The 57,671-nt window shown below is 39.4% G+C and carries 68 protein-coding genes and 2 other annotated features (2 of these 70 running past the window's edge); of the genes, 3 read left to right on the top strand and 65 right to left on the bottom strand.

The window, feature by feature from the left end; genetic code table 11:
* From rplO to FC748_RS19765, 57 genes are all read right to left on the bottom strand, one after another.
* Positions 1–385 carry the 5' portion of a 50S ribosomal protein L15 gene (rplO, locus tag FC748_RS20050; RefSeq protein WP_024364360.1) on the bottom strand. The gene continues 56 nt to the left of window position 1, outside the view, so only the first 385 of its 441 coding nucleotides appear in the window; its start codon is at positions 383–385; the stop codon falls past the left edge of the window.
* A 34-nt stretch (positions 386–419) separates the two neighbouring features.
* Positions 420–602: a 50S ribosomal protein L30 gene (gene rpmD / locus FC748_RS20045; RefSeq protein ID WP_024364361.1), complete on the bottom strand. Its 183-nt coding sequence runs from the start codon at positions 600–602 to the stop codon at positions 420–422.
* Between the two features lie 13 nt (positions 603–615).
* Positions 616–1,119, bottom strand: coding sequence for a 30S ribosomal protein S5 (gene rpsE / locus FC748_RS20040; RefSeq protein WP_024364362.1), 504 nt, complete (start codon positions 1,117–1,119; stop codon positions 616–618).
* A gap of 21 nt (positions 1,120–1,140) precedes the next feature.
* Positions 1,141–1,500 carry a 50S ribosomal protein L18 gene (rplR, locus tag FC748_RS20035; protein WP_024364363.1) on the bottom strand — a complete coding sequence of 120 codons (360 nt, stop codon included), beginning with the start codon at positions 1,498–1,500 and terminating at the stop codon, positions 1,141–1,143.
* 32 nt (positions 1,501–1,532) lie between these two features.
* On the bottom strand, positions 1,533–2,072 hold the full coding sequence (gene rplF / locus FC748_RS20030; RefSeq protein WP_024364364.1) for a 50S ribosomal protein L6: 540 nt from the start codon (positions 2,070–2,072) through the stop codon (positions 1,533–1,535).
* A 30-nt stretch (positions 2,073–2,102) separates the two neighbouring features.
* Positions 2,103–2,501 (bottom strand): 30S ribosomal protein S8, encoded by a 399-nt coding sequence (gene rpsH, locus FC748_RS20025; protein ID WP_008181717.1) that lies wholly within the window; start codon positions 2,499–2,501, stop codon positions 2,103–2,105.
* 29 nt (positions 2,502–2,530) lie between these two features.
* Complete coding sequence (locus tag FC748_RS20020) at positions 2,531–2,716, bottom strand: type Z 30S ribosomal protein S14 (protein WP_004233656.1); 186 nt, start codon at positions 2,714–2,716, stop codon at positions 2,531–2,533.
* A gap of 21 nt (positions 2,717–2,737) precedes the next feature.
* A complete protein-coding gene (rplE, locus tag FC748_RS20015) occupies positions 2,738–3,277 on the bottom strand; it encodes a 50S ribosomal protein L5 (protein WP_024364365.1) in 540 nt (179 codons plus the stop codon).
* Positions 3,278–3,306: 29 nt separating this feature from the next.
* A complete protein-coding gene (rplX, locus tag FC748_RS20010; RefSeq protein ID WP_004233652.1) occupies positions 3,307–3,615 on the bottom strand; it encodes a 50S ribosomal protein L24 in 309 nt (102 codons plus the stop codon).
* A gap of 35 nt (positions 3,616–3,650) precedes the next feature.
* The gene (gene rplN, locus FC748_RS20005; RefSeq protein WP_004233650.1) at positions 3,651–4,019 is read right to left on the bottom strand and encodes a 50S ribosomal protein L14; all 369 of its coding nucleotides are present in this window, start codon (positions 4,017–4,019) and stop codon (positions 3,651–3,653) included.
* Positions 4,020–4,062: 43 nt separating this feature from the next.
* Positions 4,063–4,326: a 30S ribosomal protein S17 gene (gene rpsQ / locus FC748_RS20000; RefSeq protein WP_024364366.1), complete on the bottom strand. Its 264-nt coding sequence runs from the start codon at positions 4,324–4,326 to the stop codon at positions 4,063–4,065.
* Positions 4,327–4,344: 18 nt separating this feature from the next.
* A complete protein-coding gene (gene rpmC, locus FC748_RS19995) occupies positions 4,345–4,545 on the bottom strand; it encodes a 50S ribosomal protein L29 (RefSeq protein WP_004233646.1) in 201 nt (66 codons plus the stop codon).
* Positions 4,535–4,969, bottom strand: a complete 435-nt coding sequence (rplP, locus tag FC748_RS19990) for a 50S ribosomal protein L16 (protein WP_010860599.1) — start codon at positions 4,967–4,969, stop codon at positions 4,535–4,537. The genes rpmC and rplP overlap by 11 nt, the downstream gene beginning before the upstream one ends.
* Before the next feature lies 1 nt (position 4,970).
* Positions 4,971–5,624 (bottom strand): 30S ribosomal protein S3, encoded by a 654-nt coding sequence (rpsC, locus tag FC748_RS19985; protein WP_024364367.1) that lies wholly within the window; start codon positions 5,622–5,624, stop codon positions 4,971–4,973.
* Between the two features lie 3 nt (positions 5,625–5,627).
* Positions 5,628–5,972: a 50S ribosomal protein L22 gene (rplV, locus tag FC748_RS19980; protein WP_004233639.1), complete on the bottom strand. Its 345-nt coding sequence runs from the start codon at positions 5,970–5,972 to the stop codon at positions 5,628–5,630.
* Between the two features lie 22 nt (positions 5,973–5,994).
* Positions 5,995–6,273 carry a 30S ribosomal protein S19 gene (gene rpsS, locus FC748_RS19975; RefSeq protein ID WP_004233637.1) on the bottom strand — a complete coding sequence of 93 codons (279 nt, stop codon included), beginning with the start codon at positions 6,271–6,273 and terminating at the stop codon, positions 5,995–5,997.
* 60 nt (positions 6,274–6,333) lie between these two features.
* The gene (rplB, locus tag FC748_RS19970; RefSeq protein ID WP_024364368.1) at positions 6,334–7,164 is read right to left on the bottom strand and encodes a 50S ribosomal protein L2; all 831 of its coding nucleotides are present in this window, start codon (positions 7,162–7,164) and stop codon (positions 6,334–6,336) included.
* Positions 7,165–7,211: 47 nt separating this feature from the next.
* Positions 7,212–7,496 (bottom strand): 50S ribosomal protein L23, encoded by a 285-nt coding sequence (gene rplW / locus FC748_RS19965; protein ID WP_036205532.1) that lies wholly within the window; start codon positions 7,494–7,496, stop codon positions 7,212–7,214.
* Complete coding sequence (rplD, locus tag FC748_RS19960; protein WP_010860604.1) at positions 7,496–8,119, bottom strand: 50S ribosomal protein L4; 624 nt, start codon at positions 8,117–8,119, stop codon at positions 7,496–7,498. Before rplD ends, rplW begins: the two co-directional genes overlap by 1 nt.
* 26 nt (positions 8,120–8,145) lie before the next feature.
* On the bottom strand, positions 8,146–8,775 hold the full coding sequence (rplC, locus tag FC748_RS19955; RefSeq protein WP_024364370.1) for a 50S ribosomal protein L3: 630 nt from the start codon (positions 8,773–8,775) through the stop codon (positions 8,146–8,148).
* 49 nt (positions 8,776–8,824) lie between these two features.
* Entirely contained in the window at positions 8,825–9,133 is a 309-nt protein-coding gene (gene rpsJ, locus FC748_RS19950) for a 30S ribosomal protein S10 (RefSeq protein WP_004233624.1), read from the bottom strand.
* Positions 9,134–9,483: 350 nt separating this feature from the next.
* Entirely contained in the window at positions 9,484–10,800 is a 1,317-nt protein-coding gene (locus FC748_RS19940) for a Na+/H+ antiporter family protein (protein ID WP_108031058.1), read from the bottom strand.
* A gap of 166 nt (positions 10,801–10,966) precedes the next feature.
* Positions 10,967–12,946: an FtsX-like permease family protein gene (locus FC748_RS19935; RefSeq protein ID WP_024364372.1), complete on the bottom strand. Its 1,980-nt coding sequence runs from the start codon at positions 12,944–12,946 to the stop codon at positions 10,967–10,969.
* A complete protein-coding gene (locus FC748_RS19930) occupies positions 12,936–13,697 on the bottom strand; it encodes an ABC transporter ATP-binding protein (protein WP_024364373.1) in 762 nt (253 codons plus the stop codon). Before FC748_RS19930 ends, FC748_RS19935 begins: the two co-directional genes overlap by 11 nt.
* Before the next feature lie 96 nt (positions 13,698–13,793).
* Positions 13,794–14,810: a sensor histidine kinase gene (locus FC748_RS19925; RefSeq protein ID WP_108031104.1), complete on the bottom strand. Its 1,017-nt coding sequence runs from the start codon at positions 14,808–14,810 to the stop codon at positions 13,794–13,796.
* Positions 14,811–14,816: 6 nt separating this feature from the next.
* The gene (locus FC748_RS19920) at positions 14,817–15,500 is read right to left on the bottom strand and encodes a response regulator transcription factor (protein ID WP_025220844.1); all 684 of its coding nucleotides are present in this window, start codon (positions 15,498–15,500) and stop codon (positions 14,817–14,819) included.
* Positions 15,501–15,600: 100 nt separating this feature from the next.
* Positions 15,601–16,788, bottom strand: coding sequence for an elongation factor Tu (tuf, locus tag FC748_RS19915; RefSeq protein ID WP_024364376.1), 1,188 nt, complete (start codon positions 16,786–16,788; stop codon positions 15,601–15,603).
* 135 nt (positions 16,789–16,923) lie between these two features.
* Positions 16,924–19,002, bottom strand: a complete 2,079-nt coding sequence (gene fusA / locus FC748_RS19910; RefSeq protein WP_024364377.1) for an elongation factor G — start codon at positions 19,000–19,002, stop codon at positions 16,924–16,926.
* A 42-nt stretch (positions 19,003–19,044) separates the two neighbouring features.
* Complete coding sequence (gene rpsG, locus FC748_RS19905; protein WP_024364378.1) at positions 19,045–19,515, bottom strand: 30S ribosomal protein S7; 471 nt, start codon at positions 19,513–19,515, stop codon at positions 19,045–19,047.
* Positions 19,516–19,664: 149 nt separating this feature from the next.
* A complete protein-coding gene (gene rpsL / locus FC748_RS19900; RefSeq protein WP_010860613.1) occupies positions 19,665–20,084 on the bottom strand; it encodes a 30S ribosomal protein S12 in 420 nt (139 codons plus the stop codon).
* A 98-nt stretch (positions 20,085–20,182) separates the two neighbouring features.
* The gene (locus FC748_RS19895; protein ID WP_024364379.1) at positions 20,183–20,431 is read right to left on the bottom strand and encodes a ribosomal L7Ae/L30e/S12e/Gadd45 family protein; all 249 of its coding nucleotides are present in this window, start codon (positions 20,429–20,431) and stop codon (positions 20,183–20,185) included.
* A gap of 137 nt (positions 20,432–20,568) precedes the next feature.
* Positions 20,569–24,255 carry a DNA-directed RNA polymerase subunit beta' gene (rpoC, locus tag FC748_RS19890; protein WP_025220846.1) on the bottom strand — a complete coding sequence of 1,229 codons (3,687 nt, stop codon included), beginning with the start codon at positions 24,253–24,255 and terminating at the stop codon, positions 20,569–20,571.
* Between the two features lie 200 nt (positions 24,256–24,455).
* Positions 24,456–28,031: a DNA-directed RNA polymerase subunit beta gene (rpoB, locus tag FC748_RS19885; RefSeq protein WP_172583030.1), complete on the bottom strand. Its 3,576-nt coding sequence runs from the start codon at positions 28,029–28,031 to the stop codon at positions 24,456–24,458.
* A gap of 241 nt (positions 28,032–28,272) precedes the next feature.
* A complete protein-coding gene (locus FC748_RS19880; protein ID WP_024364382.1) occupies positions 28,273–28,875 on the bottom strand; it encodes a class I SAM-dependent methyltransferase in 603 nt (200 codons plus the stop codon).
* A 74-nt stretch (positions 28,876–28,949) separates the two neighbouring features.
* Positions 28,950–29,309 (bottom strand): 50S ribosomal protein L7/L12, encoded by a 360-nt coding sequence (gene rplL / locus FC748_RS19875; RefSeq protein ID WP_010860618.1) that lies wholly within the window; start codon positions 29,307–29,309, stop codon positions 28,950–28,952.
* 72 nt (positions 29,310–29,381) lie between these two features.
* A complete protein-coding gene (gene rplJ / locus FC748_RS19870) occupies positions 29,382–29,882 on the bottom strand; it encodes a 50S ribosomal protein L10 (protein ID WP_024364383.1) in 501 nt (166 codons plus the stop codon).
* Between the two features lie 32 nt (positions 29,883–29,914).
* Positions 29,915–30,061 (bottom strand) — a sequence feature (ribosomal protein L10 leader region).
* Between the two features lie 57 nt (positions 30,062–30,118).
* A complete protein-coding gene (gene rplA / locus FC748_RS19865) occupies positions 30,119–30,817 on the bottom strand; it encodes a 50S ribosomal protein L1 (RefSeq protein ID WP_024364384.1) in 699 nt (232 codons plus the stop codon).
* A gap of 118 nt (positions 30,818–30,935) precedes the next feature.
* Positions 30,936–31,361: a 50S ribosomal protein L11 gene (rplK, locus tag FC748_RS19860; RefSeq protein ID WP_004233593.1), complete on the bottom strand. Its 426-nt coding sequence runs from the start codon at positions 31,359–31,361 to the stop codon at positions 30,936–30,938.
* Positions 31,362–31,592: 231 nt separating this feature from the next.
* A complete protein-coding gene (nusG, locus tag FC748_RS19855; RefSeq protein ID WP_024364385.1) occupies positions 31,593–32,126 on the bottom strand; it encodes a transcription termination/antitermination protein NusG in 534 nt (177 codons plus the stop codon).
* A gap of 311 nt (positions 32,127–32,437) precedes the next feature.
* Entirely contained in the window at positions 32,438–32,623 is a 186-nt protein-coding gene (secE, locus tag FC748_RS19850; protein ID WP_004233589.1) for a preprotein translocase subunit SecE, read from the bottom strand.
* A 48-nt stretch (positions 32,624–32,671) separates the two neighbouring features.
* Positions 32,672–32,818, bottom strand: a complete 147-nt coding sequence (gene rpmG / locus FC748_RS19845; protein ID WP_080653390.1) for a 50S ribosomal protein L33 — start codon at positions 32,816–32,818, stop codon at positions 32,672–32,674.
* A gap of 77 nt (positions 32,819–32,895) precedes the next feature.
* Positions 32,896–33,543, bottom strand: coding sequence for an RNA polymerase sporulation sigma factor SigH (sigH, locus tag FC748_RS19840; RefSeq protein WP_024364386.1), 648 nt, complete (start codon positions 33,541–33,543; stop codon positions 32,896–32,898).
* A gap of 68 nt (positions 33,544–33,611) precedes the next feature.
* Complete coding sequence (locus FC748_RS19835; protein ID WP_024364387.1) at positions 33,612–34,124, bottom strand: NYN domain-containing protein; 513 nt, start codon at positions 34,122–34,124, stop codon at positions 33,612–33,614.
* A 2-nt stretch (positions 34,125–34,126) separates the two neighbouring features.
* Positions 34,127–34,879 (bottom strand): 23S rRNA (guanosine(2251)-2'-O)-methyltransferase RlmB, encoded by a 753-nt coding sequence (rlmB, locus tag FC748_RS19830; protein WP_024364388.1) that lies wholly within the window; start codon positions 34,877–34,879, stop codon positions 34,127–34,129.
* The gene (locus FC748_RS19825; protein WP_024364389.1) at positions 34,879–35,298 is read right to left on the bottom strand and encodes a Mini-ribonuclease 3; all 420 of its coding nucleotides are present in this window, start codon (positions 35,296–35,298) and stop codon (positions 34,879–34,881) included. The genes rlmB and FC748_RS19825 overlap by 1 nt, the downstream gene beginning before the upstream one ends.
* Positions 35,299–35,303: 5 nt before the next feature.
* Complete coding sequence (cysS, locus tag FC748_RS19820) at positions 35,304–36,704, bottom strand: cysteine--tRNA ligase (protein ID WP_025220848.1); 1,401 nt, start codon at positions 36,702–36,704, stop codon at positions 35,304–35,306.
* The gene (epsC, locus tag FC748_RS19815) at positions 36,701–37,351 is read right to left on the bottom strand and encodes a serine O-acetyltransferase EpsC (protein WP_024364391.1); all 651 of its coding nucleotides are present in this window, start codon (positions 37,349–37,351) and stop codon (positions 36,701–36,703) included. Before epsC ends, cysS begins: the two co-directional genes overlap by 4 nt.
* Before the next feature lie 181 nt (positions 37,352–37,532).
* Positions 37,533–37,751: a binding site (T-box leader), on the bottom strand.
* Positions 37,752–37,800: 49 nt separating this feature from the next.
* Positions 37,801–39,261 (bottom strand): glutamate--tRNA ligase, encoded by a 1,461-nt coding sequence (gene gltX, locus FC748_RS19810; RefSeq protein ID WP_208733886.1) that lies wholly within the window; start codon positions 39,259–39,261, stop codon positions 37,801–37,803.
* Between the two features lie 124 nt (positions 39,262–39,385).
* Positions 39,386–39,862, bottom strand: a complete 477-nt coding sequence (gene ispF / locus FC748_RS19805) for a 2-C-methyl-D-erythritol 2,4-cyclodiphosphate synthase (protein ID WP_024364393.1) — start codon at positions 39,860–39,862, stop codon at positions 39,386–39,388.
* A 194-nt stretch (positions 39,863–40,056) separates the two neighbouring features.
* Positions 40,057–40,752, bottom strand: coding sequence for a 2-C-methyl-D-erythritol 4-phosphate cytidylyltransferase (ispD, locus tag FC748_RS19800; protein WP_108031060.1), 696 nt, complete (start codon positions 40,750–40,752; stop codon positions 40,057–40,059).
* 12 nt (positions 40,753–40,764) lie between these two features.
* Entirely contained in the window at positions 40,765–41,850 is a 1,086-nt protein-coding gene (locus FC748_RS19795; protein ID WP_024364395.1) for a PIN/TRAM domain-containing protein, read from the bottom strand.
* A 301-nt stretch (positions 41,851–42,151) separates the two neighbouring features.
* A complete protein-coding gene (radA, locus tag FC748_RS19790) occupies positions 42,152–43,528 on the bottom strand; it encodes a DNA repair protein RadA (RefSeq protein ID WP_024364396.1) in 1,377 nt (458 codons plus the stop codon).
* 110 nt (positions 43,529–43,638) lie between these two features.
* The gene (locus FC748_RS19785) at positions 43,639–46,083 is read right to left on the bottom strand and encodes an ATP-dependent Clp protease ATP-binding subunit (RefSeq protein ID WP_024364397.1); all 2,445 of its coding nucleotides are present in this window, start codon (positions 46,081–46,083) and stop codon (positions 43,639–43,641) included.
* Complete coding sequence (gene mcsB / locus FC748_RS19780; protein ID WP_024364398.1) at positions 46,073–47,182, bottom strand: protein-arginine kinase McsB; 1,110 nt, start codon at positions 47,180–47,182, stop codon at positions 46,073–46,075. Before mcsB ends, FC748_RS19785 begins: the two co-directional genes overlap by 11 nt.
* A complete protein-coding gene (locus FC748_RS19775) occupies positions 47,179–47,721 on the bottom strand; it encodes a UvrB/UvrC motif-containing protein (protein ID WP_024364399.1) in 543 nt (180 codons plus the stop codon). Before FC748_RS19775 ends, mcsB begins: the two co-directional genes overlap by 4 nt.
* 13 nt (positions 47,722–47,734) lie before the next feature.
* A complete protein-coding gene (locus tag FC748_RS19770) occupies positions 47,735–48,205 on the bottom strand; it encodes a CtsR family transcriptional regulator (protein ID WP_024364400.1) in 471 nt (156 codons plus the stop codon).
* Positions 48,206–48,453: 248 nt separating this feature from the next.
* A complete protein-coding gene (locus FC748_RS19765) occupies positions 48,454–48,759 on the bottom strand; it encodes a DUF4870 domain-containing protein (protein WP_024364401.1) in 306 nt (101 codons plus the stop codon).
* A gap of 124 nt (positions 48,760–48,883) precedes the next feature.
* On the opposite strand from FC748_RS19765, the gene FC748_RS19760 reads away from it, so the two are divergent.
* Together FC748_RS19760 and corA are read left to right on the top strand one after the other, a co-directional pair.
* Positions 48,884–49,561, top strand: coding sequence for a class I SAM-dependent methyltransferase (locus FC748_RS19760; protein WP_108031061.1), 678 nt, complete (start codon positions 48,884–48,886; stop codon positions 49,559–49,561).
* 160 nt (positions 49,562–49,721) lie between these two features.
* Positions 49,722–50,684: a magnesium/cobalt transporter CorA gene (gene corA, locus FC748_RS19755; protein ID WP_024364403.1), complete on the top strand. Its 963-nt coding sequence runs from the start codon at positions 49,722–49,724 to the stop codon at positions 50,682–50,684.
* A gap of 198 nt (positions 50,685–50,882) precedes the next feature.
* Here corA and FC748_RS19750 read toward each other — a convergent pair whose 3' ends face one another.
* Positions 50,883–51,092: a hypothetical protein gene (locus tag FC748_RS19750; RefSeq protein ID WP_024364404.1), complete on the bottom strand. Its 210-nt coding sequence runs from the start codon at positions 51,090–51,092 to the stop codon at positions 50,883–50,885.
* 320 nt (positions 51,093–51,412) lie between these two features.
* Between FC748_RS19750 and FC748_RS19745 the strand changes: the two genes are divergently transcribed.
* Positions 51,413–52,723, top strand: a complete 1,311-nt coding sequence (locus FC748_RS19745; RefSeq protein WP_024364405.1) for a globin-coupled sensor protein — start codon at positions 51,413–51,415, stop codon at positions 52,721–52,723.
* Between the two features lie 49 nt (positions 52,724–52,772).
* Here the strand turns inward: FC748_RS19745 and FC748_RS19740 are convergent, their stop codons facing one another.
* The 7 genes from FC748_RS19740 to adh form a co-directional block, all read right to left on the bottom strand.
* Positions 52,773–53,252 (bottom strand): acyl-CoA thioesterase, encoded by a 480-nt coding sequence (locus tag FC748_RS19740; protein WP_024364406.1) that lies wholly within the window; start codon positions 53,250–53,252, stop codon positions 52,773–52,775.
* A 69-nt stretch (positions 53,253–53,321) separates the two neighbouring features.
* Positions 53,322–54,749, bottom strand: a complete 1,428-nt coding sequence (locus FC748_RS19735) for an aldehyde dehydrogenase family protein (RefSeq protein WP_108031062.1) — start codon at positions 54,747–54,749, stop codon at positions 53,322–53,324.
* 40 nt (positions 54,750–54,789) lie between these two features.
* Positions 54,790–55,125 (bottom strand): hypothetical protein, encoded by a 336-nt coding sequence (locus FC748_RS19730; protein WP_244311206.1) that lies wholly within the window; start codon positions 55,123–55,125, stop codon positions 54,790–54,792.
* Positions 55,126–55,162: 37 nt separating this feature from the next.
* Complete coding sequence (locus FC748_RS19725) at positions 55,163–55,507, bottom strand: DUF3969 family protein (RefSeq protein ID WP_024364409.1); 345 nt, start codon at positions 55,505–55,507, stop codon at positions 55,163–55,165.
* Positions 55,508–55,701: 194 nt separating this feature from the next.
* Positions 55,702–55,917, bottom strand: coding sequence for a hypothetical protein (locus FC748_RS19720; protein ID WP_024364410.1), 216 nt, complete (start codon positions 55,915–55,917; stop codon positions 55,702–55,704).
* Between the two features lie 326 nt (positions 55,918–56,243).
* Complete coding sequence (locus tag FC748_RS19715) at positions 56,244–56,606, bottom strand: DUF779 domain-containing protein (RefSeq protein WP_024364411.1); 363 nt, start codon at positions 56,604–56,606, stop codon at positions 56,244–56,246.
* Positions 56,607–56,627: 21 nt separating this feature from the next.
* On the bottom strand, positions 56,628–57,671 hold the 3' portion of the coding sequence (gene adh / locus FC748_RS19710; RefSeq protein ID WP_024364412.1) for an aldehyde dehydrogenase. The gene runs 477 nt beyond the window's last position; 1,044 of the gene's 1,521 nt are visible here — the last part of the coding sequence; the start codon falls outside the window, past its right edge; the stop codon is at positions 56,628–56,630.

Here is a 57,671-nt window from a genome sequence, read left to right as displayed (position 1 = left end):
AGAATTTATGAGCTTTTACTGTAAGCTTTTTGTTAAGTGTTCCATTGCCTAGAACTTTAATTCCAGCTTTTTCATTGCTCACAAGACCAGTTTCAAGTAATAATGCAGTTGTTACTTCTGCACCGTCTTCGAAACGGTTTAATGTGTCAAGGTTAACGATAGCGTATTCTTTACGGTTAATGTTCGTAAATCCACGTTTAGGTAAACGACGGAATAACGGGTTTTGACCGCCCTCAAAGCCTGGGCGTACACCGCCACCAGAACGAGCGTTTTGACCTTTATGACCTTTACCTGATGTTTTACCGTTACCAGAACCGATACCACGACCAACGCGATTGCGTTGCTTACGAGATCCTTCTGCTGGTTTTAACTCATGCAGTTTCATAGTGGGTGGCACCTCCTTGTTCATTAATTAAAAATTAATTTTCTTTTACAGTAACTAAGTGAGCTACTTTATCAAGCATACCGCGAGTAGCAGCGTTATCAGCTTTCTCAACAGTTTGATTTAATTTACGTAATCCTAGAGCTTCAATAGTTTTACGTTGTGCCGGTTTAGAACCGATCACAGATTTTGTAAGGGTGATTTCTAATTTGTTAGCCATTATTATTCCCCCCTTATCCTAATATTTCTTCCACTGATTTGCCACGTAATTTTGCAACGTCCTCTACGCGTTTTAATTCAGTTAAACCTTGAACAGTAGCACGCACCATATTGATTGGTGTGTTAGATCCAAGTGATTTTGAAAGAATATCAGTAATACCAGCAAGTTCTAGTACGGCACGTACTGGACCACCAGCGATAACCCCTGTACCAGGAGCAGCAGGTTTGATTAGGATTTCTCCTGCACCGAAGCGACCAAGCACTAAGTGTGGAGTTGTTCCACCTACACGTGGCACTTCGATTAAGTTTTTCTTCGCATCTTCAACAGCTTTACGGATAGCATCTGGCACCTCTTGAGCTTTACCAGTACCGAAACCAACATGTCCGTTTCTATCGCCAACTACAACTAATGCTGTGAAGCGGAAGCGACGTCCACCTTTAACAACTTTAGCAACACGGTTAATAGTAACTACGCGTTCTTCAAGTTCTCCAAGTTTGTTTGCGTCAATTCGACTCATGAAATGTGTCCCTCCTTCTTATTAAAATTCTAAACCGTTCTCACGTGCAGCTTCAGCTAAAGCTTTTACACGTCCATGATATAAGTAACCACCACGGTCAAATACAATTGCAGTAATGTTTTTTTCCGCAGCGCGTTTCGCGATTGTTTCACCGATTTTTGATGCAGCTTCTACGTTGTTACCAGCACCTTCAAAACCATTTTCTTGAGAAGATGCGCTAACAAGTGTTACGCCTGCTACGTCATCGATAAGTTGAGCGTAGATGTTCTTGTTAGAACGGAATACGTTTAAGCGTGGACGCTCAGCAGTACCCGAAATTTTAGAACGAACTCGCGCATGACGTTTTTTACGAACTTGATTTTTATCCTGTTTCGTAATCACAAGGGTCACTCCTTTCTAATGCTTAAGCAGCATTATTTACCTGTTTTACCTTCTTTACGACGAACGTATTCGCCTTCGTAACGGATACCTTTACCTTTATAAGGCTCTGGTGGACGAACGTCACGGATATTAGATGCAAGAGCGCCAACGCGTTCTTTGCTGATACCTTTAACGATGATTTTTGTATTAGTCGGAACTTCTACTTCAAGACCATCTTCTGGTGTGAACTCAACTGGGTGAGAGTAACCTACGTTAAGTACAAGCTTTTTACCTTGTAATTGCGCACGGTAACCGACACCGATAAGTTCTAATGATTTTTCGAAACCTGCAGAAACACCAGTAACCATGTTCGCTAAAAGCGCACGAGTAGTACCGTGGTTTGTGCGGTGTTCTTTTGAATCAGAAGGACGAGATACAGAGATCACATTTCCTTCTTGCTCAATTTTCATATCTTGGTGGAAAGAACGAACAAGTTCGCCTTTAGGACCTTTAACAGTAACAGTGTTGTCAGCTGCGACAGTAACAGTTACGTTAGCTGGTACCTCGATAATTTTTTTACCTACACGAGACATTTAGTTGCACCTCCATTCATTTATTGCTAATTACCAAACGTATGCTAGAACTTCGCCGCCAACTTGTTTAGCGCGAGCTTCTTTATCTGTTAATAAACCTTGTGAAGTTGACACTAAAGCGATACCAAGACCGTTCAGTACTTTAGGAACTTCATTTGTTTTAGCATATACACGTAGACCAGGTTTAGAAATACGTTTTAGGCCAGTGATAACGCGCTCGTTATCTTTACCGTATTTTAAGAAGATACGGATGATACCTTGTTTGTTGTCTTCCACGTATTCTACGTCACGTACGAAACCTTCACGCTTTAAAATTTCAGCGATTTCTTTTTTCACGTTGGAAGCTGGTACTTCTAACTTCTCGTGACGAACCATGTTCGCATTACGAATGCGAGTAAGCATATCTGCAATCGGATCAGTCATTGTCATTACATTTACCTCCTTCCCAAATTAGGGGATTACCAGCTGGCTTTTTTAACGCCAGGAATTTGTCCCTTATATGCAAGTTCTCGGAAACAAATACGGCAAAGTTTGAATTTGCGATATACTGAGTGTGGACGACCACAGCGTTCACAACGTGTATACTCTTGCACTTTAAACTTTTGCTTACGTTGTTGTTTAACGATCATAGATTTTTTAGCCACGTTTTCGCCCTCCTTGTTTAATTACTTTTGGAACGGCATACCGAATTGTGTCAATAACTCGCGAGCTTCTTCGTCAGAGTTCGCTGTCGTTACGATCACGATGTCCATACCGCGTACTTTTGAAACTTTATCGTAATCGATTTCTGGGAAAATTAATTGCTCTTTAACACCAAGAGTGTAGTTACCGCGACCATCGAATGCTTTTTTAGAAACACCACGGAAGTCACGTACACGAGGTAATGCGATTGCGATTAATTTATCCAAGAATTCATACATACGCTCACCGCGTAATGTAACTTTAGCACCGATAGGCATACCTTCACGTAGACGGAAACCTGCGATCGATTTTTTCGCTTTAGTTACTACTGGTTTTTGACCAGTGATAATTGTCAATTCTTCTACAGCTGCATCAAGCGCTTTAGAGTTTTGAACTGCATCGCCAACACCCATGTTGATAACGATTTTATCAACTTTTGGAAGTTGCATAACTGATTTATATCCAAATTTGCTCATTAGAGCAGGAGAAACTTCATTTAAATATTTTTCTTTTAGGCGGCTCATGTGTGTACCTCCCTTCTTTTATTTACTAATTAGTCGATTACTGCACCTGATTTTTTTGCAACACGAACTTTTTTACCGTTTTCGATTTTATAACCTACACGAGTCGGCTCGCCAGATTTAGGATCGATTAGCATTACGTTCGAAACGTGAATTGCAGCCTCTTGGCTTACAATCCCACCTTGTGGATTCAATTGGTTAGGTTTAACGTGTTTTTTCACGATGTTTACACCTTCAACAAGAACGCGGTCTTGTTTAGGGAAAGCAGCTAGGATTACTCCTTCTTTGCCTTTGTCCTTACCAGTGATAACCTTAACCTTGTCACCTTTTTTTACATGCATGCTGTCGCACCTCCTTGATTGGCACTGTCATGAAATTAAAGAACTTCTGGAGCTAGAGAAACGATTTTCATGAAGTTGCTGTCACGTAATTCACGTGCAACAGGTCCGAAAATACGAGTTCCGCGTGGTGATTTATCATCACGAATAATTACACAAGCATTTTCATCAAATTTGATGTAAGTACCGTCTTTACGACGTACGCCTGATTTAGTACGAACGATAACAGCTTTAACAACGTCACCCTTCTTGACAACGCCACCTGGTGTTGCTTTCTTAACTGTACAAACAACGATATCACCGATGTTAGCAGTTTTACGGCCAGAGCCACCAAGCACTTTAATTGTAAGAACTTCACGTGCACCTGAGTTGTCAGCAACTTTCATACGACTTTCTTGTTGGATCACTTAGGTTACCTCCCTTCGGAAATTGGTTGTTCCGAAATAGTTATTAAATAATAACCGCTTTTTCTACAACTTCAACTAGACGGAAACGTTTAGTAGCTGATAGCGGGCGAGTCTCCATGATACGTACGATATCACCGATTTTCGCTTGGTTTTGCTCATCATGAGCTTTAAACTTTTTAGAGTACTTTACACGTTTACCATAAAGCTTGTGCTTTTTGTGAGTTTCAACTAAAACAGAAATTGTTTTGTCCATTTTATCTGAAACAACGCGGCCCGTGTAAACTTTGCGTTGATTACGCTCAGTCATACTTGAAAACCTCCTTTATCAGTTATTTGCACTGATTTCTCTTTCACGAATAACAGTTTTCATACGCGCGATTGCTTTACGCACTTCACGAATACGAGCTGTGTTTTCTAATTGACCAGTCGCCAATTGGAAGCGAAGGTTGAAAAGCTCTTCTTTCAGTGATTTCACTTTTAATTCAATTTCAGAAGTGGCAAGGTCACGGATTTCATTAGCTTTCATTAGATTCACCACCAGTTTCTTGACGTTTTACGATCTTACATTTAACAGGAAGCTTATGTGATGCTAAACGAAGTGCTTCACGTGCGATCTCTTCAGATACACCAGCAATTTCGAACATTACTTTTCCTGGTTTAACAACTGCTACCCAACCTTCAGGAGAACCTTTACCAGAACCCATGCGGACTTCTAGAGGTTTTTTCGTGTAAGGTTTGTGCGGGAAGATTTTAATCCAAACTTTACCGCCACGTTTCATGTAACGAGTCATCGCGATACGTGCAGATTCGATTTGACGGTTAGTAATCCAGCTAGCAGTTTGAGCTTGTAAGCCCCATTCGCCGAAAGATACTTCTTTACCGCCTTTCGCTTCGCCACGCATGTTTCCGCGGTGTTCACGACGGTATTTTACGCGTTTAGGCAATAACATATTATTTGCCTCCTTCCACAGATTTCTTCGTAGGAAGAACTTCACCACGGTAGATCCATACTTTAACGCCTAATTTACCGTAAGTAGTGTCAGCTTCTGCGTGTGCATAGTCGATGTCAGCACGTAGAGTATGAAGTGGAACAGTTCCTTCACTGTAGTGTTCAGCACGCGCGATATCAGCGCCACCTAAACGACCAGATACTTGTGTTTTAATTCCTTTTGCACCAGCACGCATTGTGCGTTGGATTGATTGCTTTTGCGCACGACGGAATGAAACACGGTTTTCTAATTGACGAGCGATGTTTTCAGCTACTAGACGAGCGTCAAGATCAGCACGTTTAATTTCGATAATGTTGATGTGTACACGTTTACCAGTTAATTCGCCAAGGTATTTACGAAGATTTTCAACTTCAGTACCACCTTTACCGATTACCATCCCTGGTTTAGCAGTGTGAATTGTAATGTTTACACGGTTTGCAGCACGTTCGATTTCAACTTTAGAAACAGAAGCGTCTTTAAGAGCCGTTTCAATATATTTACGCACTTTGATGTCTTCGTGAAGTAGAGTTGCATAGTCTTTTTCAGCGTACCATTTTGACTCCCAGTCACGAATAATACCAACGCGCAGTCCTATTGGATGTACTTTTTGACCCACGGATTAACCCTCCTTCTTCTCAGATACCACTAAAGTGATGTGGCTTGTGCGTTTGTTAATTGCGCTTGCACGTCCTTGTGCACGTGGACGGAAACGTTTTAATGTTGGACCTTCATCAACGAATACTTCAGAAACTACTAAAGAGTTGATATCTAGATCGTAGTTGTGCTCAGCATTAGCAACTGCAGATTTTAATACTTTCTCAACGACTGGAGACGCCGCTTTTGGAGTATGACGTAAAATTGCAACTGCCTCACCTACTTGCTTACCTCGGATTAAGTCTACAACTAGACGAACTTTACGAGGAGCGATACGTACTGTGCGAGCGATAGCTTTAGCTTGTGTCATTAGGATTTACCTCCTCTCAAAATTAGCGTCTTGTTTTCTTGTCGTCTGCACCGTGACCTTTGTAAGTACGTGTCGGTGCGAATTCACCAAGTTTGTGGCCTACCATATCTTCTGTTACGTATACAGGAACATGTTTACGTCCATCATATACAGCAATTGTTAGTCCGATGAAGTTCGGGAAGATTGTAGAACGGCGAGACCAAGTTTTAATAACTTGTTTCTTCTCAGAAGCCTCTTGTGCTTCCACTTTTTTCATTAAGTGGTCGTCAACAAAAGGTCCTTTTTTCAAACTGCGACCCATGTAGGAACCTCCCTCTGTGATTCCACCACGGCTCTCACATAGAACCGTAGTTTAACCACTTTATTTTTTACGACTACGGATGATGAATTTATCCGATTTGTTTTTCTTATTACGAGTTTTGTAACCAAGTGCTGGTTTACCCCAAGGTGTCATCGGTGATTTACGTCCGATTGGAGAACGTCCTTCACCACCACCGTGTGGGTGATCGTTAGGGTTCATTACAGAACCACGAACAGTTGGGCGTTTACCTAACCAACGGCTACGACCTGCTTTACCGATGTGTACAAGTTCATGTTGTTCGTTACCAACTTGACCGATTGTAGCGCGGCAAGTAGCAAGAACTAAACGTACTTCACCAGATTGTAGACGAACGATTACGTATTTGTCTTCACGACCAAGTACTTGCGCAGAAGTACCAGCAGAACGTACTAATTGTCCACCTTTACCAGGTTTTAACTCGATGTTATGGATTGTTGTACCCATTGGAATGTTTGCTAATGGTAATGTGTTACCTACTTTAATATCAGCATCTGGACCAGATACGATTGTTTGACCAACCTCTAGACCTTTTGGTGCTAAGATGTAAGCTTTTGCTCCATCAGCGTAGTTGATTAATGCGATATTCGCAGAACGGTTTGGATCATATTCGATAGTAGCAACTTTCGCTGGAATGCCATCTTTAACACGTTTGAAATCGATAACACGATATTGCTTCTTATGACCACCACCATGATGACGAACAGTGATTTTACCTTGGTTGTTACGACCAGCTTTGCGTTTAGTTGGTTCAAGCAATGATTTCTCAGGCTTGTTAGTTGTAATTTCCGCAAAGTCTAAAGACGTCATATTACGACGACCATTAGAGGTAGGTTTATACTTTTTAATCGCCATTGTGTTTCCCTCCTTCTTGATTGTTCAAATCATAAATCCTTAAAGGATTACATTTCGAATAATTCGATGTCTTTGCTGTCCGCAGTTAGTTTAACAATCGCTTTACGACGTTTGTTTGTGTAACCACCGTAACGGCCAACGCGTTTGAATTTACCTTTGTAGTTAAGAACGTTTACTTTCTCAACGTTTACGCCAAAGATTTCTTCTACAGCGTCTTTTACTTGAGTTTTGTTAGCGCGAGTGTCTACTTCGAAAGTATACTTTTTCTCTGCCATAAGTTCTGAAGAACGCTCAGTAATGACCGGACGTTTTAAAATATCACGTGCTTCCATTATCCAAGCACCTCCTCAACTTTTTCTACTGCAGCTTTAGTGAATACAACTTTTTCGTGACCTAAAAGATCAAGAACGTTGATTCCGTTTGCAGTTAACACTGTTACACCAGGGATGTTACGAGCAGATAATGCTACGTTTTCATCTAGGTCAGCAGTTACGAATAAAGATTTTTTCTCTAAAGAAAGATCTTTAAGAATTTTAGTGAATTCTTTTGTTTTTGGTGCTGCTAGTGTAAGAGCATCAAGAACTAAGAAGTTTTGTTCTACTACTTTAGCTGATAAAGCAGATTTAAGAGCTAAACGACGAACTTTTTTAGGTAATTTATAAGAATAGCTACGTGGAGTTGGACCGAATACGATACCACCGCCGCGCCATTGTGGAGAACGGATAGAACCTTGACGAGCACGACCAGTTCCTTTTTGGCGCCATGGTTTACGACCACCACCAGCAACTTCAGAACGGTTTTTCACCTTATGATTACCTTGACGAAGAGAAGCGCGTTGTGCAACTACTGCGTCGAATAATACTGCTTCATTTGGCTCGATTCCGAAGATCGCTTCGTTTAACTCGATTTCACCAACTGAAGCACCTGTTTGACTAAGTACAGATACTTTTGTCATTCCTGTTTCCTCCTTTCTTGAAGTGATTAGTTAGCTTTAATTGCAGTTTTAACTGTAACTAGAGCTTTTTTAGAACCAGGAACATTACCTTTAACAAGTAGTAAGTTACGTTCCGCATCAACTTTTACGATTTCTAAGTTTTGGATTGTAACTACTGTGCCACCCATTTGACCAGGTAATTTCTTTTGTTTAAATACGCGGTTCGGAGCAACTGGACCCATTGAACCAGGACGACGGTGGTAACGAGAACCGTGGGCCATAGGACCACGAGATTGTCCGTGGCGTTTGATAACACCTTGGAAACCTTTACCTTTAGTAACACCTGTTACATCAATTACATCGCCTTCTGCGAAAATTTCTACTTTGACTTCTTGACCAACTTCGTATTCTTCAACGTTCACGTTGCGGAATTCACGAATGAAGCGCTTAGGAGCAGTATTCGCTTTTGCTACGTGACCTTGCGCTGGTTTGTTAGAAAGCTTAACGCGCTTATCTTCGAAACCAACTTGAATTGCTTCGTAGCCGTCTGTTTCAACAGTTTTCTTTTGAAGAACTACGTTTGGAGTAGCTTCGATAACTGTTACCGGGATTAAATCGCCGTTTTCAGCGAAAACTTGTGTCATACCAATTTTTCTACCTAAGATTCCTTTAGCCATTTGTCACACCTCCTGTAAGTTTTAAAAAGTTGTTATATTGTTTTTACCATTAAAGTTTGATTTCGATATCAACGCCAGATGGTAAATCAAGTTTCATTAACGCATCAACAGTTTGTGGTGTTGGGTTAACGATATCGATCAGACGTTTATGCGTACGCATCTCGAATTGTTCACGAGAATCTTTGTACTTGTGAACAGCACGTAGAATTGTGTACACAGACTTCTCAGTTGGAAGTGGAATCGGACCTGATACACTTGCACCTGAACGTTTTGCAGTCTCCACAATTTTCTCAGCAGACTGATCTAAAATACGGTGATCATACGCTTTTAAACGAATACGAATCTTTTGTTTTGCCATTATTTTCCCTCCTTCTCGCCTATTTTCTAGACATTCTCCACGAAAATTCTCCAACGCACCGCCATGGCAAAGCGGCCGGGTGTGTCGGCAACCTCTCGTTTCATCGCAGTCAAAGACCAACATTCAACATTATATACAATAAAAAAAGAATAAGCAAGTCTTTTCGCTAAATTCTTTTAAATGTTGTAGATATTCTTTACTACTAATATTTCTCGCTTATTTAAGCCGTTTACTAGTATATATAATTTTCGTGTATTTTGCAACACATAACCTGTGCTATCTACGTTTTCGAACATTTCGAACAATTAATAAAAAAGCAGTCTCTAAAATTTAGAAACTGCTTCTCAATATTATAGAAAGAATACACAGGCAATCCAACCAGATAGGACGAGTGGAATATTAATAAAGATAAACGTTGGTACACATGTATCCCAAATATGATTATGTTGTCCATCAACATTTAAGCCAGCAGTTGGTCCTAATGTTGAATCTGATGCTGGTGAACCTGCGTCACCTAATGCGCCCGCAGTTCCGATTAAGCACAATATCGCTAAAGGGCTCATTCCTAATCCTTGTGCTAACGGAACAAATAAAGTCGCAATAATCGGTACTGTCGCAAAAGAAGAACCAATGCCCATTGTTACAACTAATCCAATCACCAGCATAATAAATACCGCCAAACTTCTATTGCCTTCAAGGTACGTCAGAGAGCTTGTAATTAAGCTATCTACATCACCCGTAGCATTGATTACTGAGGCGAATCCATTGGCAGCAATCATGACGAAGCCAATGAACGCCATCATTTTCATACCTTCTGATAGAATTTCATCGGCCTCTCTCCATTTAAGAGCACCCGTAAAATACATAATCATGATCCCTGCAAAGGCTCCGACAATCATGGAATCTGTTGCGATTTGCGCGATAAGGGAAACAATTAATGCTAGTGCCGTAGAAATAATAACTGATTTACTGACATTCACATTTAAAGTCGCTGTTTCTACATCTGTATTTTTGTATATACGTGGTTTGCGATATACATAGAAGGCAATCCCTAGTCCTACTAACATACCTAGGATAGGAATAGCCATTGCTACAGGCACATCACTTGCTTGTGCAACCATTCCGGCATTTGTAACTTGCGTTGACACAATTTCTTGGAAGATGGCCCCGAAGCCTGCTGGTACAAAACTATAGGTGCCAATTAAGCCAACCGCAATCAATGTTGCTATTATTCTACGATCCACTTCAAGCATATTTAAAACCTTTAAAATCGGTGGTATTAGTAAAGGGATAAAAGCAATATGAATTGGAATTAAATTTTGAGAAAAAATGGCCATGATAAAAATAAGAAGAAAAATTAATACTTTTACTAAGCCCTTCCTATTACTTGAACCATTTTTATTTAACACGTTTAACATACCTGCAATGAATAAGTCAGGTATACCTGTCTTCGAGATAGCTATAGCAAATCCACCAAGTAGACCATAACTAAGTGCAATAGTAGCACCTGCCCCTAACCCCTCTGTAAACGACTCGACAGTTGCTTGAATACCCATACCACTTGTTAAGCCCCCTGCAAAGGCTCCTAAAACAAGTGAAAGGACAACATTGATTCGAAGCAAACTTAATATTAACATGACAGCTACTGCCACAATTACCGCATTCATAAAGACACTTCACTTTCGTACACTAGATTATTAATATGTTAAACTTTAATATTCTGACAAACGAAAGTCAAGCTGTTATGAAATATTTCATTAAATGTAAAATTCAAAAAACAGTATGACCTGTATTAGATCATACTGTTTTTCGGAGTTTCTTCCTATTTAATAGTTATAATGATTCTCTTATTACTTTTTTATAATAACCAACCGAAAGGACTGCAAAAATTGCATATAAAGCGACGTAACAGCTCATAGCAATCCATAACGGTGTTGTTAATTCTGAACCAAATAAAAACCATCCTGATTTCACTGCAAAATAACTATGAAGTAGACCAATCAGTAAAGGAACACCAAAATTGAACGCCTGTTTCATAAAGATTCCCTTCATGATATCTCGTTCTGAGAAGCCAATCTTTCTTAAAATTGTATATGCTCCTCGTTCTTCTTCTGCTTCAGACATTTGTTTAAAGTACAGAATGCTACCAGTCGTCATTAAAAATGCTAAGCCTAAAAATGCTGTCGTAAAAATTATTAACCCAAGTGATTCAATATTTCCTTTACGTTCAGCTTCAAATGACTTGATTTTAAAGTTTTGCGTATTGCCATCATTATCAAAAATAGTAATGGCATCTGCGCCTGATTCTTCATACAATTTTTCAGCTAGTGCAAGGTCTTTCTTTGACTGTAATGTAATCGAAGTTTGTTTATGCCAAGGGAATAGTTTTGCTTGCGTTGACAATTTTTCAAACAATGCATCAGACACTACAAAAATTGGACCTCCGCCACCAGACGTTACTGTTCCACCAATAATACTTTCATCATGAATAGCTTTGACATGCAGTGTTTCTTTAAGTTTACCTGCTGATACGACTAGATTACGATCCTTTTCTAATGGGAACATCTCCGCCATATAGCCACCATAGTTCGTTAAAATAACATCATTACCCGCAATTGTTGTATTTGGGTTTCTACGTTGATAATCAGAAAGTGGAATGGTATAAATCGTGCCTTCCATGTTATAAAATGGACTATCTTTTTGTTCTTTAGCCATTAACTGAGCGATGGTAGCTGTAACCCCTTGTAAACGATATTCAACCTTATCATAAGCGATATTATTTTCCTCTAGTTTCTTTAAAAAATCCTGTCCTTGATCTTCATGCAAAATGTAATCGCCAGGGATTTGACTATAGGCATCAGCTTCTGAAGAATAATACGAAATATATGATAAAGTGGTAATCCCAAGTGATACACCCGTTAAAACTGTAATCAGTGTCAATGATTTAGCATTACTTTTCATGCGATGCATAATTGGTGTTAACGCTAATACATCATGGACAGTCAAATGTCCATTTTTCTTTAAACGAACAGTATTCATTATAAATGCTACAGAGAAACGGAAAACTAGGAATGTTCCCCCAATTGTTGTAGCCAAAATAATAATCATATTATTAAATAGATTGCCTGCATTATTAATATCAAATAATTTCGTTGATGCATAGTAGCCATATGCAATGAGTACAAGCCCTAAAAAGCCAATAACCATTTGTAATGGGCTGAATCGTTTTACACGCTCATCTGCTTGTTTAGCCGCGCTAAATAAGGATAATAGTGATACACGGTGAATCATCCACGTCATTTGGAACAAGACGATAACTAATAAGATAGCGAAAACAACGATAGATTGTTGCAATGCTTGAGTACTAAAGGTCATTTTCACAAGCGTCTCTTTTTCAATGATACGCAATAAAATCATGGCGATTAGGCGAGAGCTAAAGAAACCAACAATTATCCCTACAGCGACAGCTCCTACAAATAATAGAATGCTTTCTAAAGCCAATAAGCGTACAATTAATCCCTTTGTCATTCCTATTAGCTGATACAAGCCAATTTCCTTGCTACGACGCTTCATAAATAAGTGGTTTGCATATAACACGAAAAATAAAATAATAAAGTACAAAATATAAGTTGCAGCCTTAAATCCTGCTGATGCTGTGCCACTCTTTTGAACGGAATCGAAAACTTCACCATTATGCTGTAATGTCACAAAAGAAAAATAGAGTGTCACACTAAAAATAAGTGCAAAGAAGTATAAATAATAGTGTTTCATATTTTTCTTCATACTTCGGAATACAAGCTTACTAAGACTCATAACCGTCACCGCCTAGCACACTTTGCGTATGCATGATTTCTTGGAAAAACGCCTGTCTTGTTTTATCACCTTTGTATAGTTCACTGTAAATTAGCCCATCTTTTAAAAACAAAACACGTGTACAGAAACTCGCTGCTACTGCATCATGCGTTACCATCATAATTGTCGCTTTCTTGGTTTCATTAATACTTTGCAAATTCTTCAACAGAGCTGTTGCTGATTTCGAATCTAGTGCCCCTGTAGGTTCATCTGCAAAGACCATTGATGGATTTGTAATTAATGCACGCGCAGCCGATGTACGTTGCTTTTGACCGCCAGAAATTTCATTTGGGTATTTATTTAATATATCTCCAATACCAAGTAAATAAGTAAGCTCTTTGACACGACTTTCTGCTACAGCTTTCGGTAACTTGCTAATCGCTAATGGCAGCAAGATGTTTTCCTTCACTGTCAAAGTGTCCAATAAATTATAATCTTGGAATATGAACCCAAGCTGTTCACGACGGAAGTTAGCTAGAGCCTTTTCTTTCATCCCTCGTAAGCTTTGTCCATTTATTTCAATAACACCTTCCGTTGCAAAATCAATCGAACACAACACATTTAATAATGTCGTCTTCCCTGAGCCTGACGGACCCATAATGCCAACAAACTCTCCTTCATTCACTTCTAAATCTATACCCTTCAACACCTCTTGTGCCGTCGATTTTTTACCATATACTTTTTTTACTTTACGTCCAATTAAAACTGCCACAGGTTAACGCCCCTTTCTATACTACAAGTGTACCCTGTCTACACGTTCAATTCGTGCGTTTTACATGACAATATAAAAAGGTAGGTGACAATTTCGTCATCTACCTGTTAGTTTGGCATATTCATTTTGTAATGGGAATCGTAGCGTAAAGATTGACCCTTCCCCTACTACTGATTGTACACTAATACGAACGCCAATTTTTTGAGCAATGTTATGTGCTAAATACAAGCCCATACCCGTTGACTGTGCAGATTCTCTACCTGCCGTTCCTGTATACGATTTTTGGAAAATCCGTGGCATATCATCTGGTCTTATTCCAATACCATTATCCTTAATATGTAACAACGTTGCACCAGATGAATCAACCTCTGTAAAAATAAAGATTTCTGTATTAATAGGGCTATATTTAATAGCATTTGATAGAATTTGCCTTACAATGAACGCTATCCATTTACTATCAGTTAAAACTACTTCTGTTAATTCACCAACATCAAAGCCGATATCCTTTTCTAAGCACCATGCTTGCATCGCACGGATTTCTTTGTAAACAACATCGCGCAGTTCTATTTCACTTAAAAAATTATCCTTTTCAATTGTTGCAAGACGTGTTTGGTGTAATTGCTGATCGACAAGCAGATGCAACCTTAACCATTCGGTCTCTAGTTTCCTGCGCAAAGTTGAGTCTTCAATATGATCTAACATTAAATTTATAGTTGTTAAAGGAGCCTTCACTTCATGTACCCATGCTAACAGCTCATCTGAATACTCCTGTAGTTGCACCTTCGCATGATTCAGCTCTGCATCCTTATCATAGAAGACGTCTTCAATTTTTAGGTAGTATGCCTCCTGAAAAGGTGATAGAGCTAAGCTTCTAGCATGAGCATCATCCAGCCTGCTATCTACATTTCCCAGGAAATCTTTCAGTTGACCTATTTCCTTTGTGTACCGCCATAATAAAAAAATGAAAAACGCCACAATCATAATCATATTGACATACCAAATAGAGATGCCAACTAAACCAACGTCTAAAGTAAATAATATGTTAAGCACGACAAGAAGAAAAACAAAAAAGCCAATCCACGCTAGCCGTTCTCTTATAAATAAAAATAGCATTTTCACTCACGTCACCTGCGTCACTGCTATATAGCCGAGCCCCTTTTTTGTCACAATAACTTCCTGTAAGCCGATATCCTCTAGCTTAGCACGTAATCGATTAACATTGACTGATAATGTATTATCATTCACAAAGCGCTCATCGTCCCATAGTTTTCTCATTAAGTCCTCTCTAGAAACGATATGATTAGCCTTTTCCAATAAAACTCGTAAAATAAACAGTTCATTTTTAGTTAACGAAACAAGCTGCCCATTATACATAATCTCACTACGCGCATAATCCAAAACGGCACCATTGAAACGCGTGACATCCATTGTTTCTTCAACATAGTCATAAGTACGGCGTAAAATAGCTTGAACTTTTGCAAGTAACACCTCCATATGGAAGGGTTTTTGTATAAAATCATCGGCACCCATCTGCATCGCCATTACCATATCCATTGGATGATCTCGTGAAGATAGAAAGAGGATCGGCACCTTTGAAATATGTCGTATTTCACGGCACCAATGAAAGCCATCATATGCCGGTAGTTGAATATCTATTAAAACTAGCTGTGGCTTCTCTTCGATAAAATCATCCATCACCTTTTGAAAATCAGTTGGACCTACAACACGTAATGACCATTGCAAAAAGCGTTCTTCGATCATTGCAAAAATTGATGGATCATCTTCTATCAATAAAACCTTCATTTCCATACGCTGACGCTCCTTTCACTTATATATTTTAACATAAAAAACCAATCTGTAAGCGTCCCTACAGATTGGTTTTAAAATTAGCCTAAGCTAAATATTATTTTTGGATAGAAGCAACTACGCCAGCGCCTACAGTACGGCCACCCTCACGGATAGAGAATTTAGTACCTTCTTCAAGAGCGATTGGAGCGATAAGTTCTACTGTCATTTCGATGTTATCGCCAGGCATTACCATTTCAACGCCTTCTGGTAAGTTACAGATACCTGTTACGTCAGTTGTACGGAAGTAGAACTGAGGACGGTAGTTAGAGAAGAATGGAGTATGACGGCCACCCTCTTCTTTTGATAAAACGTAAACTTCAGCTTTGAAGTTTGTGTGTGGAGTGATTGAGCCTGGTTTAGCTAATACTTGACCACGTTGGATTTCTTCACGAGCTACACCACGAAGTAAAGCACCGATGTTGTCACCAGCTTCAGCGTAGTCTAATAATTTACGGAACATTTCAACGCCAGTTACAGTTGTAGATTTAGCTTCTTCAGCGATACCTACGATTTCAACTACGTCACCAACTTTAACTTGACCACGTTCAACACGGCCAGTTGCAACTGTACCACGACCAGTGATAGAGAATACGTCCTCTACTGGCATCATGAATGGTTTGTCAGTTTGACGTTCTGGAGTTGGGATGTAAGAATCTACAGCGTCCATTAATTCAACGATTTTTTCTTCCCATTCTGGTTCACCTTCAAGAGCTTTAAGAGCAGAACCTTTGATTACTGGGATATCGTCGCCTGGGAAGTCATATTCAGAAAGTAGGTCACGGATTTCCATTTCTACTAATTCTAATAATTCTTCGTCGTCTACCATATCACATTTGTTCATGAATACTACTAAGTATGGAACACCTACTTGACGAGATAAAAGGATGTGTTCACGAGTTTGTGGCATTGGGCCGTCAGCAGCAGATACTACTAAGATACCGCCGTCCATTTGTGCAGCACCAGTGATCATGTTTTTAACATAGTCAGCGTGTCCTGGGCAGTCAACGTGTGCATAGTGACGAGATTCTGTTTCGTATTCTACGTGAGAAGTATTGATTGTGATACCACGTTCTTTTTCTTCTGGTGCGTTATCGATATCAGCGTATGATTTAGCTGTACCACCCATTTTTTTAGAAAGAACTGTAGCGATTGCAGCAGTTAAAGTTGTTTTACCATGGTCAACGTGTCCGATTGTACCAATGTTAGCATGCGTTTTTGAACGGTCAAATTTTTCTTTAGCCATTAGAGATTGCCTCCTCGAAATTGTATGTTTTATTTAAAAATTTATAGAATGAATGCTGATAGAGAACGGGCCCATCCTCTATCCTGCAATCATAGCTTACAAATTAGTTATACTTTATGCAAGATGAAAATTCAATTATTCACCTTTATTTTTTTTGATGATGTCAGCAGCAATTGATTTTGGTACTTCTTCATAATGATCAAATGTCATTGAGAATACACCGCGACCTTGAGTTGCTGAACGAAGAGTTGTTGCGTAACCAAACATTTCCGAAAGCGGAACCATTGCACGAACAACTTGAGAGTTACCGCGAGCATCCATACCCTCAACGCGTCCGCGACGAGAAGTGATGTTACCCATGATATCACCAAGGTACTCTTCTGGAATTACAACTTCTACTTTCATCATTGGTTCTAAAATTACAGCATCACATTGTTTAGCTGCTTCTTTAAGAGCCATAGAAGCTGCGATTTTAAACGCCATCTCATTCGAGTCAACGTCATGGTAAGAACCGAATACTAATTTCGCTTTAATGTCGATTAGTGGGTAACCAGCTACTACACCGCGGTCAAGAGAGTCACGAAGACCTGCTTCAACTGCAGGGATGTATTCACGAGGAACTACACCACCAACGATAGCGTTTTCGAATTCGAAGCCTTTACCTTCTTCATTTGGAGAGAACTCAATCGTTACGTCACCATATTGTCCACGACCACCAGATTGGCGAGTGAATTTACCTTGAACTTTTGCAGAGCTACGGAATGTTTCACGGTAAGATACCATTGGAGCACCTACGTTAGCTTCTACTTTAAATTCACGGCGCATACGGTCAACTAAGATATCAAGGTGAAGCTCACCCATACCTGAGATGATTGTTTGTCCAGTTTCTGTGTCAGTGTGAGCACGGAAAGTTGGATCCTCTTCTTGAAGTTTTTGTAAAGCTTGACCCATTTTGTCTTGGTCAGCTTTTGATTTTGGTTCTACAGAAAGAGAAATTACTGGTTCAGGGAATTCCATTGATTCAAGAATAACTAGGTTTTTCTCGTCACATAGAGTATCACCAGTAGTAGTATCTTTAAGACCTACTGCTGCTGCGATGTCCCCAGCGAACACTTTAGAAATCTCTTCACGAGAGTTAGCGTGCATTTGTAGGATACGACCTACACGTTCACGTTTACCTTTAGAAGAGTTTTGTACGTATGAACCTGCATCTAATGTTCCAGAGTACACACGGAAGAAAGTTAATTTACCTACGAATGGGTCAGTCATAACTTTGAATGCAAGAGCTGAGAATGGCTCGTCATCAGAAGATTTACGTTCTAACTCTTCGTCACCATCAACTGAAGTACCTTTGATTGCTGGTACATCAACTGGAGATGGTAAGTAATCGATAACTGCATTTAACATTGGGCGTACGCCTTTGTGTTTGAATGCTGTACCACAGATTACTGGGTAGAATTCTACTGCGATTGTAGCACGACGGATAGCCGCTTTAAGCTCAGCAACAGTGATTTCTTCGCCTTCTAAATATTTTTCCATGATTTCTTCATCAACACTTGCAACAGCGTCGATTAATTTTTCACGGTATTCTTCAGCGATTTCGCGGTGCTCTTCAGGAATTTCACCTTCAGTTACTGCAGTACCTTTTTCATCGCCGTAGAAAGTTGCTTTCATTTCAACTAAGTCAATGATAGCAGAGAACTGATCTTCAGCTCCGATAGGTAATTGGATTGGGTGAGCGTTTGCTTGTAAACGTTCGTGTAGAGTACCTACTGAATACAAGAAGTCTGCACCTGTTTTATCCATTTTGTTAATGAATACGATACGTGGAACACCGTAAGTTGTAGCTTGACGCCATACAGTTTCTGTTTGAGGCTCAACACCAGATTGAGCATCTAGTACTGTTACAGCACCATCAAGTACGCGTAAAGAACGTTCTACTTCTACAGTGAAGTCTACGTGTCCAGGAGTATCGATGATGTTTACACGGTGGCCTGCCCATTGAGCTGTTGTTGCAGCAGAAGTGATTGTAATACCACGTTCTTGCTCTTGCTCCATCCAGTCCATTTGAGAAGCGCCTTCATGAGTTTCACCGATTTTGTGAATCTTACCTGTGTAATAAAGGATACGCTCAGTTGTTGTTGTTTTACCAGCATCAATGTGAGCCATGATCCCAATATTACGAGTATTCTCTAGAGAGAATTCGCGTTTCATTAGGTATTTCTCCTTCCATATTGGGCTTATGCTATGTTTAGATTACCAACGGTAGTGAGCGAATGCTTTGTTCGCTTCTGCCATTTTGTGCATATCTTCACGTTTCTTAACTGATGCACCAGTGTTGTTAGAAGCATCTAGAATTTCGTTAGCTAAACGCTCTTCCATAGTTTTTTCACCACGAAGACGAGAATAGTTAACTAGGTAACGAAGACCTAAAGTTGTACGACGTTCTGGACGTACTTCAACTGGTACTTGGTAGTTTGAACCACCAACACGGCGAGCGCGTACTTCAAGAACTGGCATTACGTTGTTTAGAGCAGCTTCGAATACTTCAATTGGATTTTCACCAGAACGTTCTTTAACTAGTTCGAACGCACCGTATAAAATCTTTTGAGAAGTACCTCTTTTACCATCAACCATCATTTTATTGATTAAACGAGTTACTAGTTTTGAATTATAAATTGGATCTGGTAACACGTCACGTTTGGAAACAGGACCTTTACGAGGCATGTGTTTTCCTCCTTTCGAATAATTATCGATTTTTTTTATAAACTTCGCCTAAAATGTCGTTATCACTAAATTTCCACATCAGCTAGCATGATTGGAAATCGGTGATACCAACATCAGGCTCGTTATTTATTAACACTTAGCGTGTTAAATTATTTTTTTTCTTTAGGGCGTTTTGTTCCGTATTTAGAACGTGATTGTAAACGACCGTTTACACCAGCTGTATCAAGAGCACCACGTACGATATGGTAACGAACACCCGCTAAGTCTTTTACGCGTCCGCCACGGATAAGAACAACACTGTGCTCTTGTAAGTTGTGGCCTTCACCTGGGATATAAGCTGTAACCTCAATTTGGTTAGTTAAACGCACACGAGCGTATTTACGTAACGCTGAGTTTGGTTTACGAGGTGTCATTGTACCTACACGAGTACAAACACCACGTTTTTGAGGAGACTTAACATCAGTTAAAGATTTTTTAAATGAGTTATATCCTTTGTTTAACGCTGGTGATTTTGATTTCGTGATTTTAGATTGACGAGGCTTACGTACTAATTGGTTAATTGTAGGCATCGGTTTTTCCTCCCTTCATTCATTCACTATTAATACCACACATCCAGGTGGTTCATTTTTTGGGTAAAAACAAAGTCTTTGTGTTTTATACACAAAAACTAATCTACAGCAATAGCAACTACCGCAGCTCCAACATGGATTCCACAGGCTTTGCCTAGTTCCTTTTTGGACTCGACAAGAATAACTGGTATACCGATTTCTCTCGCGAAAGATATGGCCGAATCGGTTACCCAATTGTCTGCATCAAGTGCCACAAAAAGCTCTTTCACTAAACCAGCTTGCATTGCTTTTACTGCTTGCTTTGTACCAATGATTGTTTGACTAGCCCTTACTTTATCATAAGACATTTTCATATCCTCCGAAGTACAGACAGTTAACTATCAACCTTCAATATATTATCATTATCAATTTCTACTGTCAACTAATATCTTTAAAAAGTCCGAAGAGATGCGCTTTTGTCATCTCTTCGGAGCTTTCATTTAAGTTATTCAGCAGAAACTAGATCTTCTGCGTCAAGCTCATCTTTTTCAATGCGGATTTGACGGTAACGTTGCATACCAGTACCTGCAGGAACAAGTTTACCGATAATTACGTTCTCTTTTAATCCTAGAAGTTCATCACGTTTACCTTTAATTGCAGCATCCGTTAACACACGAGTTGTTTCTTGGAATGATGCAGCAGATAAGAATGATTCTGTTTCTAATGAAGCTTTTGTAATACCTAGAATTACAGGGCGACATGTTGCAGGGTTTTTGCCGTTTAGCACAGCATCTGCATTTGCCTCTGAGAATTGGTGAATATCTAATAATGAGCCTGGTAATAATTCTGTATCACCAGCTTCGATTACGCGCACTTTACGAAGCATTTGGCGTACCATTACTTCGATGTGTTTATCTCCAATTTCTACCCCTTGCATACGGTAAACTTTTTGTACTTCTTTTAGTAAATATTCTTGAACTGTTGAAACGTCTTTTACTTTTAATAATTGTTTTGGATCGATAGAACCCTCTGTTAATACTTGACCACGTTCGATTGCGTCACCTTCGATGACTTTTAGACGTGCATTATAAGGTGCTTGGTATTTACGAGTTTCTACATCACCTTGAACGGTAATTTCTTTTAGACCTTCACGGATTTCAGTGATATCTGACACCGTACCAGCAATCTCAGAAATAACAGATTGACCTTTTGGATTACGTGCTTCGAAAATCTCTTGGATACGTGGAAGACCTTGTGTAATATCGTCTCCGGCTACCCCACCTGTATGGAATGTACGCATTGTTAACTGAGTACCTGGTTCACCGATTGATTGAGCCGCAATAATACCAACTGCTTCCCCAACTTCTACTTTTTCACCAGTTGCTAAGTTCATGCCGTAACATTTTTTACATACACCATGTTTTGTATTACATGTAAATGCAGAACGGATTGTTACTTCTTCGATACCAGCTTCCGTAATAATACGAGCGATATCTTGGTCGATTAAGCCGTCTTTTTCTAAAATAACATCGCCTGTTTCTGGATGGAAAATCGTTTTCTTCGTATGACGACCAACAATACGTTCGTCTAACGCTTCGATTAGTTCTGTACCTTCCATTAACGCTCCGATTGTTAAGCCACGGTCTGTTCCACAGTCATCTTCACGCACAATGACATCTTGTGCAACGTCTACAAGACGACGTGTTAAGTAACCTGAATCGGCAGTTTTTAGGGCTGTATCGGCAAGACCTTTACGCGCACCATGTGTTGAGATGAAGTATTCCAATACTGTTAAACCTTCACGGAATGAAGACTTGATTGGAAGTTCGATAATACGACCAGCCGGGTTGGCCATCAGACCACGCATACCTGCTAACTGTGTAAAGTTAGATGCGTTACCACGGGCACCTGAGTCAGACATCATGAAGATTGGGTTTGTTTTCTCAAGCGACTTCATCAGTTTTGATTGAATTTCATCTTTCGCCGCACTCCAGCTAGAGATAACACGGTCATAACGCTCTTCTTCTGTGATGAAACCACGACGGAATTGCGCTTGAACTTTATCTACTTTCTCTTGTGCTATTGCTAAGATGTCACCTTTATCTGGTAATACCACGATGTCAGATACACCAACAGTGATACCAGCGCGAGTTGAATATTTGAAACCTAAGTTTTTCATACGGTCAAGCATTTTAGATGTTTCAGTAATGTGGAAACGTTTGAACACTTCTGCAATGATATTTCCTAAGAATTTCTTGCGGAATGGGTTTACAACAGGTACAGATGCAAAGTATTTGCGAAGTACTGCTGAACGTTGTGCGTCAACTTTACCTTTTTCATCTAATTGGTTGTAAGCAGCATCTGCTTCAAGCTCTGCTAGAGTTTCTTCGTCAATTGTTAAGTTTACGAAGTATTTATCTGGTGTTACTTGCTCTAAGTTGAAATCAGTCGGTTCGTTAATGAACGGGAATGATTCAGGCAAGATTTCGTTAAAGATTACTTTACCAACCGTTGTTAGTAAGAACATATTATTTTGTTCTTCTGTAAACGTTGGATTGTGCAGTGAACTTGCTTTGATCGCGATACGAGTATGCAAGTGAACATGGCCAGTATCATATGCGATTAGCACTTCGTTTGGTCCATAGAAAATCGAACCTTCACCACGAGCATTTTCACGCTCAAGTGTTAAATAATAGTTCCCTAATACCATGTCTTGAGATGGTGTAACAACTGGTTTACCATCTTTCGGGTTTAGGATGTTTTGTGCAGCAAGCATTAGAAGGCGAGCTTCAGCTTGTGCCTCTGCTGATAATGGTACGTGAACCGCCATTTGGTCACCATCGAAGTCAGCGTTGTAAGCTGTACATACTAACGGGTGAAGACGAATTGCACGACCTTCAACTAGTGTTGGTTCAAATGCTTGGATACCAAGACGGTGAAGCGTCGGAGCACGGTTTAATAGGACCGGATGCTCACGGATAACATCTTCTAAAACGTCCCATACGTCGTTGTTTAAACGTTCGATTTTACGTTTAGCAGATTTAATATTATGTGCAAGACCACGTTCTACTAATTCTTTCATAACGAAAGGTTTAAATAGCTCAATCGCCATTTCCTTCGGTAGACCACATTGGTACATTTTTAAGTTTGGACCTACTACGATAACGGAACGACCAGAATAGTCTACACGTTTACCAAGTAAGTTTTGACGGAAACGACCTTGTTTCCCTTTCAACATATGAGAAAGTGATTTTAACGGACGGTTACCTGGTCCAGTTACAGGACGACCACGACGACCGTTATCGATTAATGCATCAACTGCTTCTTGTAACATACGTTTTTCGTTTTGAACGATGATGCTTGGTGCACCAAGATCTAATAAACGTTTTAAACGGTTATTACGGTTAATGACACGACGATATAAATCGTTTAAGTCAGAAGTTGCAAAACGACCACCATCTAGTTGAACCATTGGACGAAGCTCCGGTGGAATAACAGGTAGTACATCTAAAATCATCCACTCTGGAGAGTTACCTGAGTTACGGAATGACTCTACCACTTCAAGACGTTTAATCGCACGTGTACGGCGTTGACCTTGTGCAGATTTTAACTCTTCTTTTAAAGAATGTGTTTCATCTTCAAGATCGATTTTACCAAGAAGCTTTTTAATGGCTTCTGCACCCATAGCAGCTTCGAATGTGTTACCGAATTTTTCGCGGTATGCACGATACTCTTTTTCAGAAAGTAATTGTTTACTTTCTAAGTTTGTAGCACCTGGTTCGATGACAACGTAAGATGCGAAGTAAATTACTTCTTCTAAAGCACGTGGAGACATATCTAAGATAAGACCCATACGGCTTGGTATACCTTTGAAGTACCAAATATGAGAAACTGGGGCTGCTAATTCGATATGACCCATACGTTCACGTCGAACTTTTGCACGTGTTACTTCAACACCACAACGGTCACAAACTACGCCTTTGTAACGAACGCGTTTGTATTTACCACAGTGACATTCCCAGTCTTTCGTAGGACCGAAAATACGTTCACAGAATAAACCATCTTTTTCTGGTTTTAATGTACGATAGTTAATTGTTTCTGGTTTTTTTACTTCACCATATGACCAAGAACGAATCTTGTCAGGGGAAGCTAAACCAATTTTCATATATTCAAATTCATTAACGTCTATCAAGGAGCCTACCTCCCTCTAGTTATAGGTCTTTATAAAGACTCTTTTACGCAGCTCGACAATCGTTTGCCAAAATACCTTTTGACAAAAGATTAAAAATAGATTGTTTTCATTCGTAAAGAAAGTCGGGCAGGGCGTTAAATCCTGCCCGACTAATTTGAAAAATAAGTTTGACCATATTCACACGAATGTGAACTTATCCATTATTCAAAAGACTCTACTGGCTCTTCTTCTGTTTCTGGTTGTGGCGCAATGTTAAGTGCGTCAGCAGGTTGAAGATCTTCTTCTTCGTCTAAATCGCGAAGCTCTACTTCTTCATCATTGATTGTTAACATTTTAACGTCCATACCAAGAGACTGAAGTTCTTTAATCAATACTTTAAATGATTCTGGAACGCCTGGTTCTGGAACGCTTTCACCTTTAACGATAGCTTCGTATGTTTTCACACGACCAACAACGTCATCAGATTTAACAGTTAAAATTTCTTGAAGTGTGTATGCAGCACCATATGCTTCAAGTGCCCATACCTCCATCTCACCAAAGCGTTGTCCACCGAACTGCGCTTTACCACCAAGTGGTTGTTGTGTAACAAGTGAGTAAGGACCAGTTGAACGTGCGTGAAGTTTATCATCAACCATGTGTGCAAGTTTGATCATGTACATAATCCCTACAGATACACGGTTATCGAATGGTTCACCTGAACGTCCATCATACAGGATTGTTTTACCGTCACGGTTCATCCCTGCTTCTTCCATTGTTTCCCATACATCTTCTTCGTTGGCACCATCAAATACTGGCGTTGCCATATGAACACCTAAGTAACGAGAAGCCATACCTAAATGTAGTTCTAAAACTTGTCCGATATTCATACGAGAAGGTACGCCTAGTGGGTTTAACATGATATCGACAGGAGTACCATCTGGCATAAATGGCATATCCTCTTCCGGTAAGATACGAGAGATAACCCCTTTGTTACCATGACGTCCGGCCATTTTGTCCCCAACGCGGATTTTACGTTTTTGAACAATGTAAGCACGAACTAATTGGTTAACACCTGGTGGTAACTCGTCGCCGTCTTCACGGTTAAATACTTTCACGTCAAGGATGATACCGCCCGCACCATGTGGTACGCGTAATGAAGTATCACGAACTTCACGTGCCTTTTCACCAAAGATTGCGTGTAATAAGCGCTCTTCAGCCGTTAACTCTGTAACCCCTTTAGGCGTTACTTTACCTACAAGAATATCACCATCGCGTACTTCCGCACCGATACGGATAATACCACGTTCGTCTAAGTTACGAAGTGCATCTTCCCCAACGTTTGGAATGTCACGTGTAATTTCTTCAGGTCCTAATTTTGTATCACGAGATTCTGATTCATATTCTTCAATATGAACTGAAGTATATACATCGTCTTTTACAAGGCGTTCACTCATGATAACAGCATCCTCATAGTTGAACCCGTTCCAAGTCATGAATGCAACAAGTACGTTACGACCTAATGCAAGTTCACCTTTTTCCATTGATGGACCGTCAGCTAAAATATCACGAGGTTTCACACGTTCGCCAACTTTTACAAGTGGACGTTGGTTGTATGAAGTACCTTGGTTTGAACGAATGAATTTTTGTAATTTATATTTTGTTAAATCGCCTTTAACTTCTTTACCGTCGATTGTTTCAATGCGACGTACGTGGATTGAACGAGCTTCTACATGCTCAACAATACCATCGTATTTTGCTACTACAGCCGCACCTGAGTCACGTGCATCTACGTGTTCCATACCAGTTCCGACAAACGGAGCTTCTGGATTTAAAAGAGGAACCGCTTGACGTTGCATGTTGGCACCCATAAGTGCACGGTTAGAGTCATCGTTTTCTAAGAACGGAATACATGCAGTCGCTGCAGAAACTACTTGTTTAGGCGATACGTCCATATAATCCATTTGAGACTTGTTGAAAACAGTATTATCCCCACGGAAACGACCTACAACTTCATCGTTTACGAAAGTACCATCAGGATTTAATAGTGAGTTCGCTTGCGCTACATAGTAGTTATCTTCTTCGTCAGCTGTTAAGTAATCAATTTGATCTGTTACTCGGCCAGTTTCGTGGTCAATACGACGATATGGCGTTTCAATGAAACCAAATTTATTTACTTTAGCGAAAGAAGATAATGAGTTAATTAAACCAATGTTTGGACCCTCAGGTGTCTCGATCGGACACATACGACCATAGTGAGAATAGTGAACGTCACGCACTTCGAAACCAGCGCGTTCACGTGTTAAACCACCAGGTCCTAATGCAGATAGACGACGTTTGTGCGTTAACTCTGCCAGTGGGTTTGTTTGGTCCATGAATTGAGATAATTGAGAGCTACCAAAGAATTCTTTAATAGACGCAATTACTGGACGAATATTGATTAATTGTTGCGGTACGATAGCGGCTGTATCATTGATAGACATACGCTCGCGCACTACACGTTCCATACGAGATAAACCGATACGGAATTGATTTTGTAATAATTCACCAACAGAGCGTAGACGACGGTTACCTAAATGGTCAATATCATCCGTTGCCCCTACTTGGTAAAGTAAGTTGAAGAAATAACTTACTGAAGATAAGACGTCAGCAGGTGTAATGTTCTTCACTTCTTCGTCAATGTAGGCATTGCCAATTACATTGATTTCTTTTTGTGCTTCATCTTTCGGAGCATAAATTTTAATAGATTGGATTGTTACGTCATCTTCAAGTACTCCGCCAACTTGTGATAAAGTGCGGTAGCCAATACCTTTAGAAGAATCCTCTAGGTAAGGTAAAATCTTATCTAAAGTACGACGATCAAGCACAGTGCCCTTCTCTACTAAAATTTCGCCTGTTTCTGGATCAACAAGCGTTTCAGCAATCGTTTGGTTGAATAAACGATTTTTGATGTGAAGCTTTTTATTCATTTTGTAACGACCAACATTCGCTAAATCATAGCGTTTAGCATCGAAGAAACGAGAGTATAATAAACTTTTCGCACTTTCTACTGTTGGTGGCTCACCTGGACGTAAACGCTCATAGATTTCTAAAAGTGCTTTTTCTGTACTTTCAGAGTTATCTTTTTCTAGCGTATTACGTAAATACTCGTTATCACCGATAATATCGATAATTTCTTGATCTGAACCGAAGCCTAGTGCGCGAAGTAACACTGTTACTGGTAGCTTACGAGTACGATCAATACGCACATATACTACATCTTTCGCGTCAGTTTCATATTCTAACCAAGCACCACGGTTTGGAATGACTGTTGCACCGAAGCCTTTTTTACCGTTTTTATCAGTTTTATCATGGAAATACACACTCGGTGATCGAACTAATTGCGAAACAATAACACGTTCAGCACCATTGATAATGAACGTACCTGTTTCTGTCATTAATGGGAAGTCACCCATAAATACATCTTGTTCTTTCACTTCGTCAGTTTCTTTGTTGTAAAGACGTACTTTCACACGTAATGGAGCTGCGTAAGTAACATCTCGCTCTTTACACTCATCGACATCATACTTAGGATCACCTAATGAATAATCGATGAATTCTAATGAAAGATTACCTGTAAAGTCCTCGATCGGCGAAATGTCACGGAACATTTCACGTAAACCTTCTTCAAGGAACCACTCGTAAGACGCCGTTTGAATCTCAATCAGATTTGGAAGCTCAAGCACCTCTTTAATACGCGCAAAGCTTCTACGCTGGCGGTGTTGTCCGTACTGAACTAGTTGACCTGTCAACTCATTCACCCCTCAATAAAGCGATATTAGGTCTTTGCAAAATCATCCAAATAGTGTATGATTTCGAAAGACAAAAAGAAAACGAGTCTTCAAAAGATCTCATTTTCGGTTAACTAAACTTATCTTGGCAAGTATACCCATATTAAATCATTCATATACCAAAAGGGCACACGACCTCAAAATAATATTTTTGCATTGTATCATATTATCATAGCCGTTTTGTCAAGTCAATATTTTATACATATTTCATTTATTTTTTTGCACGCACTATCCAGTAGCCTTTTTTCTTTTCCACAATATCCACTACAGAAAATTTTTCCTCTAAATAGCTAACCGTTGATGGTGCACCTTGCTTCTTCTGAATTACTACCCAAAGCTCTCCAGAAGTCACTAACTTATCATAAGCACCGTCGTAAAAGCGGAAAACCGTTTCCTTTCCTGCGCGAATTGGAGGATTGGTTAAAATAGCTGCAGCTTTCGCCTCATCATCAACATTCGATAGTCCGTCACTTACAAATATACGTACATTTTGAACACCGTTTACTTGCGCATTTTTTTGTGAAAGCGCAACTGCCCGCTCATTAATATCCATCATGAATACTGTTCGCTCAGGATTTGCTTTGGCAATAGACAACCCAATCGGTCCATACCCACAACCTACATCGAAAATAGCACCATCCACATCCGGCATTTGAAACGCATCTATTAATACACGGGATCCAAAATCTACTTCGCTTTTACTAAATACACCTGCATCCGTTTCAAAGGAAAACGTATGCCCAAGTAACTTGAACGTCCAGTGACGAGGTTTACTTTCAGTTTGAGGCTTACTTGTATAATAGTGATCTGACATTTTCACGCCTCCTCAGAATGAAGAAAAAGCTCGCCATAATGACGAGCTTCCTTTTGTATAAAAGTAATACGAGATTACTTAACTTCTACAGATGCGCCAACTTCTTCAAGTTTAGCTTTGATTTGTTCAGCTTCATCTTTAGAAACGCCTTCTTTAAGAGCTTTAGGAGCGTTATCTACAACTTCTTTAGCTTCTTTAAGACCTAAACCAGTGATTTCGCGAACCACTTTGATTACTTTAATTTTTTCAGCACCAGCAGATGCTAATACTACGTCGAATTCTGTTTTTTCTTCAGCTGCAGCAGCACCGCCAGCAACTACTGCTACTGGAGCAGCAGCTGTTACACCGAATTCTTCTTCGATAGCTTTTACTAAATCGTTTAATTCAAGAACTGTCATAGCTTTGATAGCTTCTAAGATTTGCTCTTTGTTCATTATAATTTCCTCCTAATTGGATATGTTTTAGTTTTTTGCGGTCAAGCCGCGGAAGTTATGCTACGTAAGAAATTACGCGCCTTGTTCTTCTTTTTGTTCTGCAACAGCTTTTGTTGCAAGTGCGAAGTTGCGCACTGGAGCTTGAAGTACAGATAAAAGCATTGAAAGAAGACCTTCGCGTGATGGAAGTTCTGCAAGTGCTTTAACATCTTCAACAGAAGAGATTGCACCTTCAATAATACCTGCTTTAATTTCTAAAGCTTCGTTTTTCTTAGCGAACTCGTTGATGATTTTAGCAGGAGCTACAACATCTTCAGTTGAGAACGCGATTGCGTTAGGACCAGTTAATACTTCGTTGATCCCTTCAACACCAGCAGCTTCAGCAGCACGACGAGTTAAAGTGTTTTTGTAAACTTTAAACTCAACACCAGCTTCACGAAGTTGTTTACGAAGTTCAGTCACTTGTGCAACATTAAGACCACGGTAATCCACTACCACTACAGAAGCAGCGCTTTGGAATTTTTCTGTGATTTCTTGCACTTGAGATTGTTTGTTTTCGATTGCTTTGCTCATGATGACACCTCCTATTAGAATGGGTCATTTATACCGACAAAAGAAAAGCCTCTGAGTCATATAGACACAGAGGCTGAAAGTCATCATCTTTAAAATAAGAATCCGAATTCCGATGTCCTCGGTAGGAACATTAAGTGACAAGTCACTCCTACTGTCTACGGTACAAATGGATGATTCACAACAGCATCCATCATACCAAAGATGCGGATAGCTGTCAACCGATTTATATAAATAAATTATTTTACTACTACGTTAGCAGCGTCAATTTTAACAGCTGGGCCCATTGTAGTTGTAACATTTACAGATTTCATGTAAGTACCTTTAGCTGCAGCAGGTTTTGCTTTTTGAACAACGTCAAATACAGTTAAGAAGTTTTCTACAAGTTTTTCTGTTGCGAAAGAAACTTTACCGATAGGAGCGTGGATAATACCAGCTTTGTCAGCGCGGTATTCTACTTTACCAGCTTTGATTTCTTCGATTGCTTTTGTTACGTCAAATGTAACTGTACCAGTTTTAGGGTTTGGCATTAAGCCTTTAGGTCCTAATACGCGACCAAGTTTACCAACTTCACCCATCATGTCAGGAGTTGCTACGATTACATCGAAGTCAAACCAACCTTGTTGGATTTTTTGGATGTACTCTGCATCGCCTACATAGTCAGCGCCAGCAGCTTCTGCTTCTTTAAGTTTTTCACCTTTAGCGAATACTAATACGCGTTGAGTTTTACCAGTACCGTTTGGTAGCACTACTGCACCACGGATTTGTTGGTCGTTTTTACGAGTATCGATTCCTAAACGGAAAGCAACTTCTACAGTAGCGTCGAAGTTTACTGTGCTAGTTTTTTGAGCAAGTTCGATTGCTTCTTGTGCGCCGTATACGTTGTTACGGTCGATTAATTTCGCTGCATCTTGCAGTTTTTTACCTTTTTTAGCCATTATATATTTCCTCCTTGATTGTGGTTATAGCGGATTTTACCTCCCACGAATAAAGGTTGCGCGTTCACAAAGAAACTCCGCAACCTTCCAAAAAACAAAAACATCAAGTAAATGGGAATTAGTCTTCGATAACAATACCCATGCTTCGTGCAGTACCTTCAACCATTAACATAGCAGCTTCAACTGAAGCAGCGTTAAGGTCTGGCATTTTAGTTTCAGCGATTTCGCGAACTTTATCACGTTTAACCGTTGCAACTTTTTTACGGTTTGGTTCACCAGATCCAGATTGGATACCAGCTGCTACTTTAAGTAAAACTGCTGCAGGTGGAGTTTTCGTAATGAAAGTGAAAGAACGGTCCTCGAATACTGAAATTTCAACCGGAATAATAAGACCAGCTTGATCAGCAGTACGCGCATTGAACTCTTTACAGAATCCCATGATGTTCACACCTGCTTGACCTAATGCAGGACCAACCGGTGGAGCTGGGTTTGCTTTACCAGCAGGGATTTGAAGTTTAACAACTTTAATAACTTTTTTAGCCACGAGACACACCTCCTTAAGTCCGTGATGTGGTAATTGGGTTGCCCCTCCCACTCAATATCTGTCTGTCAGCTAAGTGCCGATAACATTAAAATTATCATTACAGACGTCAACCGAAGTTTGACAGTCTGACCTTTGAAATGATACCACTTTTAATTTTTTTAAGCAAGTAGTAATTAACAAAATTTGCGTTATACGCTCAATCATACACTAATTAGTTACTAGAATTTAAAGTTATAATTTTTGAATTTGCTCAAAATCCAGTTCCATAATCGTTTCGCGACCAAACATATCTACAGATACTTTCAGTTTTCCTTTTTCAGCGTCAATTTCTTCAACACGCCCTTGGAAGTGCGCAAACGGTCCTTCTAATACTTCAACCGCTTCACCAACTGTGATATCGATTTCAACAACTTTATCTGTCATGCCCATTTGTTGTAATAGACGATCCGCTTCCTCTGGTAATAGCGGTGTTGGTTTTGCTCCACCACCTGATGAACCGATAAAGCCAGTTACTCCTGGTGTATTACGTACAACATACCAAGAATCATCTGTCATAATGAGTTCTACTAGGACATAACCAGGGAAAACTTTACGCATCATTGTGCGCTTTTTGCCGTCTTTCATTTCTGTTTCCTCATGCTCAGGCACGATAACACGGAAGATTTTATCTTGCATCCCCATTGTTTCAACACGTTTTTCTAGGTTTGCTTTTACACGGTTCTCATACCCTGAATACGTATGAACAACATACCAATTTTTCTCCATAACTGCTAGGACTACTCGTCCGTCCCTCCCTTACTAATAAAAGTGAAAATGATCGCGATATGCAATTTTGCATCCTTTATTCTTTTCACAAGCTTCTCAATAGAAAAACATAGCTTTCGCCATAGCAAGCGAAAGCCCGATGATAAATACCTAATTAGCATAGTCATCTATTGCTACCAGCATACTTTTACTAGTAGCACGCTTATCATAATGAGAACATTTTACTGCTCTTTACTTCATAAAACAAACGAAAAAACCCGTTATTGGAAAGGACGGGCTATTTTCAAAAGTATTAACATGCTCTTTTCTAATTATAAATCTAAGTACCAGCGGAATAATGATGAAATACCTAAGTCTACTAACACAAAAAATAAAGCCATAATTACTACAGTTGAAATTACAACGACTGTATATTTCGTCAGTTCTTTACTTTTTGGCCAGCTAGTTTTTCGCATTTCCGACATTACGTCGCTGAAAAAACTTTTAATCTTACCCATTCTAGCCTAACCTCCGAATCAATCATATCTGTCTATTTACAAAATATTTTATAGCGTTTGTTTATGCACTGTATGTTCATTGCAATGCGAGCAAAATTTCTTTAATTCGAGGCGTACAGTAGAATCTCCCTTAGCAGGAAATGTGTAATTTCTCGAACCGCATTTTTCACAATTTAGCACGACTTTCTTTGTCATGTAATCACCTTTTTTGGCACTTTGTCTTTTAAAGACTAACACCTAAAATTGTCAATGTCAACAAGGGTAAGTGACCTCTACGACATTTCCTCGAGCACTAAATGTCGCTCTAATTTCCGCTTTACTCGTTGCAAAGCATTGTCAATTGACTTCACATGGCGATTCAGTTTTGCAGAAATTTCATGATAGGATTGCCCATCTAGATAGAGAGCTAGTACTTGTAGCTCTAATTCACTTAAAATCTCACTCATTTTTTCTTCTAAATAACCAAACTCTTCTCTATGAATCATTAACTCTTCTGGATCATCCATAATCGCCCCTGTTAATACATCCATTAATGTACGATCAGATTCCTCATCAAAAATAGGCTTGTCTAACGAAACATAGGAATTCAGTGGAATGTGTTTTTGCCTTGTTGCTGTTTTAATTGCAGTAATAATTTGTCTTGTAATACATAACTCCGCAAAAGCTCGAAAAGAAGCTAGCTTGTCCCCTTTAAAATCACGGACAGCTTTATACAAGCCAATCATTCCTTCTTGTACTATGTCTTCTTTATCAGCACCAATTAAAAAATAGGATCTCGCCTTTGCTCTTACTAGCAAACGGTATTTTGTAATTAAAAAATCCAACGCATCTGTATTACCTTGATGCACCATTTCAATAAGCTCTTCATCATTGAATCGTTCAAAATCTTGTGTCACTTGTACAATACTATTTTTAAACATGGTATCACCTCAGCTGCAACAGATAATTAGGAACAGTATAACGGAATTGGAAAATATCAGTCAATCAATCATTTCAAACCACGGCGCCATTTTTCAAAAGCAAGTGCCACATCTGGCTTTAGCTCTATACGTGAAGGTGGCTTGCTATCCTGCTTACGTTTTACATCATGAGAAATTTTATGTTGAATAATGCTTAAATCAATTTCAAGCTCTCTTGCCGATTTGCGTAGTGCACCATTGCCAAAAATAACACTTTGTTCAGCCATATCGGAAGTCGCCACGTGAATTTGAATATGTCTTGCTTTTAGTTCTTGTGTCATCTTTTCAATGCGTTCATCTGCTGTTTCATTTTTCCTTGTATAAATAATCTCGACGCCATTTTCTATATAAGATTGCTCCACGCCCGGCACAAGATGGGCGTCAAAAACAACTATCACGCGCCACCCTATCGCCGCTTTATATTCTGCCATAAGCTCAATTAGACGCTTACGTGCATCTTCAAAGTTCGTGTCACGTAATGGACGTAGCTCTTTCCAAGCTCCGATCATATTATAGCCGTCAACAAGCAAAATGTTCTTCATCGTTAGTCATTCGCTTCTTGACGTTTACGATACACTTCATACATTAAAAGCGCCGCAGCTACAGAAGCATTTAATGATGTGACATGCCCAACCATAGGCAGATGATATAAAAAGTCACATTTCTCTTTTAGTAGGCGCCCCATCCCTTTACCCTCACTACCAATAATAATAGCAAGCGGTAGGGTTGCATCCATTTTGCGATAATCCGCAGAGCCTTTTGCATCTGTACCAGCAATCCATACGCCCCGTTCTTTTAACTCATCGACTGTTTGGGCTAGGTTATTAACACGCACGACAGGTACATGCTCGATGGCGCCTGTTGACGCTTTCGCCACAACTGCTGTTAAGCTCACTGAGCGACGCTTTGGAATAATAATACCATGTACGCCAATTGCATCTGCAGTTCGCATAATAGAGCCTAAATTATGCGGGTCTTCTAACTCATCTAAAATTAAGAAAAATGGATCTTCTTGTTTGTTTTGTGCCGCTGCAAATAAATCGTCTAGTTCTGCATAGCTATATGCTGCTACAGATGCCACAATTCCTTGATGGTTAGCATCTGATAATTGATCGACCTTTTTTTTCGGTACAAACTGTACAATGATGCCTCGTTCGCGCGCTAAATCAAGCAGTTCATTGACCCCTGATTTTTTTACACCTTCTGCAATCCATACTTTATTCATATCGCGGCCTGAACGAAGTGCTTCTAACACTGGGTTTTTACCGGCAATAATTTCACCATTTTGTTCTGCCATTATTTTGACACTCCTTTTAATTCCTCGATTATTTGAATAGCGTATGCAATGATGGCATAAACGCGTTCTAATTCACCTAGTAAGTACAAGCTTCCAAGTACCGCTTCAAAGCCTGAACTATTGCGATAAGTTTGTACATCTGTATTTTTGGGAACAGAACCGGATTTGGCATTGCGTCCACGTCGGAACACTGCCAATTCCTGCTCTGTTAAAAAGTTTTCATCCATCATGCGATGTACAATTGTTGACTGTGCCTTTGCTGATACATAATGCGTTGCTTCTCTATGGAGTGTGTTCGGTTTTACGCGTCCGCTACGCAGTAAATACTCCCGTACCTTCTGTTCTAAAACCGCATCTCCCATATATGCAAGCGCTAATGCATTTAATTGCTTCACATCTTCATTTCGGAGTTTATCCAAGTTACTTACCCTCGTTTCCATCTTGTCCCTTGGCGTGTATCTTCTAAAATGATACCTTGCGCTTGTAAATGGTCACGAATTTCGTCTGAACGGGCAAAGTCACGGTTTTTGCGCGCTTCTACGCGTTCTTGTAACAATGCTTCAATTTCTTCGTCCAGTAGTTCAGCTTCTTTAGCAAATTCAATACCTAAGACGTCACCTAATACCTCAAAAGTTTCAATAAAAGTTAATAACACTTTCTCATCCGTATTTGTTTCATTCAAGTAAATATTTGCAATACGCGCTAATTCAAATAATACTGAAATAGCATTCGCCGTATTGAAATCATCATCCATCGCTTCCTCAAACTGCGCCTTTTGTTGAGCAATTTGACGGAGCCATTCCTCTGAGCAATCGCCGAGACTTGCAGTTGCAGATAGGCGGTACTTAACATTGTTGTATGCAGTACGAATACGCTCTAAACCTGTTGCTGCAGCATCTACTAAATCCTTTGCAAAGTTAATTGGGTGGCGATAGTGAACAGATAACATAAAGAATCGTAAAATTTGCGGGTCGATTTGTTTACGGATATCGTTCACGAGCACAAAATTACCAAGGGATTTTGACATTTTTTCATTATCGATATTAATATATCCATTATGCATCCAATAACGCGCAAATGTTGTATCATTATGCGCTTCGGATTGCGCTATTTCATTTTCATGATGCGGGAATGTTAAATCTTGACCACCTGCATGTATATCAATTGTATCACCTAAATGCTCACGCGCCATCACAGAGCATTCAATATGCCATCCTGGACGGCCGTTGCCCCAAGGACTTTCCCAATAGATTTCGCCAGGCTTTGCTGCTTTCCATAATGCAAAATCTAATGCATCATCCTTTTTCTCGCCCGCTTCGATACGTGCACCAATTTTCAAATCATCTACCGATTGATGTGATAATTTACCGTAACCATTGAATTTTCGAGTTCGGTAATAGACATCGCCCGCTGACTCATATGCATAACCTTTGTCGATTAACACTTTAATAAAGTCAATAATATCATCCATGTGATCCGTTACACGAGGATGGACATCTGCCTTTTTGCAACCTAATGCAGTCACATCTTCAAAATATGCGGCAATGAAACGATCTGTAAGTTCATGAACTTCCTCACCGAGCTCATTAGCTGCTTTAATAATCTTATCGTCGACATCCGTGAAATTAGAGACGAATTTCACATCGTAACCTTTATATTGGAAATAGCGTCGAACCGTATCATAAACAATGACAGGACGTGAATTCCCAATATGAATATAGTTATAAACCGTCGGACCGCAAACATACATTTTAACTTTTCCTTCTTCTAGCGGTACGAACGTTTCTTTTTGTCTTGTTAATGAGTTAAAAATTTGAATACTCATTGTTTTTCTCTCTCCTTTTGTAAGCGCCCGATTTCTTCTTGCAATGCTGCGATTTGCTTCTCGAAACCTTGACAACGTTCCTCTACAGGGTCAGGAATATTTTGATGGTCTAGTTTTTTCTCTAAACGAACGCCATCTTTCATCACAACTTTACCAGGAATCCCTACTACCGTAGCGTTCGGTGGCACTTCTTTTAAAACGACTGAACCTGCGCCAATTTTACTATTCTCACCAATTGTAATAGAACCCAATACTTTGGCACCAGTGGCAACTAACACATTATCTTCTAATGTCGGATGGCGCTTTCCTTTTTCTTTCCCTGTACCACCTAGTGTAACACCTTGATAAAGGGTAACATTATCGCCTATTTCACACGTTTCCCCTATAACTACTCCCATCCCATGGTCGATAAAGAAGCGTCGACCAATTTTAGCACCAGGATGTATTTCAATTCCTGTAAAGAAACGACTAATTTGTGAAATTACACGTGCGATAAAATAAAAACGTCTTTTAAAAAACCAGTGTGCAATACGATGCGCCCATGTAGCATGCAAGCCTGAATATGTTAACACGACTTCCAGTACACTGCGCGCCGCTGGGTCATTCTCAAAAATAGTATCTACATCTTCCTTCATTCTTTTAAACATTAAAACTCCCCCTTTTCGTTACAATGTGTGTCATGACCTCAACCTTGCGACCTTAAATCCTACACCCCGCACAATGAATAGCCTTAAAACCTATTGTTATTAGTAATGATTGCCCTCTTACATCTAACACATGAATTTTTTTAAAAAATAAAAAGCGCCCCTATCATTCCCATAAAGGAATGACAGAGACGCTGAAATTTGCGCGGTTCCACTCTGATTGAAGGCAAAAGCCTTCCACTTTGGACGTCCTATAACGGGAACGAACCGATAGAGCCTACTAATGTTCAGCTCTATGCTCAAAGGTGCATTTCGGTTTTGCCTTGGCTCAGACCACTTTCAGCCGGTGATGGTCCTCTCTTTAGAGCATGCGCTACGTACTTCTCCTTATCAACGCTTTCACAATGTACATTCATTTTACATCGACAATATAAATTGTCAATAAAATTCTATTACTTCGCGTATTTTTCTACACGGTCAATTGTTTTCTCTTTACCAATTAAACAAATCGCATTTGGTAACTCTGGACCGTGTGTTTCACCAGTCGTCACAACACGGATTGGCATAAATAGATTTTTACCTTTATGACCTGTCTCTTTTTGTACAGCTTTGATAGCTGCTTTGACAGTTTCAGGTGTAAATTCTTCTAAATTTTCAAGTTGTGTTTTAAATGCAGCCATTACCTCTGGTACTTGCTCGCCAGCTAAAACGGCTTTTGCTTCTTCATCATATTCAATATGATCGTTAAAGAATAGGCTTGACAGTTCCACGATTTCAGCACCAAAGCTCATTTGTTCATGGTAAAGTGCGATTAAATCTGTTGCCCAAGCGCGCTCTTCTGCTGTTAACGCTTCTGAGAATAAGCCTGCTTTTTGTAAGTGCGGTAAAGATAATGCCACTACTTCTTCTAAAGATAATTTTTTGATGTATTGATTATTCATCCAAGTCAGCTTTTGCTTATCAAACATAGATGGTGATTTCGATAAACGCTTCTCATCAAAGATTTTAATAAATTCTTCTTTAGAGAAAATCTCTTCTTCACCTTCTGGAGACCAACCAAGTAAAGCAAAGAAATTGAACATCGCTTCTGGTAAGTAACCAAGGTCTTTATATTGCGTTACGAATTGGATAATGGATTCGTCTCGTTTTGATAGCTTTTTGCGATTTTCGTTGATGATTAATGTCATATGTCCAAAGCGAGGATACTCCCAGCCAAATGCATCGAAGATCATCATTTGTTTTGGTGTGTTTGATAAATGCTCTTCACCACGGAACACATGAGAGATTTCCATAAAGTGGTCATCTAATACTACTGCGTAATTGTAAGTTGGAATACCGTTTGCTTTCACAAGTACCCAGTCGCCCACATCTTTCGATTCGAACGCTACATGTCCACGTACTAAATCATCAAATTCATATGTTACGTTTTCAGGTACACGCATACGAATTGTATATTGTTCGCCAGCCGCTTCTTTAGCCGCTACTTCTTCCGCTGATAAATGACGGCAAGTTCCATCATAAGTAGGTGCTGCAACACCACGAGCTTTTTGTTCTTCACGAGATGCTTCTAATTTTTCTGATGAACAGAAACATTTATACGCTGTGCCTTGTTGTAATAACTTTTCAGCATGCTCTTTGTAAATATCTAAGCGTTCCATTTGACGATAAGGTGCATACGGCCCACCAATGTCGATGGATTCGTCATATTCGATACCTAACCATTTTAAGTTATCTAACTGAGACGCTTCTCCACCTTCTACATTACGCTCAATATCCGTATCTTCAATACGCACGATGAATTTACCGTTATGATGTTTTGCATATAAATAGTTGAATAACGCAGTACGTGCACCGCCAATATGTAAAAATCCAGTTGGTGATGGCGCGTAACGAACGCGAACTTCTTTCGTCATAATTAAATGCCTCCTAAATATTCGTCTGAAAATAATTCCGACCTTATTAACTTTGTTCATTTTACCACTGTAGTATAGGAAATTAAAGTAACGCGTGTTTTTCAAGTGGACACGCGCCATTTTTTTATTTTTTAATCAGTAAAATTGTTGCCATTGAAGCAATGCCTTCTTCACGTCCTGTAAAGCCAAGTCGTTCAGTAGTTGTCGCTTTTACATTTACTTGTGATGCATCAGCGTTTAATAGAGTTGCAATGCGATTTCTCATTTGTTCAATATAAGGCGCCATTTTCGGACGTTGCGCCATAATTGTGCAGTCAACATTGCCAAGCACATAGCCTTTGTCCTCAACGATTTTCCAAATATACTCTAGCAACTTTGCTGAATCAGCATCCTTCCATTCTGGGTCTGTATCTGGAAAATGTCGCCCAATATCCCCTTCTCCAATCGCCCCCAGCGCAGCATCAGTTACTGTGTGCAATAAGACATCCGCATCCGAATGCCCTACTAGACCCTTTTCATGCGGTATTGTAATACCACCAATAATTAATGGACGCCCTTCTTCAAATGCATGTACGTCAAAACCTTGTCCTACTCGAAACATACAATACTGCCGTTACAACAGTGACCATTGCAACAGCATTCACCTGCCTTTTTCATTTTCTATTTATAGACAGTTTAACATATTTCCTAGGAAATTGAGCTGTCCGTAACGACTATAGTCCACATATTATAGTTTGTTTACCATCGTATAAAAAAACCTCATCAGCTACTTCTGCTGATGAGATTTTAAAGCGATTATACATTATTCTCCAACGCTCGTTTACGTAAAATAGCTTCACCAAAAAGTAAATCTTCTTTTGTTGTCATCTTTACGTTTTCATAGTTGCTTTCAACAATGTGCACCTCATGACCAAGTCGCTCGACTAACATCGCCTCATCTGTTCCGAGGAAGCCCACTTTCTCAGCCACATCTTCCGCTTCTACTATCAAATCGAAGCGGAAGGCTTGAGGCGTTTGAATCATCCATAAGCTTTCACGGTCCACCGTTTCTTCAATGATGCCATTACGCACTTTTTTCATTGTGTCCTTTGCACGAACACCAGCGATTGCAGCACCAAAATTATTCGCACTTTGTACAAGGTTTGCAATAATATCGTGCGTAATAAATGGGCGGGCTGCATCATGCACTAAAACAATATCAACCTGCTCCATTTCTTTCATACAAGCATGCACTGAATGCTGTCGCTCTGCTCCACCATCAGGCAAGCCTTTGACCTTAGAGATTCCATAGTTTGCTAGCATCTTTTGAATAACAGCACGTTCTTCAGGTTTCACCGCAAGCCAAATGCCAGTACAGTTTTCATCTTGCTCAAATACCTCTAATGTGTGTATTAAAATCGGTTTCTCTACAAGCTCTAAAAATAATTTATTTTGACCTGCTCCCATTCGCTTGCCGCTGCCTGCTGCCGGAAGCACTACTTCATACTGCACATTGTCCACTTCCTAATCGTCCTTTGGCTTAGCAAAAATCATTCGACCTGCAGATGTTTGTAGAACGCTCGTTACCGTTACAGTAATGGCCTGTCCGATATAATTGCGGCCTCCTTCTACAACAATCATCGTGCCATCATCCAAATAAGCCACACCTTGGTTATGCTCTTTCCCATCTTTAATAACGACCACTTGCATATCTTCTCCAGGAATCACAACTGGTTTCACTGCATTTGCCAAATCATTAATGTTCAGTACTTTCACCTGATGTAATTCACATACTTTGTTCAAGTTGAAGTCATTCGTCACAATTTGTGTATCATTATCCATTTTCTTTGCAAGACGTACAAGTTTTAAATCCACTTCCTGCACATCTTCAAAATCTTCTTCGGTAATTTCTACTTTTGTCATACGTTCATCTTGCAGTTTCTTTAATATATCCAAACCACGGCGACCTCTTGTACGTTTTAATGTATCTGAGGAATCTGCAATATGCTGTAGCTCAGTTAATACAAACTGCGGTACAACCAAAACGCCTTCAATAAAACCAGTTTCCGAAATATCCGCTATACGCCCATCAATAATAACGCTGGTATCTAGCAATTTATAACTACCGCGATTTTCTGGTACGTCAATCCCTTCAGCAGCTTTTTTCTTTGCATTATTCCCACGTAAGGTAAATAACTGAAGTAACTCATCTCGCTTTTTAAAACCTACACGGAATCCCAAATATCCAAGTACAAAAGATAGGATAATTGGAATTACTTCTGAAATACCGCGAATTTGAACGCTATCAATCGCAAAGCCTAGGAAATAGGCTACGATAAGTCCTACAATTAACCCAAGCGTACCAAATAATAAATCTCCAACCGGCACTTTAAAAAGTACCTCTTCCATCCAGCTAATTAACCGAACAAAATAATCGGAAAAAGCAAATGATAATGTAAATAGTAAAAACGCACCTAAAGCAACTGATACGTAAGGATTATCAAGCCAAGGATTAGATGATAAATGTAGCAATTCGTATAATGGCGGTAAGAAAACAAGGCCTAAAGCTCCTCCAATCAGTAAAAAAGCAATTTGAATAAATTTTTTCATACTGTCACCTCCAATTCTTATATTCGATTATACATATTTTACTGTAGAAAATCTTTTTTGAGCTCATCAAAACATTATTAAATTTCCTTCAGTTTATTGGACGTTATGGAAGGCTTAAGAGATGCCTAATTTCCACAATAATTGTTATCCAATTTCATGAAATTAATGATTGTTGCACCTATGAAGTAAAAATGCATGCTAGGATGTCGCCCAACATGCATTTATTTTAGTTGAAATTACTTCATCATCTAGCAACAGACGCCTAGTGTGACGCAACATGGTGACGCATTACTGCATGTCTTTAAAGCTCTCTAAAGCAGGCATTTAATGCATCTTTAATTGTTTCCACACCAACTATTTCAATACCTTGTGGGAAATCCCAACCGCCAATATTAGAAGCAGGGATAAATGCTCGCTTAAACCCTAGCTTTGCCGCCTCTAGCACACGTTGTTCAATTCGTGTGACACGACGAACCTCTCCTGTTAACCCTACTTCTCCAATAAAGCAATCTGTTCCCCGTACTGCCTGATCCTTAAAGCTAGACACAATACTCGTCAAGACAGCTAAGTCAATGGCAGGTTCATCTAGCTTTACTCCGCCAGCAACTTTAATATATGCATCTTGTGCCTGTAACATGAGGCCCATGCGCTTTTCAAGCACTGCCATAAGCAATTGCACACGGTTTTGGTCCACCCCTGTTGCCATCCGTTTCGGATAATTAAAGCTTGTAGGGGTTACAAGTGATTGGATTTCTACTAAAATTGGCCTTGTTCCCTCCATCGATGCCACGATTGTTGAACCTGCTGCACCTTGTGAACGTTCCTGTAAAAATAGCTCAGACGGATTCAAAACTTCCTTTAAGCCCCCCTGAAGCATTTCAAAGATAGCTATTTCATTTGTAGAGCCAAAGCGGTTTTTTTGGCTCCGTAAAATACGGTGGTTGTGATGTCGTTCTCCTTCGAAATACAGCACTGTATCTACCATATGCTCTAAAATACGCGGTCCCGCAATTTGCCCTTCCTTCGTCACATGTCCAACTAAGAAAATGGCAATGCCTTTTGTTTTCGCTATCCGCATTAGCTCCGCTGTACATTCACGTACTTGCGATACACTACCTGGCGCACTTGTCACCTCTGGATGGAACACCGTTTGGATAGAATCCACAATAACAAACTTTGGTTGTACATCGTCGATTGTTTGATTTAACAATTCTAAATTCGTCTCCGAATATATATACAGCTCTTGAGATACAACCCCTAAACGCTCTGCACGCAGTTTCGTTTGTCGAATGGATTCCTCACCAGAAATATAGAGCACACGATGACCTTTATTGGACAATAACGCAGACACCTGTAATAGCAATGTCGATTTTCCGATACCCGGATCACCCCCGATTAACACTAGAGATCCCGGAACAATTCCTCCGCCCAAGACACGATTGAGTTCACCCATTTCTGTAGCTACACGGGACTCCTCAGCCGCTTCTACTTGGATAATAGGTACAGCTTTTTGCGTGACGGTTGCAGAGTGTTGGAATGCTCCTCTAGGGCCTTTTGCCACAACCTCCACTTCCTCAACCATTTTATTCCATTCACCACATCCTGGACAACGTCCCATCCACTTTGCCGATTCATAGCCACAACCTGTACAGACAAATTTAGTTTTTTTCTTCGCCATCATACCACCTCGAATATTTGTTCTTATTTTCATTTTACATAAAAAAAGACAGCTTGGCACGATATGCCTCGCTGTCTTCCGAATTTATGCTTGTTAAATAGGCTAACCGCTTATTTGGAAATTGAAACGCCTTCTTTTTTCTTCACGACGAATTCATCATTCACATAATCAATGACGACTTGGTTTCCTTTTTCTACATTGCCTTTCAGCAGTTCCTCCGATAGACGGTCTTCCACTTGTTTTTGCAATGCACGACGGAGTGGACGAGCACCATATTGAGGGTCGTAGCCTTCCTCTGCAATTTTATTGAGTGCTGCATCTGTTAACTCTAACGTAATATCTTGTTCTTGCAGACGTTTTGTTAGCGTATTGGCCATCATTGAAATGATTTCTTTTAAGTGTTCTTTTTCTAATGAATGGAACACAATCATTTCGTCGATACGGTTTAGGAATTCAGGACGGAATGCTTTTTTCAATTCTTCAAGCATTGTGCCCTTCATATCTTTATGTTTCGACTCTGAGCTTCCTAAGCTGAAGCCAAGATTTTTTTGATATTTTAGCGCATCCGCACCGACGTTTGAAGTCATAATAACAACCGTATTACGGAAATCAACGACACGTCCTTTAGAATCTGTTAAACGACCATCTTCCAGCACTTGAAGTAAAATATTGAAAACATCTGGATGAGCTTTCTCAATTTCATCAAGAAGCACAACAGAATATGGTTTACGTCGAACTTTTTCTGTTAACTGACCACCATCATCAAAACCTACATAACCAGGAGGTGAGCCGACTAAACGTGAAGTCGAATGTTTCTCCATATATTCAGACATGTCAACGCGAATCATCGCATCTTCATCACCGAACATTACTTCTGCTAACGCTCTTGCAAGTTCCGTTTTTCCGACCCCAGTAGGACCAAGGAAAATAAATGAACCGATTGGACGTTTAGGATCTTTTAAGCCCGCTCTTGCGCGTCGAATTGCACGAGAAATTGCCTCTACTGCCTCGCCTTGACCAACAACACGCTTGTGTAACTCTTCTTCAAGTTGTAATAGTTTAGCTGATTCTTCATGGGCAATTTTAGCTACTGGTATTCCAGTCCACATAGAAACGACTGCTGCCACATCGTCAACTGTCACTTTCGATTCTGCTTTGCCTTGTTCTTCTTTCCATGTTTTACGTGTCGTTTCAATTTCGTCTTTTAGCTTTTGCTCTGTATCTCTTAACGAAGCAGCCTTTTCAAATTCCTGACCAGACACAGCCGCATTTTTTTCAGAACGAACATTTTCAAGTTTATCTTCTAGTGCTTTTAAGTTTGGTGGCACCGCAAATGAACGTAAGCGAACTTTTGACCCTGCTTCATCAATTAAGTCGATGGCTTTGTCAGGCAAGAAGCGGTCTGAAATATAACGATCACTCATTTTTGCCGCTGCTTCAATTGCTTCATCTGTAATTTTCACACGGTGATGCGCCTCATAGCGATCGCGTAAACCGTGAATAATTTGAATTGCTTCTTCAACAGTTGGTTCATCCACTTGAATTGGTTGGAAACGGCGCTCTAACGCTGCATCCTTTTCGATGTACTTGCGGTACTCATCTAATGTTGTAGCACCAATACATTGTAATTCTCCACGTGCTAGGGATGGTTTTAAAATGTTTGATGCATCAATTGCACCTTCTGCTCCCCCAGCACCGATTAATGTATGCAATTCATCAATGAATAAAATAACATTGCCTGCTTGTCGAATTTCATCCATCACTTTTTTCAAGCGATCTTCAAATTCACCACGGTATTTAGTACCGGCTACAACTGTCCCCATATCAAGCGTCATAACACGTTTATCACGCAAAATTTCTGGTACTTCGTTGTTAATAATTTGTTGTGCTAAGCCTTCAGCGATTGCCGTTTTACCTACACCAGGCTCACCAATTAGCACAGGGTTATTTTTCGTACGGCGTGATAGTACTTCAATAACGCGTGTAATTTCCTTGCTGCGACCAATCACAGGGTCTAGCGAACCTTCACGAGCGATTTGAGTTAAATCGCGCGCCAAGCTATCTAAAGTCGGCGTATTTGCAGCCTGCGTCGCTTGTTGTCCAGATTGTGCGTTATCATTATTGCCTAACAACAGTAATACTTGCTGACGAGCTTTGTTTAAGCCTACACCTGCATTGTTTAACACACGAGCGGCTACACCCTCACCTTCACGAATAAGCGCTAATAGTAAGTGCTCCGTACCGATATAGGAATGGCCTAATTTACGTGACTCATCGACAGATAGTTCAATTACCTTTTTGGCACGTGGTGTGTAATGAACGATTGGTCCAACATCCTCTGTTCCTTTTCCAACTAACTCTTCAATCCCCGCTTCAATCATTTGAGGGCTAATATCGATGGCTTCTAATGCTTTCGCTGCAATACCACCGCCTTCACGAATAAGCCCTAAAAGAATGTGCTCTGTTCCTATTGATTCGTGCTTCCAACGAATTGCCTCTTCCTGTGCAAGTTGTAATACTTTTTGTGCGCGTTGTGTAAAACGATTAAACATCATATGAATCCTCTCCTTTTCCCCCTATAGTAGGCTTACTCATTGTTTCAAGAAATAATGCCTCTCGCAGCATTTTTGCTCGAACTCGATCTCGTTCAGCAGGTGGTAAAGCTTCTCCTGCATAGTGCTGTAAAAACCCTGGTTGCATACTGACCACACACTCGTTCAATGTGGTTGCTTTAATATTTTGAATCAACTGTAAATCTACACCTAAACGTACATTCGATAGACAGGTTGCCGCTTCCTCACTTGTTAAAATGCGTGCATGCGTTAATGTACCTAAAGCTCTGTATATCCGATCTTCTAAGGCAAGTTCCGCTTTTTCCATTAGCTTATTTCTTGCCTGCCGTTCTTTTTGAATAATTTTTTCTGCAACACTTTGAATGTCTGCTAAAATATCTTCTTCTGTTTTACCTAGTGTAATCTGATTCGATACTTGGTAAACATTACCTAAATTTTCGCTACCTTCACCGTATATACCCCTGACAGTCATCCCTAAACGCGTCATTGCATTGATAATTTGATTCATCTGACCTGTCAGTGTAAGTGCGGGAAGGTGCATCATAACCGAAGCACGTAAGCCAGTACCAATATTCGTTGGGCAACTTGTTAAATAGCCGAAAGTATCTCGAAATGCATATGGCAAGGCTCCTTCTAAGGCACGATCAATTTTATTTGCTTCCTCGTATGCCTTCTGAAGTTGAAAACTCGCCGTCATACATTGAATGCGTAAATGGTCTTCTTCGTTCACCATAATGCAAATTGATTCATCTTCAGATAGCAACATGGAGCCGACTTGCTCTTTTTTCGCAAGCTGTGGACTAATTAAATGCTTTTCAACTAAAATTTGACGTTGTAACGGTGTTAAATCTTTTATGGAAAAATAAGAATATCTTTCTTGAAGTTTCGGACTATCTTGAATGGCATGTGTCACAGCCTGCTCTACTTGTAACGCTTCATTTTCTGAAAAAACTAAAGGGAAACGATAGCCGTCTAAGTTTCGAGCAAGCCGAATGCGTGTACTGATGACGATATCTGAATAATCATCCTCCATTTCCATCCATGCAGGTGTAGCTCGCGCTAAAAACGATTCAATCATCATGACACATCACCACCTTCGAATTGTAGCTGCTGTTCGAGATTTTTTGCTTCGTCGCGAAGCTTCGCTGCTTCTTCAAACTGCTCCTCGTCAACAGCGGCCTTCATGCGTTTTCGAATATCTTCAATTTGCTTTTTAATAACAAAAACATTGCTTCGAGCACCAGGCATTTTCCCTATATGCTGTGGCCCCGCTTGAATGCGATTAAATAGCTTTGGCAAATGCTCACTAAATGTGTCATAGCAACTGGTACATCCAAATTTACCTTCTTTTAAAAATCGCTTATACGTAAATCCACATTGTGGACATGTTTGTTGCTGAGGTGGCGCTTGCTGTTTTTCACCAACTTTTTGCCATGTAGGTGAGCCAAACCAATTGGATAACAATTGTTGAATCGATACAGGCTCTTGTTTAAACTCTGCATGGAACGGATGGAACTGCGAGGCACAGACATCGCAATAATGGTGCTCCACCTTCTGCCCATTTTGAACTTGTGTCACAGTTACTGTCGCATTGCGCTGCTTGCAATGTTCGCAAATCATTTCCCTCACCTCTTTACTTTTGCTTTTCGTATTTTATAGTGGTTAACATCGCTCGCAAAATTTTCGCTCGAATGCTGTCCCGTAAAGGTAGCTGCAAATCTAAAGTCGAACGGTCAACCGCTGCTAACATTAATTTCGCTTCTCGCTTTGAAATAACCTGCTCGTCAATTAAACGATATACTAAATCCTCCGCCACTGTTTGCGAGGCTCCACCTTCAATTTGTAGGAGCACATCATCAATCAAATCAATTTGTGAGTTTGCACGGACACGTAAAATTCGAATGTATCCACCCCCACCTCGTTTACTTTCAACAAGGTAACCCCGCTCGGCTGTAAATCTTGTATTAATTACATAATTTATTTGTGATGGCACACATTGAAATTTATCTGCAATTTCACTTCGTTTAATTTCAATATGCCCTTCTCCACCTAATTCAAGTACTTGCTTTAAGTAGCCTTCTATGATGTCTGAAATATTACGCATGTTAGGAATACACCTCGCTTACCTCACTGACTTTGACTATCTTTGACTATCTTTGAGTATATTATACAAAACGCTTAAAAATAATTGCAATTAATTCGCACAGAGAAATGTCTAAAGCAATTTTTATCGTTGATTGATTGTAAAAAAATTTTAACCACTCGAAAACGTACTTATCGTTTAATGTACCCTTTTTGCTTATAGAAAAAACGCAAGCATATGCTTTTTGCATATGCTTGCGTCTTTATCAATTATACCCAGCGACCGACAATCGGATAACGCCAAGGTTCCTCTGAAATAGCCTTTACGATTCCGATAATTGGTACGATGTATACCATAGCGATAAATATTAGTAAGAAAGGTAAACCAATTAATACAATACTTAAAATACTGGCAATGACAATTAGTACGCCCATTGCGATTTGGAACAATAAAGCTTGCACAGAAACGTTTTTCACTTCTTCTTCCGAACTAATTAAGAAAAATATAATCGGCACTAAAAATGGCGCAAAAAACGCACTGGCATGTATGATGACCTTAGACCATTTTGTTTCCATCTATTCAACCTTCCCTTTTTAATATGTCTTTTTATTAATACTATTATTTACGGAGCAATACGCTAAATAGTTTCAAATCGTTTCGACAATTTTAAAATTATTTTGAAAGGTATGTGATACACAGATGGAATTTAACAGCACACTTGCGAACGAATATGAAAAAGGCATTCGTCGTACTTTACCGAGTTACGATACGATGCTACGTTTAACGAAAACTTTTTATCAATCCGCTTTACAAGAGAATGCTAGTTTTTTAGTTGTTGGTTCAGGCAGTGGCAATGAAATACTACAGTTAGCTGAACAAAGGCCACAGTGGTCCTTTGTCGGTATCGATCCATCTGAAGCCATGTTGAAAATTGCAGAAAACCGTCTACATTCACTACCAAATGCGATTTCATTACTACAAGGCACCATGCTAACTGCACCAATCCCTGCAACAAAGTTTGATGCTGCTAGCTGTATACTTGTACTTCATTTTATTAATTCCTATGAGGAGAAGCTTGCTACATTAAAAGGGATTGCAAGCCATTTAAAATCAGGGGCACCATTTGTGCTTGTTTCTAAATATGGACAGCTTAACTCTTCTGACACAGAGCTACAATTTGACCTATGGCGCGCATATTGGCAGCAGCACACAAAACTTTCCACTACTGATTTAGCTAGCATGGAGCAGTCCATTCGCTCGCTTTCATTTATGCGTGAAGATGACATTGTTACGCTTCTACAGCAGGCAGGCTTTACACAGCCATCACGATTTTTTGCAACGACATTATTTGGTGGTTGGATATGCTATAAAGAGTAAGGTTCCATCCCTTCCTGATGCATCCTTGCAACTTAGTGGTGTACTATAAGTACTACGGGTATTTGATCTGACGTTTCCCATGTCTTCTTTTACTTCTCACGCTTTGAAGGGAGACTTCGTGCTTATTTAAAATGAGATAAACAGATTTGAGGTGAATGCCGTGATTCGCACGATGGCCATGACGAAAGATCAACAATTAATAAAGGACTTTCCACTTGAAAACATTAAGCAAAACCATTACGAATGGTATTGGGTAGATTTTAGTTGCCCAACTACTGAAGAAGAACTATTGCTTGATACATTTTTCCACTTTCATCCACTTGCGATTGAAGACTGCTTAATGCGTTTACAACGACCAAAGTTGGATTTTTACGAAGACTATCACTTTTTCGTTATTCATAAATTGAATGAAGAAACGCTAATTGCTGAGGAATTAAATATTTTCGTTTCCGATCATTTTATTGTGACATTCCACAAAAATGAAGCACCTGAAATCGATAAAGTACAGAAGCTTTTAGAAGAGCAACCGAAATATTGGGAACGGGGTACTTTTTTCCTGACCTATCAAACGATTGATAAAATAGTTGATAGTTATTTCCCTCTCGTCTATAAAATTGAGGACCATTTGAATGCGCTTGAAGATGAATTAACTTATCAAAGTAATGTAAATGCGATGCAAATTGTTTTTGAATTCCGCAGTGATTTACTCCATTTACGGCGCACCATTTTACCAATGCGCGACCTATTATACCGTATACTTAATTCTTATCGCTTTGCCCTAAAAAAATCAGAAAGAGCCTACTTTGGGGATATTCACGACCATTTAGTCAAACTTACGGAAATGGTCGAATCTAATCGTGAGCTGACCGCAGATATGCGTGATAGCTATATGGCTATGAACTCTAGCCGAATGAATGGCATTATGATGATGCTTACAATTGTCTCCACCATTTTCATTCCATTAACATTTATAGCAGGAGTTTATGGCATGAATTTTGATAATATGCCTGAACTACATGGCCGTTACAGCTACTTTATCGTTCTCGGTATTATGCTATTAATTGGGCTATTTATGTTGGTATTTTTCAAATATAAAGGCTGGTTCAAATTGTTTAAGCCGTAACTTAAAGCAGTAACAAAACAATTTTTTTGAAAAACAAAATCCGCGCATAGCTCTCTAGGGAAAATAAACATGAGGAACAACATCTTACATTCGTACATGTTGCAACTCATGCTTTACCCATAGAAGGCGAAACGCGGATTTTTAATTTTAAAAAATAGTTGGTTTTACTTGGGGAACTTTTAAATGTCTCCACTATAATTAATAGGGACCTCGATCATCTACTTTATTTTCACCTTGCTGCGGGAATAAAAAGTATGCCAGTACGCCCGATATTAGTGTTGCACAAATCGTTATTAATAGTTGGTTTAAGTCAGGTACCTCTGCATAATAGTTCGTTAACATATAAACAGATCCAATTGCTACAATTACCATCACAGGAATCACAAACTTAAAACGCTTCTTCTCCATGTAATACCTCCTCAATACGATTTCTTTCACATACATTTTTTGTTACGCTAAACAGTTCGTATTTTACATGTTTCCTAAATGAAATTCAAATTACGCTTTATGAGCGAAATGCTAATGCTTAAAGGTAAATCTGAAATATGTCCGCCAAGAATGTGAAAAATTATAGAAATAAACGAAATTTTTAACCAATTACACTACAAAAAATAGTAGAATAGATTAAATACCATATATTCACCAAATTTACAAACCTAACAATATATACACAAAGCGTCTTCGATACCTATATTATTATGGATTTATAAAGAATGGAGCAGACAACAATGAGTTGGTTTTCAAAAAAGAACAATTATGGTTATTCAATTACACTAACACCAGAAGCGTTTATACAACAAGTACAATTAGACGTTTCTAATCATCCTAAGTTACAAAAACAATTACAACTATTAGACTTAACTACTGAAGATTTAGCCATCATTAAACAATTGCAGCCATTAGTGAAAAATGTTATTCCTGAAATGGTCGATCAATTTTATGCAGCGATTAGCTTAAGCCAAAATTTATTAGATATTATTAACAGAACATCACAAATCGACCGTTTAAAAGTTACTTTACATAAGCATCTAAGTGATATGTTCGAAAGTCGTATTAATGACGACTACATTAAAGAAAGAAAGGCAATCGCTGAGACACATGTTCGAATTGGGCTCCAATCAAAGTGGTATATCGCTTCATTCCAATCATTAACTTCGACTTTTACAAACTTTACGAATGATTTAGATATTTCAAAGCATGACGCTATCCGTGCCATCAATGCCTTTTGTAAACTTATTAACTTTGAACAGCAACTTGTGATTGAGGCTTATGAAAAAGAAGAAGAACGCATTCGTAGCGTTGCAGATAAAACGAAGCACGCACTTGTTACTACAATTCAAAGTACGGCAGAAGAGTTAAATGCAATCAGCGAAGAAACAGCCGCTTCCCTTTTAGTCATCTCCTCTCAAACGGATGATATTGCAGTAGCCACTAAACAAGGTTTGAACTTCGTTGCCGATACACAAGACAAATCTAAACGCGGACAGCAGCAATTACAAGAACAAAATGACTTAATACATGTTATTTTGCAAAGTGTTAATGGCCTTGAAGTAACGATGAACCAATTGCGTACGTCGTCTCAAAAAATCTCTGAAATTGTTGGACTTGTTACCGGTATTGCAGACCAAACAAATTTATTAGCACTGAATGCTTCCATTGAAGCCGCTCGTGCTGGCGAACATGGCAAAGGCTTTGCTGTTGTAGCAGAGGAAGTCCGCAAGCTTGCAGAAGAAACAAAAAGCGCTGTGCAAAACGTGTCACACCTGATAAAAGAAACAGAAAGTAATATTTCAACAATGGCGAATTCAGTTATCAATGTGGATCAAAAAATCCAACATAGCGTTGATACACAAACAAGCCTCTCGAAATCATTTAATGATATTGCTGAAGCAGTATCAGGTATTCAACAACAATATGTAAACACGGCTAAGGATATTTCAGCCATTTCAAATTTAATTACAGAGCTATCGCAAGGGGCAACACTCGTCTCCTCTTCTTCTGACTCACTCATTAATGTTGTAAATGAATTAAACATATAACACAACAAAAAAAGGAAATTGATCACATCGTATCAATTTCCTTTTCGTTTTAATGTGCCAAAGCACGTTTTTGCTTGCGATGCTCTCGTCGAGCCGGACCTGTTTCAAATAACCGTTTTTCTGCATCCGTTTCTGGGAAAATAGCAGGAACAGCCTTCGGTTTACCATCATCATCTACTGCAACCATCGTTACAAATGATTCGGTTGTTAATTTTTCTTCACCCGTCTCAATGTTACGAGAAATAACACGGACATAGACTTCCATAGATGAACGTCCTGTAGATGACACTATACTTTCAATTTCAAGAATATCACCCACATGCGCTGCTGATAAAAAATCAACAGAATCAATGGAGGCAGTGACAACATGCCCTTTTGCATGCTTCATCGCTGTAATTGCCGCAATTTCATCAATATAAGCTAACACTCTTCCACCAAAAATGGAATTATGATTATTAGTATCCGGTGGTAATACGAGACGCGTCTGAACCGTACGTGATTGGCTCATGGGTACAGCATTGGTTGTCATAGTTCTAGTTACTTCCTTTCATGTAATGTCCTTTCGTCATCGTATCGTAGAAAAAGAATGGATGCAAATTTAGAATGATTTTTTCATCGTTATAAACTTCATATCCGTCATTTCTTCAATCGCCCATTTAATACCCTCTCGACCGTAGCCACTCATTTTCACACCGCCATATGGCATATTATCGATTCGGAATGTTGGAATATCATTAATAATAACAGCACCTGCTTGTAATTCATCGGCTGCACGTAATGCATCTGGCAAGACATTCGTAAAAATCCCTGCATTTAAGCCAAGTTCCGACTCATTCACTAGTCGAATTGCGTCGTCTAATGTTTCATATGAAACAATTGACACGATTGGCGCGAATGTTTCCTGACAAACAATTTTCATATCGGCAGTCACGTTTGTCATTACTGTTGGCGTTAATGTACGTTCAGTAAATGTTCCACCCGTTGCAACCACTGCACCTTGAGCCTTCGCTTCCTCAATCCATGCACGAATACGACTAACTTCATTCGGATTAATCATGGCACTGACATCTGTATTTTTATCGAGTGGATCACCGACAACTAACTTTTCCGTTTGAGCTACAAATGCTTTTGTAAAAGCATCAACAATCGAGGCATGTACATAAATACGCTGAAGCGAAATACACACTTGTCCTGCAAAGCTAAACGCTCCGCTAACACAACGCGCGACAATTTTTTCAATAGGGGTCGATGGCTCAACAATCACCGCCGCATTTGAGCCTAGCTCTAACGTTACTTTGCGCAAGCCTACTTTTTCTTTTATGCCTAATCCAACCTTACCACTTCCAGTGAAGGTCACTTTTTTCACGAATGGATGAGTCACAAGTGTGTCACTTAGCTCACCACCACTACCCGTAACGATTTGTAGAGCGCCATCTGGTAATCCTGCTTCTTTAAATATTTCCGCCATTACAATTGCACTGAGCGGTGTTTGGGTTGCGGGCTTTAACACGACCGTATTCCCCACAGCAAAGGCAGGTCCCAATTTATGCGCAACTAAATTAAAAGGAAAGTTAAACGGTGTAATGGCAGAAATAACGCCTAATGGCTCACGCTTTGTCCAGCCAATGCGGTCGCCAGCTCCAGGCGCAGCATCCATCGGTACCGTTTCCCCTTTCACCTGTTTCGCTCCTTCGGCTGCAAACTGATAGGTTGCAATCGTGCGTTCTATTTCAGGTAAACCTGCTGAAATAGGTTTACCCGCCTCTTGTGCTAAAATTTCGGCCAATTCGTCTTTTCGACGTCGCATAATGTCGACTACTTTATATAAAATTTCGGCACGGTCGTATGCAGTAGTTTGTTTAAATGAAAGAAAAGCATTTTGGGCACCTTCAATTGCTTGCTCAACATCTGAAACAGATGCCTTGGCAACCTTTGCAATAATCTCACCGTTATAAGGCGAAGTTAATTCATAGGTTTCCTTCGCTTCTTGCCATTGTCCATTTATCCAAAGCTTTGTTTCGTTCATTTTCAATACACCTCCGAATATTCTGTTCCTCTTTAGTTTATCATGAAGTGCTGGAATTTGACGCTACTGCTGCTGCGGTCATGGCGGATATCATCGCCGCATGTTGTGCCTGAATTAGTAATTCAATAGATGACATAATTGCCATAGATAATGATTGTTGCACTTTAGCCATATCATAAATAGCCATTTGAACCGCCCTAAACAACACAAATTCTTGATGCCACTTCAATAATTTCATTCCCTTTAAATCATGATACAAATCAATAATTTGCTGAAGTTGACCTTTATTCATTTGAAAATTAATCTTTGTATAACACAGTATAAAAAAAGGCAGCTCGTTTAGCATGATAAAACGAGCTGCTCTAGAGAAGTACACATTGTCCTCTTTCTACTACTACTTAAAATCCAATGAATCAATTTATTGATTCAATAACTTTATTTCGAAATTTATATGCTTTTCTTTGTTCTAATTGAGCAATACTTTCATATTCAATTTCGCTTAAACTTTCAAATAATTTTTCAGGCATTAGACTCACTATATCTTCTAATTCAGTGCCTAGATGAATAATTTCTAATATTTCTTTTGAAATTCCTTTAGACTGTAATAAATCCATAGTATAAGGGTTAAATAAAACTTTTTCAGTTTCTTCGATTGTTAATAAATCTTTTTTTAACGCCTCAATTAAACCTATTACATTTATGAGTAGTAGTTTTTCTAATTCTTCGTTATTTGTAGTATTCAATAATAATTTATTCATATTTAATTATTTTACACTCCAACCTTGCTTAACTTTAACATCTATCATGTAAGACATGTAATTGGATGACGATCCTTCATTTCTTCAATAATGTGATAACAATCTGGATAAGTTGGCATTCCTCCATTATATCTTTTCGTTTTTCAATAGCGTATTTACTGCTTGCTCCGTACGATCTTGCTCCATCATATTTGCTACCCGATTGATGTACGCAATGGCGACATCCACGATGTTTGACTCTTCATTTCTTCTATAGTAGCTTTAAACTTTTCTGTATCAAACATTTTCCCTGCTGCAACATATGTGCTGGCAATAGCAAAGATAATTTTGCGATCAACTGCCCTTCCTGCAACCTTCGATACAGCCTCTACCGTTTGTGTAAATTGGTTTTCAATTATAACAATATCCATCTTCCGCACACTCCTTTTCACTATTTACGTAATATTCTGTTGTAAAGATTCAATCATTTTGTAACAAAAAACATAAAAAGTAAACTTAAATTAATGTAAGAATTAGGTATTATATGGTTAAATAACGATAATACACGATGAATGGGGGGCTTTATTATGATTGAAAGAACCATAAAAAAATACTTATTCACTCAAACTTTACAACACCGAATACAGCTTTATTTATTATTGCGAAATTCCACAACTAACGTAAGTCTACATACTCTTTTCCAAAAAAATTAGCATAAAAAAACAGCGACAAAAATGCTTTTTGCCGCTGTCCCTAACTATTCGATTAAACCTAGCTCTTTTAACTCTTCTGTCGAAAAAGCTCTAGACCTTGTTAAAAACCGCTTACCTTCTACGCCTTCAAGAGAGAACATACCGCCTCTGCCGTCAACTACGTCTAAAATAATTTGTGTATGCTTCCAATAATCATATTGGTTTTTGTGCATATAAAATGGTGTGCCCCCCACCTTACCTAAACATATATCCTGCTCACCTAATATTAAGTCACCGTCAGGATAACACATCGGAGAGGAGCCATCGCAGCATCCCCCTGATTGATGAAACATAACCGGTCCATGCTTTTCCTTCAATAATTCGATTAGTGCCAGCGCTTCTTCTGTTGCTAAAACACGTTCAACCACGCGTTAGCACCTCCTTACTAATTAGAAGAAACCAAGTTTGTTTTCGTTATAGCTTACTAATAAGTTTTTCGTTTGTTGATAATGCGATAGCATCATCTTATGTGTCTCACGACCGATTCCTGACATTTTATAGCCACCGAACGCTGCATGTGCAGGATATGCATGGTAGCAGTTTGTCCAAACACGCCCCGCTTGAATACCACGTCCAAAACGATAAGCTGTATTCATATCACGTGTCCAAATGCCCGAACCTAATCCATACAATGTATCATTGGCAATTTCCAATGCCTCTTCTTTTGTTTTAAATGTTGTCACTGCAACAACTGGGCCAAAAATTTCTTCTTGGAAGATACGCATCTTATTGTGCCCTTTGAAGACAGTTGGTTTAACGTAGTAGCCATTTTCAAAGCCTGCCCCTACATTATTTTTCTCGCCTCCAATTAGACATTGTGCACCTTCTTGTTTACCAATATCTAAGTAAGACAGAATTTTTTCCATTTGCTCACTTGAAGCCTGTGCACCCATCATTGTATTTGGATCTAACGGATTCCCAACTTGAATCGCTTCAACACGTTGTAATACACGCTCCATGAACTTGTCATAAATCGATTCTTGAATTAATGCACGTGAAGGGCATGTACAAACTTCACCTTGGTTCAGGGCAAACAATACGAAGCCCTCTACCGCTTTATCTAAAAAGGCATCATCTTCATCCATAATATCTTCAAAGAAAATATTTGGAGACTTTCCGCCCAATTCTAACGTAACTGGAATAAGGTTTTGAGAAGCATATTGCATAATTAAACGACCTGTTGTCGTTTCACCTGTAAAGGCAATTTTGCCAATACGAGGGTTAGATGCAAGTGGTTTTCCTGCTTCTAAACCGAATCCGTTCACCACGTTTAGTACGCCTGGTGGCAATAAATCACCAATCAACTCTACTAATACCATAATAGATACTGGTGTTTGCTCTGCTGGCTTTAACACAACACAGTTGCCAGCAGCAAGGGCAGGAGCTAGTTTCCATACAGCCATTAATATTGGGAAGTTCCAAGGAATGATTTG

Origin of the sequence: Lysinibacillus sphaericus, from assembly GCF_005217585.1 — a bacterium.
Lineage (GTDB): Bacteria > Bacillota > Bacilli > Bacillales_A > Planococcaceae > Lysinibacillus > Lysinibacillus sphaericus.
Note: the sequence above shows the minus strand (reverse complement) of the source record. Positions and strands in the feature narration are given on the sequence as shown.

Coding starts and splice junctions, on each gene's coding strand:
- rpmD (WP_024364361.1), bottom strand. CDS start 602: ATGGCTAACAAATTAGAAATCACCCTTACAAAATCTGTGATCGGTTCT.
- rpsE (WP_024364362.1), bottom strand. CDS start 1,119: ATGAGTCGAATTGACGCAAACAAACTTGGAGAACTTGAAGAACGCGTA.
- rplF (WP_024364364.1), bottom strand. CDS start 2,072: ATGTCTCGTGTAGGTAAAAAAATTATCGAGGTACCAGCTAACGTAACT.
- rpsH (WP_008181717.1), bottom strand. CDS start 2,501: ATGACAATGACTGATCCGATTGCAGATATGCTTACTCGCATTCGTAAT.
- rplE (WP_024364365.1), bottom strand. CDS start 3,277: ATGAGCCGCCTAAAAGAAAAATATTTAAATGAAGTTTCTCCTGCTCTA.
- rplX (WP_004233652.1), bottom strand. CDS start 3,615: ATGCATGTAAAAAAAGGTGACAAGGTTAAGGTTATCACTGGTAAGGAC.
- rpsQ (WP_024364366.1), bottom strand. CDS start 4,326: ATGACTGAGCGTAATCAACGCAAAGTTTACACGGGCCGCGTTGTTTCA.
- rpmC (WP_004233646.1), bottom strand. CDS start 4,545: ATGAAAGCTAATGAAATCCGTGACCTTGCCACTTCTGAAATTGAATTA.
- rplP (WP_010860599.1), bottom strand. CDS start 4,969: ATGTTATTGCCTAAACGCGTAAAATACCGTCGTGAACACCGCGGAAAC.
- rplV (WP_004233639.1), bottom strand. CDS start 5,972: ATGACACAAGCTAAAGCTATCGCTCGCACAGTACGTATCGCTCCTCGT.
- rpsS (WP_004233637.1), bottom strand. CDS start 6,273: ATGGGTCGCAGTTTGAAAAAAGGACCTTTTGTTGACGACCACTTAATG.
- rplB (WP_024364368.1), bottom strand. CDS start 7,164: ATGGCGATTAAAAAGTATAAACCTACCTCTAATGGTCGTCGTAATATG.
- rplW (WP_036205532.1), bottom strand. CDS start 7,496: ATGGAAGCACGTGATATTTTAAAACGTCCGGTCATTACTGAGCGTTCT.
- rplD (WP_010860604.1), bottom strand. CDS start 8,119: ATGACAAAAGTATCTGTACTTAGTCAAACAGGTGCTTCAGTTGGTGAA.
- rplC (WP_024364370.1), bottom strand. CDS start 8,775: ATGGCTAAAGGAATCTTAGGTAGAAAAATTGGTATGACACAAGTTTTC.
- rpsJ (WP_004233624.1), bottom strand. CDS start 9,133: ATGGCAAAACAAAAGATTCGTATTCGTTTAAAAGCGTATGATCACCGT.
- FC748_RS19940 (WP_108031058.1), bottom strand. CDS start 10,800: ATGAATGCGGTAATTGTGGCAGTAGCTGTCATGTTAATATTAAGTTTG.
- FC748_RS19935 (WP_024364372.1), bottom strand. CDS start 12,946: ATGAGTCTTAGTAAGCTTGTATTCCGAAGTATGAAGAAAAATATGAAA.
- FC748_RS19925 (WP_108031104.1), bottom strand. CDS start 14,810: ATGCTATTTTTATTTATAAGAGAACGGCTAGCGTGGATTGGCTTTTTT.
- FC748_RS19920 (WP_025220844.1), bottom strand. CDS start 15,500: ATGAAGGTTTTATTGATAGAAGATGATCCATCAATTTTTGCAATGATC.
- tuf (WP_024364376.1), bottom strand. CDS start 16,788: ATGGCTAAAGAAAAATTTGACCGTTCAAAAACGCATGCTAACATTGGT.
- fusA (WP_024364377.1), bottom strand. CDS start 19,002: ATGAAACGCGAATTCTCTCTAGAGAATACTCGTAATATTGGGATCATG.
- rpsG (WP_024364378.1), bottom strand. CDS start 19,515: ATGCCTCGTAAAGGTCCTGTTTCCAAACGTGACGTGTTACCAGATCCA.
- rpsL (WP_010860613.1), bottom strand. CDS start 20,084: ATGCCTACAATTAACCAATTAGTACGTAAGCCTCGTCAATCTAAAATC.
- FC748_RS19895 (WP_024364379.1), bottom strand. CDS start 20,431: ATGTCTTATGATAAAGTAAGGGCTAGTCAAACAATCATTGGTACAAAG.
- FC748_RS19880 (WP_024364382.1), bottom strand. CDS start 28,875: ATGTCAGATCACTATTATACAAGTAAGCCTCAAACTGAAAGTAAACCT.
- rplL (WP_010860618.1), bottom strand. CDS start 29,309: ATGAACAAAGAGCAAATCTTAGAAGCTATCAAAGCTATGACAGTTCTT.
- rplJ (WP_024364383.1), bottom strand. CDS start 29,882: ATGAGCAAAGCAATCGAAAACAAACAATCTCAAGTGCAAGAAATCACA.
- rplA (WP_024364384.1), bottom strand. CDS start 30,817: ATGGCTAAAAAAGGTAAAAAACTGCAAGATGCAGCGAAATTAATCGAC.
- nusG (WP_024364385.1), bottom strand. CDS start 32,126: ATGGAGAAAAATTGGTATGTTGTTCATACGTATTCAGGGTATGAGAAC.
- secE (WP_004233589.1), bottom strand. CDS start 32,623: ATGGGTAAGATTAAAAGTTTTTTCAGCGACGTAATGTCGGAAATGCGA.
- rpmG (WP_080653390.1), bottom strand. CDS start 32,818: ATGACAAAGAAAGTCGTGCTAAATTGTGAAAAATGCGGTTCGAGAAAT.
- sigH (WP_024364386.1), bottom strand. CDS start 33,543: ATGTTTAAAAATAGTATTGTACAAGTGACACAAGATTTTGAACGATTC.
- FC748_RS19835 (WP_024364387.1), bottom strand. CDS start 34,124: ATGAAGAACATTTTGCTTGTTGACGGCTATAATATGATCGGAGCTTGG.
- rlmB (WP_024364388.1), bottom strand. CDS start 34,879: ATGGCAGAACAAAATGGTGAAATTATTGCCGGTAAAAACCCAGTGTTA.
- cysS (WP_025220848.1), bottom strand. CDS start 36,704: ATGAGTATTCAAATTTTTAACTCATTAACAAGACAAAAAGAAACGTTC.
- epsC (WP_024364391.1), bottom strand. CDS start 37,351: ATGTTTAAAAGAATGAAGGAAGATGTAGATACTATTTTTGAGAATGAC.
- gltX (WP_208733886.1), bottom strand. CDS start 39,261: ATGACGAAAGAAGTTCGCGTTCGTTACGCGCCATCACCAACTGGATTT.
- ispF (WP_024364393.1), bottom strand. CDS start 39,862: ATGTTTCGAGTAGGACAAGGTTTTGACGTACATGCATTTGAAGAAGGG.
- FC748_RS19795 (WP_024364395.1), bottom strand. CDS start 41,850: ATGAAAAAATTTATTCAAATTGCTTTTTTACTGATTGGAGGAGCTTTA.
- radA (WP_024364396.1), bottom strand. CDS start 43,528: ATGGCGAAGAAAAAAACTAAATTTGTCTGTACAGGTTGTGGCTATGAA.
- FC748_RS19785 (WP_024364397.1), bottom strand. CDS start 46,083: ATGATGTTTAATCGTTTTACACAACGCGCACAAAAAGTATTACAACTT.
- mcsB (WP_024364398.1), bottom strand. CDS start 47,182: ATGATGATTGAATCGTTTTTAGCGCGAGCTACACCTGCATGGATGGAA.
- FC748_RS19775 (WP_024364399.1), bottom strand. CDS start 47,721: ATGATTTGCGAACATTGCAAGCAGCGCAATGCGACAGTAACTGTGACA.
- FC748_RS19770 (WP_024364400.1), bottom strand. CDS start 48,205: ATGCGTAATATTTCAGACATCATAGAAGGCTACTTAAAGCAAGTACTT.
- FC748_RS19765 (WP_024364401.1), bottom strand. CDS start 48,759: ATGGAAACAAAATGGTCTAAGGTCATCATACATGCCAGTGCGTTTTTT.
- FC748_RS19760 (WP_108031061.1), top strand. CDS start 48,884: ATGGAATTTAACAGCACACTTGCGAACGAATATGAAAAAGGCATTCGT.
- FC748_RS19750 (WP_024364404.1), bottom strand. CDS start 51,092: ATGGAGAAGAAGCGTTTTAAGTTTGTGATTCCTGTGATGGTAATTGTA.
- FC748_RS19745 (WP_024364405.1), top strand. CDS start 51,413: ATGAGTTGGTTTTCAAAAAAGAACAATTATGGTTATTCAATTACACTA.
- FC748_RS19740 (WP_024364406.1), bottom strand. CDS start 53,252: ATGACAACCAATGCTGTACCCATGAGCCAATCACGTACGGTTCAGACG.
- FC748_RS19735 (WP_108031062.1), bottom strand. CDS start 54,749: ATGAACGAAACAAAGCTTTGGATAAATGGACAATGGCAAGAAGCGAAG.
- FC748_RS19725 (WP_024364409.1), bottom strand. CDS start 55,507: ATGAATAAATTATTATTGAATACTACAAATAACGAAGAATTAGAAAAA.
- FC748_RS19720 (WP_024364410.1), bottom strand. CDS start 55,917: ATGGATATTGTTATAATTGAAAACCAATTTACACAAACGGTAGAGGCT.